The sequence below is a fragment of the Prevotella lacticifex genome (assembly GCF_019973375.1).
GTDB classification, from domain to species: domain Bacteria; phylum Bacteroidota; class Bacteroidia; order Bacteroidales; family Bacteroidaceae; genus Prevotella; species Prevotella lacticifex.
The window spans coordinates 264,801-322,471 of record NZ_BPTV01000003.1 but is presented as its reverse complement, the minus strand read 5'-3'; the positions used below and the strand labels follow the sequence as shown (position 1 = coordinate 322,471).

Genomic DNA, 57,671 nt, shown 5'->3' with positions numbered 1-57,671 from the left:
GTCGATAGCCCAGGCCAAGCGGCGGTGCCATGACCTTATCGTTGTGCCGCCCCATTTCGACAAGTACAAGGCCGTAAGCCGGCAGGTTGATGCCATCTTCCATGAGTATACCGATCTCGTTGAGCCCATATCCATTGATGAGGCCTTTCTCGATGTCACCGTCAACAAGCCCGGCATCGAGTTAGCTGTCGACATCGCCAAGGAGATAAAGCAGAAGATCAGAGAGAGAACAGGGCTGACGGCGTCGGCGGGTGTGTCGTACAATAAGTTCCTTGCCAAGATTGCCTCCGACTATCGCAAACCCGACGGCATCTGCACTGTCCATCCAGACCGTGCCCTCGAATTCATATCCCGTCTGCCGGTGGAGGATTTCTGGGGTGTGGGTCCGAAGACTGCCGAGCGCATGCACATGATGGGAATCTTCAACGGCGAACAGCTCCGCAGCGTCTCGGAGCATCATCTCCGGGAGGTTTTCGGTAAGGCCGGTAGCATATATTATAATTTCGCGCGGGGCATCGACGACAGAGCCGTTATCACTGAGCGCGAGAGGAAGAGCGTGGGCTGTGAGCAGACATTCCTTGAGGATATCCGCCAGCGCTCGAAGATTGTCATCGAGCTCTATCATACCGTCCTCGAGCTTGTCGGCCGCCTGAAGCGGAGCGGTTTCGAGGGGCGCACACTAACGCTGAAGGTTAAATTTCACGATTTCACACAGGTGACGCGCTCCATGACCGTCAACGGCATCCTCCGTACCAAGGACGACATTCTTCCGCTTGCCAAGCGGCTCCTGCGGGGCATCGACTACGAGCACCATCCCGTCCGTCTTCTCGGCCTCTCAGTGTCGCGCTCTACCCTTGACGTCGAGATTGCCGACCGACAGCCGCGGTGGGTCGAGGGCGAACTGTTCAGCGACGACGATTTCGCATGACGGGGCTGGCAAGGGGTATTAATCAATCCTATGCAAAGGTACTGCAAAACAAAAGCGACATAGTAATCGCGTCAAAAAGTTTAACCCAACTTTGACATCGTATTTTGCTTAGTTGTTCTGTATCAGCAATTTAGTGTTTTTAAAAAGTCCTACTGTGTTCTACAGATTTTTATTTTTTTAAATGGCACTTTACTGATTTTCAACAACTCGTAGATTTCAGCTGCACTATCTGTAGGCACACTGCACAGTCTGGTCTCGACAGCCTCTCCAAGCGCATTTACTGCTGTGGTAGTAACTGCTTTTTGAGTCTTCATGATCCGCATGATCTCCGACCAGTACGGTGTCGAACGCTCCCGCCCATGCTCATCCTTGCCTTGCTTTCGCCGGGCAACCTTCATCTGATGGCGCACGGTGTTTACTATCCAGTAAGCCAGCAGCCCTAAGAAAAGGTGTGCGTCTGCCCTATTGTCAGTCTGGTGGTATATGGGCCTGAGGCTGAGGTCGGTTTTGAGCTGCCGGTTGGAGCATTCTATTTCACGTATAAGATTATAGTAGTTCCAGGTCGTTTCCTCATCTAATTTCTTCACATTGGTTCTGAGGAAGTATGTTCCGTATTCCACCTTGTCCGGGATGTTGACCTCCCATGTCATAGAAGCGACTTTGTCGTGTCCGTCATCCTCAACTTTTATATTGTAATATCGGCTTATAGAGGGATATTTTCCTTGCAGGGCACCGATCCTGTTTTGTACCTTGCCGTAGTTTTTTATCCCGTGTTTTGATTGGGTACTCTTTCTGATTTTTTTCAACCCTTCCTCAAAACGCTCACGGAATTTGCGGTTCATGGATTCTTCCTTCAACGCTTTTGCAGGAGAGTCTATTTTGAGGTAACAGTCGTCATTCTTGGCCGTTGTTACGCGTTGAAGCGTTATCTCGCGCTTCAAGCAATCGCAAACTGTGACTTTGGGAGCATTCTCGGGGGTGGTGTATTCGGTAAGAGCTTTGCGGGATACACAAAGATAGTTGTATCCTTTGTCCCTTATAGTCTTGAGGTTATCTTCAGTTGAGATACCTGCGTCAATGACTACAAGCACTCCCTCGTTATCGGGACATTTGGCCGGATTCTCAGCAATAAGCTCGTCCACCATGTTGGGAAGTGACTTTGGATCGGCGGTATTGCCTTCCAGTACCGCACTGTAACGTATGAAGCCGTCAGTATTGATGCATAGCGCGAGGACAAGCAGCTTGCAGTCGCTGCGTTTCTCCTTTGAACGGCCAAAGGCAGCCTTCTTGCTGCCGGTCTTGCGTCCCTCAAAATAAAAGTTGGTGAGATCGAAGAGCATAATGCGGTTGGTCGGTTTGAAGAGGTCGTCGGTCTTGTGGCAAAGATACTTCTCAAGCTTATCCTTTATGGAATAAAGGTCATCGGCAACTCGATATATCCTCCTTGGAGTTATTTTGGCCATAGGAAGGTCAAGGAGTTCGCACACTGCAGAGTTCTCTTTTATAATGGATATTGACTTTAATTCGGACGGAGTATAGGCCGCCCTCGTAATAAGATGGGCCAAAGTGACCTTCACCTTGTCCTCAGACCATCCCAAAGAACGGAGAAATGTATCCAGACCAAGTTTACGAATCGTTTGCAGGCATAGCCATTCGCAGCCGACTTCCCTTGCGTCTGTATGCCTCATAGTGTCAACATCTATCCGTTTCCTGGCCTTGGACTTGCTTCTCTCGTAGGCGTTGCCCACAATATCAAGTTTTTCCTCCTCGACAAGTCTGGCCCAGTACGCATGCACTCTGTCACGAACCACTTCCGAGTAACCTTGCAGTTTCTCATCCCAAAGTTGGACATCCTTCTGGTGATTGTACAGATACGTCAGTCCACGCGCAACATCTCTTATCTGCTCTGGGGATAGGTCATGTATAAACCCGACATTGAGCAATATCAAAGTACATACCCTACCGCTGGCATCGCGATAGGACTCCTTCAGACGGTAATACTTCTCGTCTTTACACGTCTGTGGGTTGTAACGTATTTGGGACGTAAAATTCATGCCGCAAAGATAAGCAATCCCTACGACATTGCTGTGTTCTACATTGCGATTTTGAGCAGTTTGACCACGCAAACCCCTATAAACACTGGAAAAAATTCTGAAAAAAAACATTAGAGCGTCAAACTTGGGTTAAGATAAGTAATTAATTATGAAACGAAAAGCAGAGGTCTATACCTATTTAATTTTGGTATTGGTAGGTTCGTTCTTTATGTCATCATGCTCCAGCGATGATGAACCTGAGGAACCCATTTATCATCGGAGCTATGTGAAAGGCAAGCTAAACAGCACTTCTATATATCAGAATTCTGTGAATGCTGAGATATTGTCAGACATATCTAACTATGATTTCAAGAGTAATAATCAAACGGATATTCCAGTCGAGCTTGATTGGGAGGCATGTTTGATTAATTCAAAAGATACGACAGTTACACTCTTCTTGCATATTGACGACCTCTTCCGAACGAATGGCGTAATATATTCGCCAAATGAGAAAGATGTGATAAAAACAAAAAACACTTGTTATATCACGGTAACTGACAAAAATAAGAAGACAACTCGAATCTATCATCCTACACACCCATTTCCCATCTCGGCTATGTGGCAATCATTCATGGTCTACGATGATGGAAAGTCGGAAAGGTTGAAAAATCTTACCATTAACTATCTCGGAAGAAGATGGCCTGGAATAAGCGGAGAGTTGCAGGGCTATCTTACTAATGACGATACATCTACCCCGGATGTGATAAAAGTAGATTTGTCTTTTATATTATACTAAAAGCATATCTTGTAGGCTGAAAAGAGGTCTTCGTGTCGGCCTGGATGATACAAGGTCAATAAGAAGACCTGTTTTTATTGTAAGCAAATTGCATTTCAACAGGAAGTGTTTCTGAATGTGGTTTCAGTAATAGTCTTCGTCAGAAATACTTTATTATGTTGGAATGTAAAAGTTCAGAGCAAAAAACTTCTCTATAACCTATAATGTTTATAAGTCCATTCTCATAAAATAACTACGTTGACCCGTGATGTGGCATCAGAACTAAAAATCTACATTAACTCTTTCTTTTATCATCCCATTCATCCTCATCCTTGTCACGTCCCCAGCCGGTGTTGTTGACGGTGCTGCCGCTGAAGGGCTCAGCGTAGGCGGTAGCGTCACGTACATAGTTGAGAGCAAGAAGGAAGGCACAGTTAAGGACAGCAGCGGCGTTGGTGGTGAGCATGGTAAAGCCAGACTCATCGAGGATGTCACGCTGGCGGTCCGTCAACGTGGTATGAAGAGGCTCTAACGTGGATGCTAACATTTTGAGAAATTAGTATATTTCAGTCAAAAAACATTTCGAGAAACATGTAAGATTCTGCTAAAAACATTTTGAGAAATAATTCTTTTTTTATCATTTTGCCCTCATAATCACCAAACTTTTTGAGGAGGCAACAATATGAGCAATAACAAAAGAACTTATTTCAAGCGCAAGATATATCAGAAAATGCTTGAGTGGAAGCATGGCGGATGAGCTGGCGATGCAACGGCGCCACCACTGCTCGTCATCCTCATCCTTGTCACGTCCCACAGCTCTGCCGCGATGAAACTTTGCAGCGTGTGTGCGCCACCCTCAACGAGCAAGCTCTGTTTGCCCTCTTCGTTCAGATGGCTCACCACCTCATTGTGCTGTGAGCCAGCCAGAAACCTTCGGGAGCCTGGGTAGCGTGAGCCGAAATCAGAATGCGTTCGGGGTCGGGACCGTACCATGCCCTTACGTTCAGTTGCGGGTGATCGGCTTTCCATGTGCCCGCGCCCACCAGGATGGTGCCTACATCGGCACGCAGTTTGTGCACGAGTCGCCGGGTAGTGGGGGTTGAGATGCTGATGGGCTGTGGACGGCTTTGTTGCAGCAGTCCCATGCAGCCGTTGGCAGTTTGTGCCCATTTTAAAATAATGTAAGGGCGCTTCAAGGTGTTCACAGTGATGAATGCTTTATTGAGTTCCAGACACTCTTTTTCGAGCACGCCCACCGTAACCTCGATGCCAGCGTTGCGCAGTGTCTGCACGCCGCGTCCCTTTACTTTGGCAAAGGGGTCGATGCAGCCGCACACCACACGCTTCATGCCCTTGATCACAATCAGGTTGGCGCAGGGCGGTGTTTTGCCCCAGTGGGCACACGGCTCAAGCGATACGTACATGGTGCACTGTGGCAGCAAAGCCTCGTCGGCCGGCTTTACGCTGGCAAAGCATTCACCTCAGCATGGCCCTCACCACATTTGGCGTGGTAGCCTCCGCCAATAATCCTCCCGTCGGGTGCCACTATTACGGCGCCAACCATGGGATTGGGCTTGGCACGCAACCGGCCGTTCACCGCCAGTTGCAAGCAAGCCTCATATAGAATTTATCTGTTTGCATAAGCTACTTCGTTTTTGTAGGTGCAAAGATATCAAATAAATGGGTGGAAGCACCGTAACAATCACTTTTTTCTTGCCTTTACCTTTGCCTTCGGGCTCGTTTCTGCTTTCCCCGAGGTAAGGATAAGCAGTATTACGGCCGCTATAACCAGCAGGAAACCCACCCCGACATTGATGGTGAGTGGTTCGCCGAACACAAGTATGCCTACGCTCATGGCGGTAAGAGGCTCAAACGCGCCAAGCACCGACACCATGGTAGCGCTTATCTTCTTTAATGCCATGATTACACAAATATTGCTCATCGTGGTGGGCAGCAGTCCCAACAGCAGCAGGCATACCAGCGTCTTGACCGACGGAATGGCGGGCAGGGCACCTTCGGTGAAGCTCACGTAAGCCACGAGCATGAGCAGGGCGAAAAAGAACACGTAGAACGTGGTTTTGATGGATGGCATCTTGCTGATACGCATGCGGGGGAACACCACCATATACACAGCATAGCTCAGGCCCGCCAGCATTTCCCAGATAATGCCTATCACTGACGAGATGCCGTGCGAGTGGCTTGCACTGTCGGCTCCCGACAGAAAGTAAACGCCCACCACAGCCATCACCACTGCCGTGATGGAAAATAGGCGAAGGGGCACACGGAAGAAGCTCCACTCAATCAGTACCGTCCACACGGGATAAGAGAACAGCAGGGTGGTGGCCACGCCGCTCGGCATGTAGGCATAGCCTTTGAACAGCGAGATAGCCGAGATGTCGTAGAGCACCGACAGAAAGGCTATGCGCAGTGCATCGCCGAAGTTGAGGTGCAGCGACTGGTGCTGCCATGCCAGAATGCCGAGCATGAACAGGCAGGCAAACACAAACCGGTAAACCAGTGTGGACGGGATGCTGAGGCCCGCCTGCAGTACGGGCAGGGTGAACAAGGGTATTAAACCAAAAGAGGCTGACGATAACGCAGCCTCAAAAATTCCTTTATGTGTATCGTTAAGTTGCTTCATTCACATTAAATGCTTTGTTTCTTCTTTACACCTAATATCCGCACCTCAATAGTCTCTAATATCTTATAACGTCCTGAGCAACAAAAAGTTGCTCAAGATTTGGCCATGTCAAAAAATCACTTAACTTAGTGGTGCAAAAAAAATAGCAATTCATTAACACGGCATGGCAAAACGCCAAAATATTATGGCATAGTGGACGTAAACCAGTTTATTGAACAGAACGCCATTCCTCCGATAAGTGCCAGCATCAAAGCCAAATTACTGAAGATGAGCATGACGAATCGCTAATTCTACCGCTGTCGGTCAGAGTCAATCCGACAAGACAAGCAGTTGCTTGTGCGTGTAATCAAGTACCCATCTTTTCCCCATGAGGAAGCTTGCATTAAGACGGGGCTCCTCCGAGCCGTCGTCCGTGGGCTTGATGAAGTCAACCTTGAAACGATAATCGGAAATCTCTACGGGGATGTTTTTGCATTGCCCTACCGTTTTTGTAGTTAGTGCCTCTGCTATATCGGCGCCTGGTATCTCAATATAAGCTGTAGGTGTCAGTTCGGACGTAGGAAGCACAGCATTGAATCGGGCACCGGTGTCAAATAAGATACGTGTCTTCTTGCCCGCAATCTTGCCTTTAAAGATAATCATGTTCAGCCCGTCGTCAGCATGAGGCTTCCAAGCCAAGGATGTCGCAACGTTGGTGGGTAATTCGTTTAAAGGTTGAAGTTGGAAGGTCTTTAGGTCAAAGCACCATGGATTCCTTTTTAAGATGTCACCACCGATAATAAACTTAGGGGCGAACTGCTTCAGCTTCCCGGTCAAATCCACAATGAAGCACCACACATGGGTGTATGTGGAGGAAGTAAAGGAGATGCTGTCCAAATAGACATAGGACGATTTAATGCTTTGTCCGGCCGTGTTGTCCATTATCTTGTCTCCTTTTAAATCCTTGATGTGGCATGAGTCTACGGCATAGGTAGAATCGATGATACAAACTGAACAGCCAGTATCTATCAATCCCGGGACGTTGTGGACCGAGCCGCCGTCAGAAAGAGCTACATCAGTAAACATCCAGTCTCCCTTCATCGTTATCTTTGATTGACTCCAAGCATTTAGAGATAACAATGCCAGGGTGAGCATCAGAAGTAGTTTATGGTTCATTGCCTTGTATCCTGTATAATATGAAAAGTTTACATTTGCAAAGGTATATAAAAATGCTGAGTCAGGAAAACAATAAGTTATTTTTCTCTTCCTCCCTTTTCTTGCCTGTATTGCGAGGGTGTCTTACCGAATCTTGTCTTGAACGCCTTATTCATGGCGGTTAGGTTCATGTAACCGGCCGAAAGGGCGATGTCAGAAATCAGCCGGTCGGTAGTTGATAACTACGTTGCCCCGTGATGTGACATCAGAACTAAAAAAAACGCCATTAACTTTTTCTTTTATCATCCCATTCTTCCAGTGCCTGCTCCATTGCCCGGCGTCCGTAGGCAATGATTTCCCTGCCTTTTTCGAAGTCCATGAGACCGAATGTATCCATGGGAATATCGACACAGATATCGGGTCGGGTTATCTGCTCAGCCATCTGCGTATTGTTCTGTACCGAAATCTGTGCAATGCGCATGGCCATCTTGAGGAAGTTCGACGGGACTGAGCCCTTCATCGGTTCCGCTCCCGGAGCGCTGACGTTCACCGCTACGAGACGGTCGCCCTTGTGTCGTTCTACCCTGTTGAGTGGCAGTGTGTTATGGACGCTGCCGTCGACGAGCACCTCATTGCCGATGCGCACCGGCGAGAAGAAGCCTGGAATGGAGATAGAGGCTCTGATGGCCTGACTCAGCGGTCCGCTACGGAAAACTTTTTCGCGTCCGCTGACAATATCGGTGGCGGAGCAGCAGAACGGTATTGGCAGTTGCTCGATATTCATTCCACCGGCAATATCGTCGAGGAGGCCGCTGAGCTTGTCGGCGGTGGCTATGTGGTCGAGACCGGGTGATAAGTCGAGGAGTGACAGAATCTTACGGCGGTTCACCGTGATAACCTTCTCCTTGAGCTCATCGAGTTTGCCTGCGGCAAAGAGTCCGCCGACGAGTGCTCCCATCGACGTTCCGGCCACCGACGTGATATTGAATCCATGCTCCATGAGCACCTCCACAGCACCGATGTGGGCATACCCCCTGGCACCCCCGCCGCCAAGTACCAGGGCTATGTTGCGGCTCCTTCGGTGAGGCAGCATATCAGACAGAAAATTGAAAAACCGAAGCATACTTATTTAGTTCTGTGCCGACAAAGATACACTTTTTCTGAGACTATCGGCAAGAATGCTCACATTTTTTTACACAAAGAGCGAAAAGTGTAAAAAAGTTTAATTATCTGACGGAAATACTTTTTTCTAATCATTATTCTATACTTTTGCAACCGCAAAGGCGGACGTAGGACGAAAATCCTTGTCTACCTAAAGACAAATTATAGGCCACGAGCCTATATGAGGGGTGCAGAGCCTGGTCGTTGTGACCGGCGAAGCTGAGATTATACCCGTTAAACCTGATGCAGGTAATGCTGCCGTAGGGATGTCGCGTATTTTATCTTTTGTTCGCACGTTGCTGTGCACCTCTCTGATTTTTTTTAATTGTAATATCAGAGCGATGGACAGTAAATATATTCCAACATTAACCATTGCCGGTTCCGACAGTTGCGGAGGTGCCGGCATACAAGCCGATATAAAGACTATGTCGGCCTTAGGCTGTTATGCGTGCAGCGTGGTCACCGCCGTGACGGCCCAGGACACCCTCCGCGTTCATCAGGTCATGGATGTGCCTGTGGCAATGGTGGTTTCGCAGCTTCATGCTGTTCTAAACGATATCTCCCCGGTGGCCATAAAGACGGGAATGATAGGCAATGCCGAGATTGCAGCTGCCGTCGCCGTAGAGCTGGAGACGGCACCGCGGGTTCCCCTCGTCGTCGACCCCGTTATGGTTGCTACTTCCGGTGACCCGCTAATGAGGGCGGGAACCCTCTATATAGTCACCGGCCGTCTGCTGCCGCTGGCCACTATCGTCACCCCTAATATCCCTGAGGCTGAGGCCATGGCCGACATGAAGATTGTCAGCGATGACGACGTATGGACGGCTGCTGCCCGCATCCTTGCCTTTGGTTGCAAGGCTGTGCTCATTAAGGGCGGCCATGCCGAAGGAACGACGAAAACCGACCGTCTGCTCACCGCTGACGGCACCCGTCACGAATACTGTTCTGCCACTATCAACACCCCAAATACCCACGGTACCGGCTGTACTCTGTCGTCGGCCATCACCGCCTTCCTGGCCCGTGGCTGCCGGTTGGACGAGGCTGTCGGCAAGGCCAAGGAATATCTCGAAAAGGCCCTCGATGCCGGTAAGGAAGTGGCTGTAGGTCATGGTCATGGTGCCGTAGACCATTTCTTTAATCCCGAAAAACTGATAATCAAGAGATAGAACCTGCTAAAGACTGAAATGAAACAACTACAATTTCTCACTCACTCCACATCACGCTTTTCCGACCTCGATGAGATAAAAATGGCCCTCGACGGTGGTTGCCGGTGGATACAGCTGCGCATGAAGAATGCCACCGACGACGAGATGGCGGCTGTGGGTCGTGAGGCCGCGCGCTTATGCCACGACCGTGGGGCCACCCTCATCCTCGACGACCGTGTAGCTCTCTGTGCAGAAACCGGTGCCGACGGTGTCCATCTCGGCCGCAACGACATGCCGGTTGACGAGGCCCGTGCCATCCTTGGCAGTAAGGCCATCATCGGAGCCACCGTAAATACCGTTGACGACCTCCTGAGGGCTGCCGCAGCCGGTGCCGACTATGTCGGTTGCGGCCCTTTCCGCTTCACGACGACGAAAGCCCATCTCGCGCCCGTCCTCGGCATCGAGGGCTACCGCCGTCTCGTCGCTGCCCGCGCCGCCCACGGCCTTGCCATGCCACTAATAGCCATCGGCGGCATAACGCTCAGCGACATACCGGCCATCATGGCTACGGGCGTCGACGGAGTTGCCCTGAGCGGATGTGTGGTACGGTCGAACGACCCCACTGGTGAGATGCGGCGACTGTGCAGAGCTGTCTCTGGCGTCGTCGGCATCAATGACAATAGATAATCTCTACAACCAATCAAACGACAAAATATGAACCGAAACTTCAAGATTCATTACCCCCACTCCGAGAAGGTTTACATTCCCGGTAAGCTGTACCCCTATATAAAGGTTGGCATGCGGCGTGTAGACCTCATGCCCACCGTTACTAAGCACGACGGAACGATGACCTCGATGCCCAATGCGCCAGTCTACATATATGATACCAGCGGGCCCTACAGCGACCCGTCGATAGCCGTCGACCTCGAGGCCGGACTGCCAAAGCTGCGGCAGTCGTGGATGCCCGACCGTCAAGGCACACAGCGCTACTATGCCCGTCGCGGCATCATAACACCAGAAATGGAGTATGTGGCCATTCGCGAGAATATGAACAACGAGGCCTTAGGTATAAAATCGTATATAACGCCAGAGTTTGTGCGCGATGAGGTGGCCGCCGGACGTGCCGTCATTCCCTGCAACCACCGTCATCCTGAAGCCGAACCGATGATTATCGGCGACCGTTTCGGCGTAAAGATAAACACGAATATCGGCAATTCAGCCCTCTCGTCGAACCTTGAGGAAGAGGTCGAAAAAGCCGTGTGGAGCTGCAAGTGGGGCGGCGATACGCTCATGGACCTCTCAACGGGAAGTCATATCCACGAGACCCGCGAGCACATCCTCCGCAACTGTCCTGTACCCGTTGGCACGGTGCCTCTGTATCAGGCCTTTGAGAAGGTGAATGAGAAGATTGCCGACCTGTCGTGGGACGTCTACCGCGACACGCTCATCGAGCAGTGTGAGCAGGGTGTCGACTACTTCACTATTCACTGCGGCATCCGTTTGAAGAATGTCCATTACGCCCTCGACCGGCTTACGGGAATGGTGAGCCGCGGTGGCAGCATCATCTCGTCGTGGTGCGCCATGCACCAGGAGGAGAGCTTCCTCTACACCCATTTCGACGATATCTGCGACATCTGCCGGCAGTACGACGTGGCCATATCGCTCGGCGACGGCCTGCGCCCGGGGTCTATCCACGATGCCAACGACAAGGCTCAGTTTGCCGAACTCGACACCATGGGTGAGCTCGTGACCCGCGCCTGGGACAAGGATGTGCAGGTGTTCATCGAGGGTCCGGGCCATGTGCCCCTGCATAAAATCAAGGAGAACGTTGAGCTGGAACGCGAGAAATGTCACGGTGCGCCGTTCTACACCCTCGGACCCCTCGTCACCGACATCGCGCCGGGCTACGACCATATCACGAGTGCTATAGGTGCGGCCTTGATTGGATGGTGCGGTACGTCGATGCTATGCTACGTAACACCAAAGGAGCACCTCGCGCTGCCCGACCTCGACGACGTACGCGACGGCATTATCGCCTACAAGATTGCGGCCCATGCCGCCGACATAGCAAAGGGATTCCCCGGAGCCACTGTGCGCGACGATGCCCTGTCGAAAGCTCGCTACGACTTCCGGTGGATTGACCAATTCGACCTGAGTTTCGACCCCGAGCACGCGCAGGCTGTCTATGAGGCCGCCAACCCCCACCAGGGTCCCTACTGTACGATGTGCGGACCGAACTTCTGTGCGGCACGCATCAGTCACAAGCTCTGCACGGAGGAAAAGACGGAATAAAAACGTCATGAAACTATAATCATTTAATAATCAATTGCTTAACGACAAGCAAAAACTAAAATCATTAACTCATGATTGAGACACAAATCTCTAAAGGTATCATCCAGACCTATTTCAACAAACTGGAGAAGAATCTGTCGCTCGACGTGGCCATCGTCGGCGGTGGACCGTCGGGAATCGTGGCCGCCTACTATCTCGCCAAGGCCGGAAAGCGCGTAGCCCTTTTCGACCGCAAGCTGTCGCCGGGTGGCGGCATGTGGGGCGGTGCAATGATGTTCAACCAAGTGGTTATCCAGAAGGAGGCTATGGACATTATCCGTGAGTTCGGCATCAGCTACGAACCATTTGCCGACGACCTCTTTACCGTCGATTCCATCGAGAGTACGTCGTCGTTGCTCTACCATGCTGTACATGCCGGAGCGACACTCTTCAACTGCTATTCGGTAGAGGACGTTATTTTCAAGGAGGAGAAGGTCAGTGGTGTTGTAGTCAACTGGACCCCAGTACTGCGCGAGGGGCTGCATGTTGACCCGTTAAACGTGCTGGCCAAATTTGTCATCGACGGTACTGGCCACGACAGCGAAATAAGTAAGGTGGTGGCCCGCAAGAACGGCATCCGCCTCGCCACACCTACTGGTGCCGTGGCCGGTGAGCGGTCGCTCGACGTCGTTGAGGGCGAACGCGCCGTCGTCGAGGGCACAAAGGAGATCTACCCCGGACTTTACGTCTGCGGTATGGCATCGTCGGCAGTGTCGGGCACCCCGCGCATGGGGCCTATCTTCGGTGGCATGCTTATGTCGGGCAAGAAGGTCGCCGACCTCATCATCGACCGCCTGAAGTAGGGTGGGGTAGTAGCTTCTATCGGATAACAGTCTGAATGTATGTAAGTTATGACTCCATCAGCCATGCTAAAAATAGCCATAACGCCTCCGGACTTCCTGCCCGATGAGGCCGATCGCATCGCCATGCTGCTGCGTGGCGATGCTTTTTGGCGTGTGCACGTACGCAAACCCGGGGCCACGGCCGACGCCATGCGCCGGCTGTTAGTCTCGTTGCCGTCGTGGTGCCTGCCACGTATTGTCCTCCACGACCATCATGAGCTATGCCGGGAGTTTGCTGTCGGCGGCATCCATCTCAACCGCCGCCAACCCACCGTCAGCGATGACCTGCGGCATCGGTCGCTGACAGTCTCGTGTTCGTGCCACAGCATTGAGGAGGTGGCTTCGCGGAAAGCCTCTGTCGACTACCTCTTCCTCAGTCCAATCTTCGACAGCATATCTAAGGCTGGCTACAAATCTAATTTCACCATCGACGAACTGCGGACTGCCGCCGACACCGGAATCATAGACTCGCGCGTCTTCGCCCTTGGTGGTGTCACCCCAGACCGCCTCCCTCTGCTCCAGTCCATCGGCTTCGGAGGGGCGGCAATGCTTGGGGCAGTGTGGGGCGGGTAGTTTCAATTTATAAGCAAGAAGATTGAGCACAAGCCCGTGAGTAACCCTTTAAGTAAACTCACCCACCATTTATCTTTAAATAATACTGCAAATGATGCCGATGAGAGCAGCACTAACAGCGCACATATTATAATGTATAAATATGAGGGAAAGGCTTGTACTATGGCTGCAATGAAAAGAGCAAGGATGGAAACACAAAAGGAAATGGCACTCCACAAAACATAAAAAAATAATCTTCGTTTCATCATCATTTTTTATATATTAATCGGGTAGCCTTTTTTTCTTGCAGATTAAAGGACAGAATACAATTCGCGAACTATGGAAAAACCTATACATCTCTCATCTGATTTTACACTAAACTATGATTTTTGACAAAGATAGGCGAAATTTCTTCTTGCAGGCAGATTCACAATTTAATTGTGAATTTGCCGTGCTGTGGTTTTAGTTCTGAGTGGAATTATTTATTCTACATCAGTAGTATTTTTTCTTATTTATACCTTTACCTCTCATTGGAAAGGGCCGTAATCTTGCGCGTCCGTTTAAATGCCAAAGATTGTCTCATCGCCACAGATGTTGCGGATTTTTAGTCGTAGTGGCCGTTCGTCAGAGTTGATAGTGCCATCCCATAGCTTCTTTGTCTCTTTGCCGTTCTGCCTTACGTATCCAAGTCGGTCAATGAGAATCTCCGAGCTGCTGTGCCATGGTGCAGTGAAATCGGCTGTCGTACAGTCAAGACTCAGAAATTCTATTGTTTCGAGGCCTTCCTCGCTAATGCTTATCGGGACGAACTTTTTGTGTCCCTTTAGTGCCTGTTGCTCCCCTTTTAAGTTAAATTCTTTAATTGTTCTGTCGACACGATCGCTGAAGAAGCGGTCGATACGTGTCTGCCAGACTTTGAAGCACTCTCCATCCGGTTGGACTTCTGCCACGGTGAACTCAGCTTTGTCGTCCATTACCACATTGTCGAGAACATTCTTTAAGTCGCGCAGCTCTATTTCAACTCCAGTGTCGTTGTTGTCATGAATGAATTGCTGGATTTCCTTCTCGTCATCAATGTCAATATAGTAAACAATAACCTTCTTGGTATCATCGGGCAAGTCAGGCATATCCTCACGTATTATCTTGTTTATCAGAACATTATCGAGCATTCGAGAGAAACTCTTCCCCTTTAAGTCGGGCAGCCAAACTGGCATGTTGCCATATTTGGTGTCGCTGATGCTTCCAGCCCATTGCTTACCGAGAGTTTTGTCGGTGTGAAGTCCTTGGATAAGGCTCTGCAGCTTGTCCATTGTCTGTGCGGGGTTTCGGAAGAGGGCCACACCATCGTTGATGTCCAAAATGTCGAACTCGGCATTGCCTTTTATAAGGCGGTCGCGCGTGGTCTCAATGCTGTTGATGCCGACATCGCAATGGATGAATCTCCGCCCAAGCCGGTTTGCCACAGCTGCCGTCACTCCGCTGCCACCGAAAAAGTCGGCTACGACCATGCCCTTGTTGCTCGACGCGTTGATGATACGCTCAAGCAGGGCCTCGGGCTTCTGCGTTACATAATCAACACGCTCTCCAGCTTGAGAGTTCACCGCATTAATGTCTGTCCACAATGATTGTGCGGGCATCCCTGGCAATTCGTCGAGGTAGACTTTGGAACGTATACCACCATTTTTTGTGAAATGAAGTCGTCCTTCTTCATCCAATCTCTTCATCGTTTCCAATGGCATCCTCCATAATGAATGGCATCCTTTATATACATAATCATATCCGCCGCCTTGTAATCCTTTCGCCGTAAGGTTGCCACTATCCCATTTCCTTCCATCGGGGTCAGATTGGGAAAAACGCGCTAAATAACTTTCATCGTAAGATTGATATGTAGTATTGAATACATAATCTATCTGCGATTTAGTATAGAAATAAATTGTATCAAAGTTGTTTCCAAAAAATGCCGCATCGCTATGTGCTGTAGCTCTCTTCCATATAATCTCATTTCTGAAGTTATCCTCTCCGAATATCTCATCCATGAGTATTTTAACGTAATGCCCTATGTGATAGTCCAGGTGCACATATATGCTTGCGTTATCGCTCATGACGCTTCTTATTGCCATGAGGTTCTCATACATCCAGTTGAGGTATCGTTCCTTATCCCAGATGTCGCCATACATTTTCTCCTCAAAAGTTCGCATTTCGTCGCTGTTGAGGTCTTGTTCAGCCGCTTTAAGTGCATTGGCAATTTTTGGGTTTCTTCTGACGTACACCTTCTTGGCATAGTCGGCCCCGCTTGCGAATGGAGGATCGATGTAAACGAGGTCGACCTTCTGACCCTTATCCTTCAGGTAAGCACACGCCGACAGGCAATCGCCCCGCATAACGAGGTTGCCGTTTTCGTTTTTGCCAACACGTTCACGCAGTGTCGGCTCGTAGTATGGCATACCCCGCATGATGTGTTGCTTTATTTCACCGTTCTCGCGATATTTCAATATCCGTTGTGTGCGTACGAAGTTGTCTAAAAGTGCCTGACCTTCAAGAGTATCGGGATAGTATGGAATATATCTTACAGCCATAATCTGTTGTTTCGTTTTTTTTACTTAAAGAATTTTTTAATCGCTTCTAACGTTTGCCTTTCCCGCTCGTCGGGTTTCAGTGTGTCCTCGATATACAGGTATTCGAACTTTGGATAACCGGCGGCTTTGTTATTCATCGCCACGAAGGTGTCGCTCATAAACTTTTTTCTCTCCTTGAACTTTGCGGCATATCCCTCTCCCTTTGTCTCTATAATAAGCACTTGGTCAATGGCGTTGTCGCCGTTGCGGCTGAGCATCAGGAAGTCGGGTACGTATCCTCCGAGGTATCGCCAGTCGTGGCTGCCTTTCTTCTCATAGCATCTTATCTTGAAGTCTGTCAGCGTGTCGTCGCCGTTGTAGTAGACTTCAAGTTTGCGGTCGTTGATGATGGAAAGCAGAGTCTGCGAGAAGTAGTTGGTTTCCAGGGAACTGTCGAAGTGATATGGAAGATAATGATACGTGCGATTGTAGATGCCACCGTCCATATCCTCATAGCTGTCCGGATTGTCGACGATCATCTTTATTGCGGCATCCATTCCGCCTGCTTTTTTCATCGACTTCACGATTTCGGCAACATTGTCTTTGAGTTGTCTGCCACCTTCAACGATTTGCTTCACTTTTTCCTGATTGGGGAAGTAGGTTTCCGGCTTATCAGTGTCTATGGTGTCGCGCAAGTCGTTGATAGTCAGTATGGCCGCCTCCTGTGGTATCGTCTCTTCTTTTGTCGTTATTCGCCGTTTCGGCACGAAGACCCTACGAATATTCGCGCGTATGGCTGCATGGTTGAATTTGGGGCTCAGCCACCGGCAGCCATCGTGCTCCTCAGTTATACCATTATATATATCATGCAGTATTGGGTAGTGCTTTTTTATTTCGACCATTGTCATGGTACCCATACTCTCCTTGACAATCTCATGTGCCCACTCAGAGAAAGTGACTGGCAGCGCATCATTGCCGTTGATTACAGCCATAAGGTCCTCACTGGTGTAGTTGCCCCTGACGTCCATATAGCGTATGAGGTCGGTGCGGGCAGGAACCATAATGCCTGGGGACCGTAGCTCGGCCTCCACATCTCGTTGTTGCTCAATGACATCCTGCGACCACGACACTTTCAGCTGTACGAATGTTATCGGCGGCAGCTTGACCTTGTCCATCCTTGAGTAGCGGTTAACCAGTGTGTGGCCCTTTCCTCCGGCATTATTGATGGCAGTGATGGAAGTGTGCTGCTGTAGTTGCAACTCTTTGTTCAACTTCTTTCCATTGTCGGAGTTCATCCATATTAGCGCAGTCTCATGTGCATGGCGTACCACCTGCCTAAGGCAGCGGCAGCTCGTCTGAAGGACCATATTCTGCGGGCACGCCCCTTTCTGTGGGAGGATGACGCTGGTAAGGCTCTTGCAGTCCCATCCCTCCTTTCCTATCTGCACAAGGAGGATTATTCTTTTCTTCGAAAGACTCGTATCCAGTGCGGCGAATTCAGCCGACGCGCCTGTGGGGGCCGGATATTTTTTGTTGCCGTCATGATATTTCAGTATCACTTCTGACGGATTCATACCATGCCGGCTCACTATCTCGGCAACTAACGGATAGACGTTCTCCTCGAGATTCTCTATCTTTCCACAGTATATAGCTTGTTTGGCAGGGATGTTGCCTTTGTATGTCGTTTCCTTGTATTTTGTCAGAAACTCCTCCACGCCCCTTGTTACGATATCCTCCCATCCTCCATCAGAGATTTTTATGGTAGGACATTTCAGAAAGTTGTCGATGCCGTCAACGAGCGGGTAGTAGTAGACTACGTTGGAGAGATTTTTGTTCTTCATCGGCAGTGTTGCGGTAATAGCTACGTTGTCGGCCGATGAGAGATAAGGCGTGCCGGAAAATCCCAGCACACAGTTGAAAGAAGAACCTTTGGCCCATTTGTTTACCACCTGTCTGAGCTTAATATCTCCGTCTGAAGCATGATGTACCTCATCAATGAAGATGGCCAGACGTGGTATTTTAGCTATTGTGGAACGCAGCTCGTTGTATTCGTTTATCTCTTTTCGTTCCCTTTCACTGAAGAGGTTGCTTGATGTGTCTTTGTCGACTTTGTTAAGTATGACCTTTTCAGCATTGGTTATGGTAACCAGGCCTCGTAGGGATTCATTGAGCTGATGGTGGCTTATCTTCTGCGCATTGGGATTTCTGACGAGATTGCTCTTCTTGGCAGTCTTCTGTTCATCAAGGACTTCAAACATTATCTCATTCCTTATCTTCGAGGCTGCCGGCTCAGGCAGTATCCATGTAGGGTCGAAATCCTCTATCGTCTTAATACTTGGCAGGATGGAGGTCTTCAACCCAGATGGTGCCAATATCATGAAATTCTTTGCAAAAGCCTTGTTGTCAGGCTCATTGCCGGAGAAATAGAGGTCGATGTATATAAAGGCTGCCATAAGGTATGTTTTACCCGCACCCATGGGCAGGCTAAAAATGTAATCGGGGTAAGTGACTCCATAAAAGATATCACGGAACACCTGCTCGTATTCTATGCTGTCGGGTTCTGTCTCTATAGTCTTTTTGAGTTCGGGAAAGAAGATTTTTCCGTCATCTGTTTTGAGGCACGCATACTCATACAGCGTCGCTGCTGCGTTGTTGTTTGTCAGCACTTCCCTGGAGCGCACAGTCAGCGGCATGTTATTGATGTCGATGGACAAGAAGTCGCCTTCACTGAATAACTGCCATAACGGTTTATTGTCACAAGCTATCTTCAGGTAAAGATATGTCTTTATGGCTTCTATCTGAGCATCGCGCATTTTGCCCTTATCGACAATATACTGTAAGAACCCTCTCACAGTACATTTGTCGCTGCGGAACCATTCATCCCGTTTCTGTTGTATGAGTTTATAGAACATACTGCAAAAATACAAATTTATTTTCTTAAAGGGAGCATAATCAGCATGTTTTTTTAGGAGTGATGATGATCGATTCGAAATCGAGGAATATCTGATTATCTCATTTACGTCTGGTGGCTAACCATTTACGAAATTGACATTTTCGCGATTACAATGTGGCTGATAGCACTGGCGTATTGACTCCAATACTGTATGGCGGTAGCACTATCAGCTGACCGCTTTTGCGAAATATATTTACACGATTCCGATATGGGCCGTTTTGCAATGCGAAACGGTCCATTTCGCGAGCTGAAACGGTCCGTTTTGCACTCTAAAACGGCCTGTTTCAGAAGACGAAATGATATGTATTGGTAAGTCGCTGTGAATCAATGAGTAATAAAGACGCAGGAATTCTGATAATACTTTGAATTATATTTACATATTGGTAGGGCCTGCTTCTGTTCATGGAGTATATTCCAGGATTGATTTTCGGGAGAAAAGTATTGTTGCGGAATGTTGTCGATATTCCGTTAGTTCACCTCTGCACGGCGATTGCCTCTTCGGGGCTGTCGGGGTGCAGAGGGAACGATGGCGTTACGGAAGGTGGATGGCCTACTTACCGCACATCAGCCTGTAGGGGCATACGCGGCAGACCTTAGGGTCGTTGGAGAGGCCGAAGGGCACATCGGGGTTGAAGAGCTCGTTGAGTTTTTCCTTCAGCAGTCGAACGAAAGTGTCGCGGTGGACGCTGATATCTGTTATGGGCTGCTTGTTCATCGTGATGGTGGGGTCGTAGTCCTTTACTTTCGTGCGCTGGATGAAGAGCAGGGCGGGGCTCACCGTGTCGTGGTTGGGGTTGTAAGTGAAGTCGTTCTCGGCCTCGATAATGCTATAGAGCATGGCCTGGAAGATGTAGTCGGCGTGCTTGCCGGTGATATTCTCCGGCCTGAACACATCGTCGACAGCAGTGATGTCGCCTGCCGTGCGCGTACCGGTCTTATAGTCGACGACACGTAACCGCTCGCGCGGCGTGCCGATATCGACCCTGTCGAGACGGTCGATGCGCCCGCCGACGGTTATCGTCCGGTCGTTGAGTTTCAGCCGCATGGCCACGTCAGTCTCGTGGGCAATGACTTTGAAGTCGCCCAACTGCTTGTCGAGCTCGATGAGCATCATCAGGTACCGCTTTATCACTGAACGGTTAATGAGCTGAATGCCATTGAGTTGCGGTTCCGCCTCGGTGTTCGTCTTGAGACCGAAGAGCTCCTCGTTGAACGCAATGTTGAGAATCGTGTCGATGTCCTTACGCGGACGCTCGTAGAGCAGCTCGGCAGCGCGGTGGAAGATGTTTCCGAACATTTTATTGTCGATTTCGTCCTCGTCCTGCTCATCGAGTTCCCTTATCTGTGCCACATATTTATAGAAGAACTGCATGCCACAGCGCATGTAGGTGTTAATGGCCGTCGGCGATAGCTTCTTGATGGTGTTTAGTGCCGTCATGACGTCGTCGTCCTTCACCACGACCTCCGGAATCATCGGTGCCGGTATCTGTCCGGCCTGCAGTGCTGTCTTGCCAATGGTCTGACTCTTAGGCATTTCCACCATGAGCTGGAGCATAAATCGGCTCATCTCTCCCGAGCTGGCGCCTTCGGTGGAGGTGTTGTAGGCTATCGTCACGTCGGAGGCCCGCTGCAGCATGGAGTGGAAATAGTAGCTGTAGACTGCCACTTTGTTGTCGACGGTGGTCAGTCCGTAGGCGGCGCGTATGGCGTGGGGGATGAATGATGTGTCGTCGACACCCTTCGGCATGTTGCCCTCATTGCAGGAGAGGATGAGTATATGGTCGAAATCGAGGTTTCGGGTCTCGAGCACTCCCATTACCTGCACACCCTTTACGGGCTCGCCGTGGAATGGTATCGATGTGGTGTTGATGATTTGCATCATCAGGTGCTGGAAGGTATAGATGCTTATCGTGTCGCCGATGGTCGACACAGGAGCGGTGCTGTCGTCCTCGGGTGTCCCCGATGTTCTGCCGGTGCCGATTGTTGTGAGCAGACTGTTGAGCAGCTTGTACATCCTGAAACAGGACTCCTGGAAGAGTGGAATGTCGTGTTTTGCCGTGTGGGCTATCCCGTTGACGGCCACCCGCTTGACAACGGCCATGAGCCAGCGGAGCATGGCCGTGAGGTCGTAGCCGTCGGCCCTGACAGTGGTGTCGATGGTCATTCCCTCGCGTGAAAATACCTCGGCAAGACCGTCGTCCTTTGCCATGTCGGTGGGACGGAGATAGAATCTCTTCTCCTTGTTTATCTCCTGGTATATCTCCTGCGCCGACGGCGATATGTGACGGGCGTAGGGATGGCGTAGAACGCTGTTGACGTGGTGGAGGCGGAAAGCGCGGTGCTTGTCGTCCCAGCCGCGTGTCTGGAGACTGATGAGCTGTGCGACGAGTGACGCTATCGGCGTCTGTTTCAGCGGATAACCGGTGGTTACGTTCAGTTCTTTCACCTCAGGTGGTATGCAGTGGACGACTGTCTGGAGCAGGTTCTCGTCGCACATGACGATGGCCGTGCGGCTACCGTCCTTGTAGCGGTCATTCTCGCGCAGCCACGTCGATATGAACCGGGCCTGAAGGTTCTCCGTGGGTGATGATACGAAGTCTATCTTCTTGCCACTGAGCATGTTGTCGTATATGCTGTCGTCGTCGTTGCGCAGTTCGTTGGGATACTTGTCGAGCCACTGCCGGATATATACCCCTGCTTCGTTGCCGCTGCCCATATAATAGCGGTCGTAGTCCCAGTAGAACCGCGCCATACCCTTGCTCTTGAGGTCGGAGAAGAGGCGTTGCTCAACTTTTTGGATGACGTTGAATCCGACGAATAGATAGCGTTCGTAGAGATAGGGAATCTCGCCGCCCTCGACGACATCGCGATAGAGCATACCCTCGTAGGCGAGTCCGCGCCGGCGGAGGTTGTCCTTGAAGTCGGTATAGATGTCGGCCATCTTCGACCACAGCCGTAGGAATTTTTCTTTCAGCAGCGTGTCGTCGGCAGTGAAGTTCTTGAAGAAGCGTCGTAGGATATTTATCTCATCCTCATCGAGATACGACAGCGTGTCGAGTTCGTGGAGGTCGCTGACGTTACGGAATATCTTTCGGGCGTCGCCCATATTCTTGTCGAGGTCGTCGAAGTCGCTGAGCAGCAGTTGTCCCCAGCTGAAGAATCTGTCGAGGTCCTCGTTGCTGCCCGTAATCTTCGTGTAGCTCTCGTGGAGGATGGCTATGGTGAGGATTGGGTCGGCTACGGTGAGGGTGCTGTGCTGGCGGAAGAGGTCGCTGATGGTGATGTAAGCCGGGCTCCACACTGGTCCGTCGCTCAGCCGGGCGATGGCCCTGTTGAGGAATAACGCCGCACGCTTGTTGGGGAAGACGACGGCGGTGTGGCCCATTTCGGATTTATATTTTTGCAGCATATCGGCTGCCACTGATTCGAGGAATGTCTTCATAGCTTTGTTTTGTTCGTTGTTCATCGTTGGGGTTTACTACGGTTTATTCGTCGTCGGCCACGGGTACTATCTCGTTGCGCATGACGTACCATATATATCCCGTTACGTTCTCGTTGCCCATCCGCCGGAGCAGATTGATGTATCCCCGCACCTGCTCGGAATAGGCACTGTCGTTGCGCTGTCCGAACTTGAAGTCGACGACAATCCACTGGTGGCCGTCGGTCATCACACGGTCGGGCCGATGCTCTATGAGGTCCTTCTTCTCGGCATCGTATTCGATAATAGCGCACTCGTTGTAAAGCTGCCAACCAGGTGAGAACCAGTCTTTTACCTGTGGATTGGCCATTGCCCGCTCTATCGATGACCGCAGTCGTGCGGCATCGAGCTCCTCACTATATATCACTCCTTCCTGCTCCATGTCGTTGAGCTGGGGCTCTATGTCGGCTGTGGTGCGTATGTGGGCGAAGATATTGTGGAGAACATTGCCGAGCTTGATGTACCTGTACTTGTCGTCGCCGGTGGCATCATCGCCGTTGATGAGCTCATAGCTGTCGTTGCTCTGCTTAAAGTCTAAGGTCTTGTGGCTCAGGTCGTAACTGCAGAAGTTTATCTTCCGTGATTCCGGGGCTTGCTCGAAGACGTTGTCCTTCTTTTTCTCATTGTTCTCGTTGTCCCGGTTGACATACATTTCGCCATAGCGGAAGTCTATCGGTTCCTTGTCGTCGTCGGGGACAACGAGCTCGGCACCGCATTCCGCGGCCACTTTTGCAAGGCAATTTTCCAACAGTTCACTGCGGTTGCTGCCCGTGGCCTTGGCGTCTTTGCCCTTTTTGTTTTTTGTGCTCTTCCGCTTTCCTATGACTACGAGGTTCTCGCCGGCCCGTGTGAACGCCACATAGAGGAGGTTGAGGTTGTCGACAACGTTCTGTAGATGCTCCTCGCGATAGTCGTCTTCGTACACTGTTCCCGTCATAGCCTGCTGCGAGAAATCGACGGGTATTACCGGCAACTCGTCGTAGGGGGCACCTTTGCTGCCGGTCTCGCACCAGATGGTGTTCGTTTTCTCCAGCTGCCAGTCGCAGAAGGGTATGATGACATTGGCAAACTCCAGACCCTTGCTCTTATGGATGGATATAAGTCGTATGCCGTTGACCTCGTCGCTCTGAATCGTATTTTGGTGGATGGTGTCGTCCCACTGCCTTAGGAAAGCTGCGATATCGGACGGACCGTCCTGCATGAAGTTGGCGAGGACGTCCTGGAAGGAGCATAGATATGCGCTCTGGTCGGTGAGCGTGTCGAGGCCGAAGAGCTCAATAATCTTATCGACGAGGTCGGTGACGGGCTTCGCTGCTAACTCATCGATTTTCTCGACAAACTCCTTAGGCAGCTGGGAGTCAATCTGTTCGCGGCTCATAATGAGTTTTGTGGCCGTGAGTCCGTCCTTCAATATGTATTCGTGGTAGTTTTTCGCCAGTTCGGCCCGTGCCACACTGTCGTCGTTGCGCAGCAGCAGGCGCATGGCGGTGATAATCATGTTGACGGCAATGGAACTGTCGAGGCGGAAAGCCTCGTCGGATACCAGCCGCACGTCCTTGAGGCGGTCGTCCTTGGCAAAGGCATCGGCGATGTCGGGAATCTCCTTGTTGGCCCTGACGAGGATGGCGATCTTCTTCGTGGCGATACCGCGGCCGATCATGTCGGCTACGGTGTCGAGGACTGTGCCAATGACTTTCTCGCGATAGCTGACGGCCTCCTCTGTCCTATCATCGTCACCGTCGTTGTTTTTCTTTTTGCTGCTCGTCGACGGAAGAAGCGTTATCCTCACGCTTCCGCTGACATCATCTTCGTTAAAGTCCTGAACAACATCGGAATAGGCCGACAGCAACTGGTCGACATCCTCGTCCTTCAGTCCGTCGGCTCTCAGCCGATCACCCTCCTGAGTGGCGGCCTCAACGAAGAACTTATTGTTGAAATTGACGACGCGCCCCTTAGAACGGTAGTTGCGGTCGAGAGTGGTGACATTGACGAGATAGTCGGCAAAGCCGTTGTTGCGGTCCTTTATGTCGCGTCGGTCGTCGTCGCCGACGAAACGGTTTATCAGCCGCCAGTCGCCGTTTCGCCACCGGTAGATGCTCTGTTTGACGTCGCCGACGATGAGCGAGTGGCTGTCCTGCTCGCTGATGCAGTTCTTGAGGAGTACTTTGAAGTTGTCCCACTGCACGGTACTCGTGTCCTGGAACTCGTCAATCATGATATGCTGGAGTCGGGTGCCGATTTTCTCGAAGATGAACGGAGCGTCCTGGTCCTTGATAAACTCGTTGAGTAGCATTTGTGTCTCGCTGAGCGGAAATCGTCCGGCATCGTGGTTGAGGGCGTCAACGGTACTGCCTATGGCTCTCAGCAGTCGGAGCTGGGAGAGATGGCGTAGGGTGAGGACGGCACTCTCGTAGTTTTTCCATTCTCTGTGTCTCGAATCCTCCATCTCGCTGAGCCAGTTGCACAGACAGCTGTCGGCGAGAGCTATGAGGCTGTCGGCTTGCGGAGAGCCTTTCTTTGCCCATTTCTTAGCGTCGTCGATGGCTGAGGCAATGCGGCTGCCGGTGGGCTGACCGTCGAATATGCCGTCGGCCACCCTCCTTATGGTCATCAGTATACTGCCCCTCGTTCCATAGGAGAATACGTCGGGGTCGTTCATGCCGTTCTCGTCGAGCTTGTCGAGGATGCGCTGGGCCGAGTCGGAAATTCTCTTCTTGGCATCGTCGCGCTGACGGCGAAGTCGTGCCGTGAAAGCACCGAAGAACTTTTTGTCGTTGAGTTTCTCGTCGAGGGTTGTACGATGTTTCTTGTAAAAATCTTGGAAAATATTGTTTCCGAACTCTTTTATCTGTCCGATGACATTCCAACTTTTATTGTCGTCGATATTGGTGTTGATATAGTCGGTTATCCATTTCAGCTCCTTGCTCGTAGGACCGAGACTTTGAATCATCTCGTCGACGGCCTCATCCTCCACTTCTTTGTCGTTGAGGCTGACACGCAAGCTGTTAGCTAAGTCGAGCTCGTGGGCAAGATTGCGCAGCACACGCTGGAAGAAAGCATCGATGGTCTGGACGTGGAAGTCGTGGTAGTGGTGCATGAGCAGCCGCAGGGCGGTGGCGCAACGCTCTCGGATGACGTTGTCGTTGTTCCATCCTGTCTTTTTCTTCACGGCATCGAGGTAGCCTTGTGAGCCCTCGCAGTTGTTGGCAATGCCGTAAAGTTGCGAGATTATACGCATTTTCATCTCCGCTGTGGCCTTATTGGTGAAGGTCACGGCGAGGATTTCGCGGTATGCATCGGGCTTTTTCACGAGCAGACTGATGTATTCCACGGCGAGGGTGAATGTCTTTCCCGATCCTGCCGAGGCTTTATAAACGGTCAGCGGTTTGGTGGCGGCGGTCTTTGCCGGTTCCTCAGATACTGATGGTGGTGTGTTCATGATGTAAATGGTTTTGAGTTGAAATGAATTGTTGATAATCGGAATGAATTGTCAGACATGCCGAAGTTGGCAGCTATACTTGCGAATTGTTTTGTTCGAACCATCGAAACGGAAGATCTCGCTTACCCAAATGTATTGTTTAACGCCTCTGAATGAGTTGTCTGAATATCTCAAAAGTATTGTTTTGGGTTTTAAATGGACTGTGATGGCTTTCTTGAAATATTGACGATAGATTTAATTTTGAATAGGTGGTAATTGATGAAATGAATAGTTGAGTGTTGAAAAGAAAAGAGGGGAGACCCCTGTCTGGCTCAACCTTTACGGTAAAACCGGACAGAGGTTCTCCTCTTATTCTTTCGGTGCACCACCTGTTTATGCTTTTCCGGTCACGGCCGGAGGTGGTGCCCTGTTGTCAATGTCATTAGAGAATAGTCTTCACAGCCTCGAGCATACCCTTCTCCTGGATGAGGTCGAGGTCGGCCTTTACGAGGTCGGTGAGACCAGGAATCTCGTTGAGGTTCTGCTTGCTCTCCTTCCAGATGACGTCAGTAGCGCCGAGAACACCCTCAGCCACCTTCTGTGTGTCGCCGGTAGCCCAGAGCTCTTTGAGCAGATCCATAATCTTCTGGTCGTCGTTAGGCACGATAGCTGTGCCGTCGGCGCGCGTACCGCCCTTGTAGTAGGTGATGATGGCAGCCAGACCGAATACCAGTCCCTGAGGCAGCTCGCCCTTGCGCTGGAGGTAAATCTTCAGTCCTGGCAGGTCGCGGGTCTCGTATTTCGGGAAGCTGTTGAGCATGATGCTTGTCACCTGGTGGTCGACGAACGGATTCTCGAAGCGCTCGAGAACGTCAGAAGCGAACTTCTGCAGCTCTTCCATCGGCAGGTCGAGGGTCTGCATGAGCTCGTCGAACTGTACCTTATGGATGAACTTGCCGATGACTGGGTGCTCGCAGGCATCACGAACGATGTTGACACCGCTGAGGAAAGCCACCGGTGAGAGCACTGTGTGAGGGCCGTTGAGGAGCGTCACCTTACGTGCGTGGTATGGTTTCTCGTTGTCGGTGATGAGAACGTGGAGGCCGGCCTTGTCGGCTGGGAACTCTTCCTTCATCTGCTCGATGGTCATGTTCTCGGCCTTCTCGATAACCCAGAGGTGGAAACTCTCGGCCTTGACGACGAGATTGTCCTTGTAGCCAATCTTCTGCTGAATCTCGCTGATGGTGTCGCGTGGGAATCCCGGTACGATACGGTCGACGAGAGTAGCGCATACGAAGCAGTCGTCGGTGAACCACTTCTTGAAGCCTTCGTAGTCGGCACCTAAGTCTTCCTTCCAGAGCTCGATATACTGGTAGATGCACTCCTTCAGATGATGGCCGTTGAGGAAGATAAGCTCACATGGCATGATGATCATACCCTTTGTCGGGTCGCCGCCAAAGAACTTATAGCGGTGGAAGAGCAGCTGGACGAGTTTACCGGGATAAGATGCTGCCGGTGCGTCGCTGAACTTGCACTCAGGGTCGAAGTTGATACCAGCCTCGGTGGTGTTGGAGATGATGAAACGCATCTCGGGCTGCTCAGCCAAAGCCATAAAGGCCTGATTCTGAGTGTATGGGTTCAGAGCGCGGCTGATGACATCGATACGAGTCAAGGTATTAACCGGCTGACCGTTCTCCTTGCCCTGGAGATTGACGTGATAGAGGCAGTCCTGACCGTTGAGCCAGTCAACCATACCGCGGTTGATAGGCTGCACGACAACAACGCTTGAGTTGAAGTTGGTCTTCTGGTCCATGTTATAGATGATCCAGTCGACAAATGCGCGAAGGAAGTTGCCCTCACCAAACTGAATGATTCTCTCAGGCATCACGCTCTTAGGAGCCGTACGCTTGTTCAATGATTGAAGTTTTGACATAATGTTAGCAATAATTTTTTTGATGTGTTTTACTAAGTGCAAAAGTAGTAATTTCCCACGAAATATGTACAGATTTTAAGCATAAAAAAACGTAAACGTTTGAGTTTTCCCGCTCTTATTGTTTATTTTCTTTAAAACTTTTGGAGGTCTCGCTTTTTTCCACTACCTTTACATTGTTTAAATCATTATTTATAGCAATCACTAATGAACTGGAAGAAACTTCAAAACGGATCAGACATCCGTGGCGTCGCCCTTGAAGGCGTTGCCGGCGAACATGTGAACCTTACACCGGAAGTGGCCACTGTGGTGGCCAAAGCCTTTACTACCTGGCTTGGACGACATTATCCTTCGGATCATCCGACGTTAGCCGTCGGTACCGACTCGCGTCTCTCTGGCCCGGAACTAAAAAAGGCATTCATCGAGGGCGCTACAGCGGTGGGGCTCACCGTCTACGACTGTGGACTGGCTTCAACCCCGGCAATGTTCATGACTACTGTCGACGACCGTCAGCCGGTAACTGGCGGAGTAATGATCACAGCCAGCCATCTGCCGTTCAACCGCAACGGTATAAAGTTCTTCACCCGCGACGGAGGCCTTGAGAAACAGGATATTGCCGAGATTCTCGACATTGCAGAGAAGGGCGATCTGCCCGAAGCTGCCGACGGAGGCCGTTCAGTCGACTACGATTTCATGACACGCTATAAAGCCCATCTCACCGATTATATACGCCGTGAGGTCAATGCCGCCGACCACGACCATCCATTGGCCGGAATGCACATCGTCGTCGATGCCGGTAACGGCAATGGCGGCTTCTTCGTCGACGTACTGAAGAGTCTCGGTGCCGACACCACCGGCAGTCAGTTTATCAATCCCGACGGCCGTTTTCCGAATCATATTCCGAACCCCGAGAATAAGGAGGCTATGGAGTCGATATGCCAGGCCGTCGTCAACAGCCATGCCGACCTTGGCATCATCTTCGACACCGATGTCGACCGCTCGGCCATCGTCGACCGTCATGGCGATCCCATCAACCGCAACTCGCTCATCGCTCTCATCGCTGCTGTCATCCTCAGCGAGCATCCCGGAAGCACCGTTGTCACCGACAGTGTCACCTCTGACGGCCTCGCTGAGTTCATTGCGGCCAAAGGCGGCAAGCACCACCGCTTTAAACGGGGATACAAGAACGTCATCGACGAGGGCATACGCCTCAACAAAAACGGTGAGGAGTGCTGGCTGGCTATAGAGACATCGGGCCACTGCGCCCTGCGCGAGAACTATTTCCTCGACGACGGTGCTTATCTCGTGGCCAAACTCATTGTCCAGGCAGCCCGTCTGCGCGCTGAGGGCAAGGAACTCCAGGACCTTATCGCCACCCTGCGTCAGCCTGCCGAGAGCACCGAGATAAGGTTTACGGTCACCGCCGCCGATGTCCAGGACTATGGCCGTCGCGTCCTCGACTACGTTAAGGAGACTGCTGCCGGCATCAGCGGCTGGCATCTCGTGGAGCCGAACTACGAGGGCGTGCGTGTCAGTTGTGGCAACGACGACGAGCGCGGATGGTTCCTCCTGAGGATGAGCCTCCACGATCCGGTGCTGCCACTGAACATCGAGTCGGATGTCAAGGGTGGTGTAGAGGCCATCCGTGCGAAAATCTTCGACATCCTGAAGCCGTTCGACAAGCTGACGGTGAAGTAACTATATAATAATGTGGTTGCCTGATAGATGCTGACTTGCTGACTTATAGTATCAGCACCTATGCGTCTATCCGGTGATTCACAATATTTTTAAAGCTATTGCAGCACAAGCCTCGGCATCAGCGAGGGCGTGGTGGTGGTTCTTCAGGTCGTAACCGCAGCGCTCGGCGATGATGTCGAGGTTGTGATGTCCTGCCGGCCACACCTGGCGTGAGCGTATAAGTGTGCAATAGAACGGATAATCGGGGTAGTCCATCTGGTACATGCGAAAGACGGCTTTCAAGCAGTTCTCGTCGAAAGCCTTATTGTGGGCTACGAGTGGCAGACCCTCAATCTTCGGTTCTATCTGCCTCCACACGTCGGGAAAGACCGGGGCTTCCTCGGTGTCCTCACGGCACAAGCCATTGACGCTGGAGCAACGGTAGTTGTAATAGTTGGGTTCGGGATGGATAAGCGAGTAGAAGGTGTCGACCTTTCTCCCGTCTCTGACTACTACAACGCCCACGGCGCAAACGCTGGTCCGCTCGAAGTTGGCGGTCTCGAAGTCTATGGCTGCAAAGTCTTTCATCTTTATCTTGATTTTTTGTTGGCTTAATGCTGTTGTCAAATGTGGGTGTAAAGTTACGAAAAATCTTTGAATGCAGTTATCATCGTCCCACTTTTTTAGCATGTCCTGCACGGCTCTTTCATTTAAATGCTGACTGACATGGCATGACATTACATCATTCCGCTCAGTCCGTTTCGCCATACCGTCAGCTCAGCGTTGACCTGTCCGTCGCAGCTGACGTTCTCGAGGATGGCTATTATCCTCATGGATGCCGAGTCCTCCCACTGTCGGAATGCCTCATTAGTGTGGTAATCCTTCGCGAAATCGAGCAGTCTGTCGAGGTCGAACTCCTCACTTGCTGTTCCCGCCCCATGTTGCTCGGCATCGAAAGCGTTGCATTCCTGCTCGATATGGGCCGGTACCATCAGCGCCGGCTTACCCATATACATCGCCTCGCACACCGACTCGAATCCGCCGGTCGTGGCGTAGGCCATGCATCCGGCAAGGGAACAGATGAACGCTTTGTCGTCGATGAGATGGAACGACAGCGTGTCGTCGATTTTTGTCGCCCTGTCGGCTCCGGCCTTATCCCAGAAAAACTGCATCCTCACCTCCGGATGCCTCTCGTGCCATTGCCTCACCGACTCGGCGAATCCGGCGTTGAGGATGTAGCCCGTGATGTAATCGCCCCGTTGACAGGTGGCCTCCTTGACCTCGTCGCGCATCAGTGGCGGCACGACGGTGAGCTTCTGGTCGGCGGCATCGGTACATGGACTCATCGACAAAGCTAAGACGCGCGAGGCCCCGAGAGCCGTCAGACGGGTGAAGAAGCGCAGCCACCAGCGGCTGTGGGGGTGGGCCTTGGGGAAGGTGAAGTCGGGATGAAGAAACATATACTGGTGTCCGATGCACACCTCCGGTACTGTTGGGCGGAAGAAAGCGTAGGTCAGACTGCACATAATCTCGTAAAAGTTGACCACGATGTCGGCACTGCTGTAGAATATAGCGTTCATGATTGTCATCATGCTCCGTGCGTATTTAGGCAGCCGTACTATATTATATAATGTGGACTTGACGTGTCCGATGTGGCATCCGTCCTTCGAAGGCACAAAGTTCGGACTGCTGAATGTCGTCACCGGAGCCTTGCCCCTTGCCGTGAAGAATGCCGGTAGGGTGCGGCTCCTGCTCTTTCCTACTAACATACCCACGACCTCATGGCCGTTGTCCCTCAGTATCTTCTCTAAAGTGAGGGCCTGGGTCAGGTGGCCGCGGCCCTCACCTTGTATCACAAATAGTACTTTCATTATCCTTTTCTTTTGTTAACCGATGACAAAAGTAGACAGATAATGTTTCTATCTGTTGTCAGATACTTTAAGAAAGTGTGAAAATGATACTTACGAGAGTCTGCAAGATGAAACTTGCGATAGCCGTACGCCGATAAACAAGAAATTGTCTTGTCGGCTAAAAAGCAAAACCGTCAGACTTTACACAAGTCTGGCGGTAAACAGTTCTCCTTTCATTGAGAACGTTCGTGCTTGATTTCAGGTTCATGCCTCACGGCATTCCCCCTCATCAGCATCGAAATGTAACCTGAATTTAAAATCAATCTTTAACCAAAAACTAAACCTATGAATGAAACAATCTCTCTTGTTTCGGAAATTAAAACTAAAAACCTAAATCTATTACTACTAACCTAAACAATCTATTAACCTTTTGACGATGCAAAGGTACAAACGTTTTGTAATTATTGCAAGCGTTTTCCTGTATTTTTTCGTCGACGTTGTTAATTTTTGATTCATATCAATCTGAGTATCAAAACAAATTACTAACTTTGCATCCGTTAACAGAAAAAGCTGACATAATGAGAGATAATCCAAACGAACAACTGCCTGTCGTCGACGAGTCGGGCAACATTCTCGGAGCCGTCACGCGCGGCCATGCCCACGACGGCAGTAAGATTCTCCACCCCGTGGTCCATCTTCATGTATTCAACAGCCGTGGCGATCTCTATCTTCAGCGCCGTCCCGACTGGAAGGATATTCAGCCGGGGAAGTGGGACACCGCTGTCGGCGGACATATCGACCTCGGCGAGAATGTAGAGAAGGCCCTCCGGCGTGAGGTCGGCGAGGAACTCGGCATCACCGATTTCACTCCTGAGAGCCTCGGCCACTACGTCTTTGAGAGTCAGCGCGAGTGTGAGCTCGTCTATGTCCACCGCTGTGTCTACGATAGCGACATCCGTCCGAGCACCCAGGAACTCAATGGCGGTCGTTTTTGGTCGGCCGATGAGATAGCGGAAAATATCGGTAGGGGAGTGTTCACACCGAATTTTGAGAGCGAGTACCAGCGGTTCTTCGCCAAGAAAAACGAATAAACAATACACATTATATATGGAATACATGTCACAGGGCGGTTATGACGAACTGTCCAACGAACTCAATGACCTTATAAAAGTGCGGTTGCCCGAGGCCATCCAGGCCATTTCGGAGGCCCGCGACAAAGGCGACCTCAGTGAGAACTACGAATACCGTGCCGCCAAGCGTGAGCACGGCCGCATCCTCCGCCGCATCAACTTCCTCCAGAAGGTGCTGGCCCACGCCCGCGTGCTGCCCGAGGAACAGCTCAGCAGCGACTCCGTCCAGCTCCTGACAAAGGTGGAAATTCTCAATCTCGGCAATAACAAGCGGATGACTTACACGATCGTCAGTCCTCACGAGGCCAACACACGGGAGCGGAAAATTTCCATCAAATCGCCGATAGCCCGTGCCTTACTGAACAAGAAGAAAGGCGATGTCGTCAATGTACATGTACCTATTGGCACCGTAAAGCTCCGTATCGAGGACATCAGCCACTAACTCCCCGCTGTGCCTCACCACTGACTTCGTCAATGCGCCACCTTGAATCGAGAATAAGTTTTTGGAAAATAGTCACGTACAGACTTTAGCTCCCCATGGAGCTATGGTGCTGAGGTGATGGGGACAGCCTTACGAGCAAGCTCGTCGGCTGCCCCCATCACCTCAGCACCACCCCATACAAAGCCTGCCCGTGACGAAAATCGCTATCGCGTAAAATTGCGCAGAGCGCATAAAATACTCAGCACCCCCTAAATCTGCTCGCAATTATTTTAGAAGGCCCTGATGGTCCCAATTGTCTGTGGACATATTGCATACAGCCAATAATGCCATAAACATATTAAATGAGGGACTGATGAAGATCAGGATCGAGGAGAGAACGAGAAATAGACAAATCATTCATGTACCGCGTTTTACGTTTTACTGACTATTCAGCCGCTTTATTTTATGCGCTATGCGCAATTTTATGCCTTGGCAATTTTCTTCATGTACAGGCTTTGACCCCGAAAGGGGTGCTCCTCATGGAGCGTAAGCCTGTACATGATTTTCTCTTTTCGTATCATCTGGAGATGGCAAGGCAATATGAGTCAGAACAAAGACATTGACTGTCTGCCGCGCTGTTAAGGAGGAGATTCCATAATTCGTAATTGCGTCACCATCAATTGCTGAAATAAGCTTATAACTAACTGATAATCAATGATGACACTTCATCCAACCAAAGATGTGATGAAGTCAGGAAGAAGAAAGGCGACATCGTCAATGTACATGTACCTATTGGCACCGTAAAGCTCCGTATCGAGGACATCAGCCACTAACTCCCCGCTGTGCCTCCCCGCTGTGACCATAGTGGTGGCGCCAGCCCGTGGCCTTAGCCGTGCGTTATGAATGTTTCAGGTACATTCAGATGGTCCTCTCGCCGGTCCGAATTATAATACGTAGAAGTACGGAGCGGCAATGGAACGTGGATAATAGAAATTACTATATTTCCCTTAACCCAAGTTTGACGCTCTAATGTTTTTTTTCAGAATTTTTTCCAGTGTTTATAGGGGTTTGCGTGGTCAAACTGCTCAAAATCGCAATGTAGAACACAGCAATGTCGTAGGGATTGCTTATCTTTGCGGCATGAATTTTACGTCCCAAATACGTTACAACCCACAGACGTGTAAAGACGAGAAGTATTACCGTCTGAAGGAGTCCTATCGCGATGCCAGCGGTAGGGTATGTACTTTGATATTGCTCAATGTCGGGTTTATACATGACCTATCCCCAGAGCAGATAAGAGATGTTGCGCGTGGACTGACGTATCTGTACAATCACCAGAAGGATGTCCAACTTTGGGATGAGAAACTGCAAGGTTACTCGGAAGTGGTTCGTGACAGAGTGCATGCGTACTGGGCCAGACTTGTCGAGGAGGAAAAACTTGATATTGTGGGCAACGCCTACGAGAGAAGCAAGTCCAAGGCCAGGAAACGGATAGATGTTGACACTATGAGGCATACAGACGCAAGGGAAGTCGGCTGCGAATGGCTATGCCTGCAAACGATTCGTAAACTTGGTCTGGATACATTTCTCCGTTCTTTGGGATGGTCTGAGGACAAGGTGAAGGTCACTTTGGCCCATCTTATTACGAGGGCGGCCTATACTCCGTCCGAATTAAAGTCAATATCCATTATAAAAGAGAACTCTGCAGTGTGCGAACTCCTTGACCTTCCTATGGCCAAAATAACTCCAAGGAGGATATATCGAGTTGCCGATGACCTTTATTCCATAAAGGATAAGCTTGAGAAGTATCTTTGCCACAAGACCGACGACCTCTTCAAACCGACCAACCGCATTATGCTCTTCGATCTCACCAACTTTTATTTTGAGGGACGCAAGACCGGCAGCAAGAAGGCTGCCTTTGGCCGTTCAAAGGAGAAACGCAGCGACTGCAAGCTGCTTGTCCTCGCGCTATGCATCAATACTGACGGCTTCATACGTTACAGTGCGGTACTGGAAGGCAATACCGCCGATCCAAAGTCACTTCCCAACATGGTGGACGAGCTTATTGCTGAGAATCCGGCCAAATGTCCCGATAACGAGGGAGTGCTTGTAGTCATTGACGCAGGTATCTCAACTGAAGATAACCTCAAGACTATAAGGGACAAAGGATACAACTATCTTTGTGTATCCCGCAAAGCTCTTACCGAATACACCACCCCCGAGAATGCTCCCAAAGTCACAGTTTGCGATTGCTTGAAGCGCGAGATAACGCTTCAACGCGTAACAACGGCCAAGAATGACGACTGTTACCTCAAAATAGACTCTCCTGCAAAAGCGTTGAAGGAAGAATCCATGAACCGCAAATTCCGTGAGCGTTTTGAGGAAGGGTTGAAAAAAATCAGAAAGAGTACCCAATCAAAACACGGGATAAAAAACTACGGCAAGGTACAAAACAGGATCGGTGCCCTGCAAGGAAAATATCCCTCTATAAGCCGATATTACAATATAAAAGTTGAGGATGACGGACACGACAAAGTCGCTTCTATGACATGGGAGGTCAACATCCCGGACAAGGTGGAATACGGAACATACTTCCTCAGAACCAATGTGAAGAAATTAGATGAGGAAACGACCTGGAACTACTATAATCTTATACGTGAAATAGAATGCTCCAACCGGCAGCTCAAAACCGACCTCAGCCTCAGGCCCATATACCACCAGACTGACAATAGGGCAGACGCACACCTTTTCTTAGGGCTGCTGGCTTACTGGATAGTAAACACCGTGCGCCATCAGATGAAGGTTGCCCGGCGAAAGCAAGGCAAGGATGAGCATGGGCGGGAGCGTTCGACACCGTACTGGTCGGAGATCATGCGGATCATGAAGACTCAAAAAGCAGTTACTACCACAGCAGTAAATGCGCTTGGAGAGGCTGTCGAGACCAGACTGTGCAGTGTGCCTACAGATAGTGCAGCTGAAATCTACGAGTTGTTGAAAATCAGTAAAGTGCCATTTAAAAAAATAAAAATCTGTAGAACACAGTAGGACTTTTTAAAAACACTAAATTGCTGATACAGAACAACTAAGCAAAATACGATGTCAAAGTTGGGTTAAGATTGGGCACATCACTTGTCTGCTTATGCGAGGGCGGGGATGAACCCTGCCATTTGGTTAATGCAGCACTTTGATCATCATCGGTGGCCCGTCTCATCGCCTTCATGGCTGTGGGTATCCGCAATGGACGGTAAACTGTCACCGTCGGGGCTGGTAGTATTGAGTAAGTGTACTGAAGACCCTTTGGCGCATCAGACTCGGGAATGCCGTTCGTAGTCGCTTAGATGTCAGGCCCTTACTGCATAAAAAACTTCTCGGGATAAGCGGATGATGGCCAAGCGTCTTTTCTCTGCTGTTGAGAAATAAATGAAGGAACCGCAGAAACATTCTGAAAATTCCTCCCTAAAATTTGTGACAGTCGGAAAAAAACACTACCTTTACGGCCGATAATTATTGTTTCACTTATTAATACACAACATTATGAAAAAGTATGTATGCGATGTTTGCGGCTATGTTTACGATCCTGAAGTAGGAGATCCAGATAACGGCATCGAGCCGGGCACAGCTTTCGAGGACCTTCCAGATGATTGGGTGTGCCCAGTCTGCGGTGTTGGCAAGGATGAGTTCAGCGCTGAGGAAGACTAATCGGCCGACGTCGGGTCGCTTTGCGGTGCAAACATTGCACCGTGCGAATCGCCTATAGACAAACGTTAGACATTATTAATAATGTAAGGGCGGCACATTCGTGTCGCCCTTTTTCTGCCCTTTACTCATGTCGAAGTCTCTATCAGTGCTCCTTTCCCGTTGTCAGACCCATCTTTCAGCATAACGCGGGGAATGATTTTGGCAGTGCGAAGGAGACCGTCGTTACTACGATGCCGTTGCAGTGCCGACCACGACTTCAGTAGAAACGTATGTCGGTGATAATCATCGAGCCCACAGCCGCATTCAGTTTTGCGACATATTCCGACCGTCTCATCGACAGGTCGGCGCGCAGGGCAGGATTCGGCACCTTTATGAAGAGTACCTGGTTGCGTATGAACCGCTCGCCTGTGTAGCGCGCCACAAGGTCGCCGGCCACCGTCGGCCAGGCTCCGATGAGCCGTCTTTGCAGCAGCGGAGTTTCCAGACCCTCCTGCCGCAGAGTCATATTCAGCAGCTCGTCGATACTTTTTGCGTGCCGTCTAAACATCGTGTTCCTCCTTTCGTTCCTCTATATCTCCGTCGTCGACAGTGAAAATCTTGTATTCTGGACCGCAATGATCCAATATGCGGTCGAGATTCTCCCTATTCGTGTCGGTAATGAAAATCTGTCCGTAGTCCTCTCCGGCTACCAAACCTACTATCTGCTCTACGCGCCGCGAGTCGAGTTTGTCGAAGATGTCGTCGAGCAACAGCAACGGTGTGGCGTGGCTCACCGTCCGCCGGAGGAAGTTGAACTGAGCTAACTTCAGCGCCAGAGCGAAAGTTTTGTTCTGTCCCTGGCTGCCTTCGAGTTTCATCGGGTATCCGTCGATGAGCATTTCCAGGTCGTCGCGGTGAACGCCGTGCAGCGAGTAGCCCACGGCACGGTCTTTGGCACGGTCGCGGCGGATGACGTCGAGGAGGTCGCCGCGCTGTCCGTGCGACACATACCGCAACGACACCTCCTCGCTGTCGTGGGCTATGCGGTTGTAGATAGACCTGAAAACGGGTATGAGCTCGTCGACAAACCGCGTGCGAGCCTCGTAGATGACGCTTCCGCTCTCAGCCATCTGCTCCTCCCAGAGATCGAGGAGCGCCGCGTCGGGCTCCTCCTCCTGCTTGAGCAGACTGTTGCGCTGCTGTAGGGCTTTATTGTAATTCGTCAGCGCTTCGATGTAAGGATGGTCATATTGCGATATAACCACGTCCATAAGCTTGCGGCGCTCCTCGCTGAATCCCTCGATGAGGATAGAGTCCGACGGCGATACGAACACCAACGGGATTAGCCCAATGTGCTGCGACAGCCGGCGATACTCCTTCTTGTTGCGTTTGAAGTGCTTCTTCTGGCCGCGCTTCATGCCGCAGTAAACGTTTTCCTCCTGACCGTCATCGGCTGTGTAGCTGCCGTCGATGACAAAAAAATCGCGCCCGTGGGTGATGAGCTGCGAGTCGCGGGAGCCGAAAGCACTCTTGCAGAACGACAGATAATAGACGGCATCGAGGAAATTGGTCTTGCCAGCACCGTTGTGGCCTATGAGACAGTTGATCTTCGGCGACAAATCGAGATTTGCCGCCTGAATATTCTTATAGTTGACTATGGAAATGCGCTTGAGTATCATAATTATCCAATGCAAAGATACTCATAAAACGGCATTATGCAAAAAAAGTCAGAGATAAATTTCAATATGTGGGATAAAATCATTAATTTTGCGTCCAAAAATAAAAACAAATAAAACTTAAATGGCAAAGAAGAACGAACAGAGCTCAGTTGATGACGCTCTCAATCAGTCAGAGGCTTTCTTCATGAAATACAAGAAAGCCATTATCGCAGCTGTGGTAGCTGTCGTAGTAATCGTGGTTGGTGGCATACTTTATTACAACTACGTTTATGTTCCGGAGGAAGAAGAGGCAAGCACGGCTTTAGCACGTGGCGAACAGTATATGGAGATGGGCGACATTGAACACGCCCTCAAAGGCGACGGAGCCAATTACAAAGGCTTTGTCTACATTGCCGACAAGTATAGCAATACCGATGCCGGCAACCTCGCCAACCTCTACGCCGGTCTGTGCTATGCGCACCTGCAGACTCCCGACTGGAAGAACGCCCTGAAATATGTCAAGGAGTTCGACACTTCAGACGATATGATTATCAGCCCGGCATCGCAGATGGCCCTCGGCGATATCTACGCCAACAACAACCAGCTCGACGAGGCTGTGAAGAGCTTCAAGAAGGCCGCTGAGATGGCCGACGACGAGGCTGCCGACAACCTCAGCACAAGCATTGCTCCGCTGGCACTCCGCAAGGCTGGTATCATCCTTGAGAGCCAGGGCAAGAAAGAAGACGCTCACGAACTCTACACAGAGATCAAGAAGAAGTACGTCACAAGCACTGTCTATCAGGACATTGACAAGTACATCGAGCGCACAGCTAAGTAAGAAATATGGCTACAGCACTTCATAACTTATCCAATTACGACTTCGACAGCGTGCCCGACGCAAGTAATATGTGTTTCGGCATCGTCGTAGCCGAGTGGAATCACGACATCACCGGTGCGCTCCTCGAGGGTTGTGTCAAGACCCTTGAGAAGCACGGTACCATACCCGAGAATATCCATGTGAAGACCGTTCCGGGCAGCTTCGAGCTCATCTACGGTGCACAGCAGATGTGCAAGAACGATGGTTTCGATGCCGTGATAATCCTCGGTAGCGTCATCCAGGGTGAGACACCGCATTTCTCTTACATCTGTCAGGGTGTCACCAACGGCATCGCACGGCTCAACGCCACACAGAATATCCCTGTCATCTACGGGCTCCTGACAACTCTCGACCACCAGCAGGCCGTCGACCGCGCAGGCGGAAAATATGGCAATAAGGGCGACGAGTGCGCAGTCACAGCCATAAAAATGGCAAAATTCTAAGAATTCGATAATCCGTTTTTCACGGCAATAACGGAAACAACAGAAGGGAATGATATTTGTCTTCCGTTGTTTCCGTTATTTCGTTTGTCAAATACAATATTTTCAGCATCATGAAACTACAGCAGTATTTCCAAGCCTACGACTTCGATGAGATCTATCCGCAGATAGGCCTCATGTATCCCAATGCGCGCCACCAGCGCGAACAGTTCCGTCATGCCTACGATATCCTCCTCGGCATCAAACCCGTAAACTCGAAAAAGCAGATAAGGTATCAGCTCATGGAGGACCCCGACACCAACGAGATGTTCTTCGGTGCCGACGATTCCTGCTTCCGTGGACCGTGGGATGTGCTCCTCGGCAAGGAGGTGAAGCGCGAGCCTAAAGTCGACCTCACCGATGTGGAGCTCGTTGCCAATATGCTCCTCAACGTCGTCCTGCAGGGGCGTCATCCGCGTTCCTTCGATGCCGACTACGCTACCATCATACGGTAGAGGGCACCGGCAGCGTCATTCGCTTTCGTTGTCGTCAATCATCTGCTGAATCTCCCAGTCGTCCATCTCCCGGTCGAGGCGTCCGCGCCATAGATATTTACGGGTTTCGTGGACGATAATGCCGTTGAGAGCCAACAGACTGATAAGGTTCGGAATGGCCATAAGGGCGTTCATGCAGTCGGCAAGGTTCCACACCAGGTCGAGGCTGACCACTGATCCCGCGAACACGGCAACGATATACAGCACGCGGTAGACGATTATCCACCGTTTTCCGCTGAGGTATTCGACAGCACGCTCACCATAGTAGCTCCATCCGAGGATGGTGCTGAAAGCGAACGTCAGGAGTCCGAACGACAGCAGCGGAGCCCCGATGTACGGTATGTGGCAGAAAGCCAAATGGGTGAGCTTGGCGCCGTCGTTGGCACTGATATTCGGGTCGGCGATGATGCAGCTCACAATCACGATGCCCGTCAGCGCGCAGATGACAACGGTATCCCAGAATGTTCCCGTCGACGACACCAATGCCTGTCGGACGGGATTCTTCGTTTTGGCCGCTGCCGCCACGATAGGTGCCGAGCCGAGTCCCGACTCGTTAGAGAAGAGGCCGCGGGCTATTCCGTAGCGGGCCGCAAGCATGATAACCGTACCGGTGGCACCACCGGTGGCGGCACGCAGTGAGAAAGCATCCTCGCAGATGAGTTTCACTGCCGGCCACAGAAAATCGTGGTTTACACATAATATATATATACAGCCGACGACATAAAACAGAGCCATAAACGGTACCAGGGCACTGCATACGCGTGCTATGCTCTTCACTCCGCCAAGGATGACGATGGCTGTAAGGGCGCAGATGACGGCTCCCGAAACCCATGTGGGGATGCCCCAGGATGTGTCGGCGAGCGTCGAGATGGCGTTGGCCTGGACAGTGTTGCCAATGCCGAACGATGCTATGGCGGTGAAGAATGCGAAGAGCACGGCGAGCCACTTCCACCCCAGGCCGCGCTCGAGGGCATACATCGGGCCACCGAGCATGCGTCCGTCCTTGGTTTTCACGCGGTATTTGATGGCTAACAGACCCTCGGAGTATTTCGTGGCAATACCGAAAACACCTGTCAGCCAGCACCATAGCACGGCTCCCGGACCGCCGAGGGCCACGGCGGTGCCCACGCCAATGATGTTGCCAGTGCCGATGGTGGCGGCAAGGGCGGTGGCTAAGGCTCCAAACTGACTCACGTCGCCCGATGAGCCCTTGTCGCGGTGAACACTGAGCTTGATGGCCGTGAAAATCTTTCGCTGCGGAAAACGCAGGCGGATGGTGAGAAAAATGTGGGTGCCAAGAAGGAGAATAATCATCGGCCAACCCCAAAGGAAGCCGCTGATTGACGTTAATATTTCGTTGATGGTCTGCATAGTCACTGCTCTTTTTCAGTTAGACAAGTGCAAAGTTAATAAAAAATATGACATATTTTTTCTTTTTGCGTTTATTTTTATTAATTTTGTATCCAAATTCAATAAAACGTAAGTAGATGAGACATATAATGCTCTTAATGTTAGCTGGTTTGCTGACATTCGGACTCACATCGTGCAAGAACAAAAAAGAATCGAAAGACATCATAACGAAGATGCCGACAGAAACGAAGAAGCCGTCGGGGCCATTGACAATGCAGGCCGGAACGATTCCGCCACGTACTGTCAGTTGGATGGGCAGCAACTACCGTATCAGCATCACTCGGCAACCCGATAAAGGTTTGCCGCTTGTGGAGGATGCCTCGGGAAACAAATATTATGATAATAAGGTGCACCTGCTCATCACCCGCGCCGATGGTTCTACGTTTGTCGACAAGACCTATACTCGTGCTGACTTCAGCAAGTATGTCGATGCCGGAGTCGCGAAGAAGTGGGGTCTGACGGGATTCAATTTCGACAATGTCGCCGACGGTAAGCTCACCTTTGCCATCGCCATCGGTTCGCCCGACGAGATGGCCGACAACGAGTTTGTGCCCCTCACCCTGCTTATCGACAGTCAGGGTGGTACCTCAGTGTCGTCGCAGAGCCAGGACAGCGATGATGAGGAGGAGTGATGGTATCCGCCTTGTAACTGCTTGAAAATCAGTCAATACTAAATTTTTCAAAATAAAAGGGAGTCTCAGAGCTCTTACCTCAGGAGCTGCAATTCAGCGCTGTACTTCACCAATCCCCGTGACAAAAGTGGGACTTTACGAAGAAGTCGGTATCACATTGTCTTATAAGAAGATAGGATCTGTTACAGCGAAAAAGACAACGGGGAAGTCTTTTGGTACTTCCCCGCGAGGCGCCATGCCGTAGCATACGCTAAACCCTTGTGGTCTGCTGCAAATATACGACTTTAATTTCAAGTACCAAACGAAAATAGGATATTTTTTCATCATGTGCGCAAAAGAAATTCAATTCCTCTTCGAGACACCCGTTAGCTGCATCTTTGCTCTGATTGCTAAGAAAGGTATGATAACCGCCGTCAACCATTAAGAACTGAACTGCTGGGAAGAATAAATAAAAAGCAGCCCAAAGGCTGCCGGTACAGGAACGGTTACGGTACAGTTCCGCTCGGGGTCATTGCTGACGTTGCAAAAATAAAGATTAATTCTTACTTAACAAAACAATTTAATGGAAATTCTTAATCATTTACGTAAATAAACATTGTAGCAAACAGTCACCCTGACAACCCTTTGATTATTAACTACTTGTGTATATACCCCTTTCTATACCCCGAACTACCCTCATGATATTTGGAATTGGGAAAAATATTTAGTAACTTTGCACCCGAAATAACAATCAACTTAAACAGAGATTCATAAGGCCAATGGTCGCATTCAATGATTGTCGTTTGCGGAAGCGGTACTCATAACTATACATTATTAATATGCCCGTTGGTAGGACGGCCATAAACCTTAACTATAAGCATTCTGCAAAATGCCATTTCAGACAGATTCCTTGTAAATCTATGCTAATACTGGATGCAAGACTTGCCACAAGAAATAAAGTTATTTAAACAAATAATTAATGTGGGATAGAAATAAAAGTTGTAATTTTGCCCTGTGATAATTATTACCCGCCGACAGACGATGACCTGACGACGGGGTGTTATGAACAAACTAAAAACTATAAATATGGAACTCAAAGAAAGATACAGCGCATCGGCCGACCGCTACGCTCATTCTGCGACGATGTACCGTCGTTGTGGACAGTCGGGAGTCATGCTCCCGAAAGTCAGTCTCGGCTTCTGGCATAACTTCGGAGGTGTCGACCCGTATGAGCGGAGCAGGGCCATCACACATTATGCCTTCGACCACGGCATCACCCACTTCGACTTAGCCAACAACTACGGTCCTCCTTATGGAACGGCTGAGGAGACCTTCGGGCGCCTTATGGACGACGACTTCCGCCCTTATCGTGATGAGCTTTTCATCTCGACGAAAGCCGGATACGACATGTGGCCGGGGCCTTACGGCAACTGGGGCAGTCGCAAATACCTTATGGCGAGTATCGACCAGAGTCTCAGGCGAATGCACCTCGATTATGTCGACCTCTTCTACAGTCACCGTTACGACCCCGACACACCGTTGGAGGAGACCTTGCAGGCCCTTGTCGACATCGTCAGACAGGGGAAGGCCCTCTATGTCGGCATCAGCCGGTGGCCTCTTGGTGCCCTTATGGCCGCTGAGAAATACCTCCGCGAACGTGATGTGCCGTTGCTTATCTACCAGGGACGCCTCAACCTCATCGACCGTTCGCCGATGGAGCAGGGGCAACTGCAGTTTTGTAGCGACCGCGGCATAGGGTTCATCAGTTTCTCGCCGTTGGCCCAGGGACTCCTCACCGACAGGTATCTAAACGGTATTCCTGCCGACAGTCGCATGGCCCAAGGTGGTTCGCTACACCCCGATATGCTTACGCCGGAGCTCCTCTCAAAGATAAGAGAGTATAACGAGGAGGCCGCCACACACGGACAGACTCTCGCCGAGAGGGCTCTGTCGTGGATTCTTGAACAGGATGGCGTCACGAGTGTGCTCGTGGGGGCAAGCAGTACGCGACAGCTCGAGGCCGACCTTAAAGCTATCGACGATTGCAAATGAACTACAAGACGATGACATTAAATTCTATCAGCCGGGTGCTGGCGACAGCACTGATGCTTGTCTGTTCAATAGCCGGTGCCATCAGCGCCGCGGCAGGGCAGGGCAACCCACAACCCAAGCCAAAGGATATCTACGGCTATCTCTATTGCCACATGAGCCGCGACGGCGAGTGGACAGCCTTCGCACTCAGTAGAGACGGCATACACTGGCACGACCTCAATAAAGGAAGGGAAGTGTATGACACGCGAAAGCTCAGTGAGATAGAAGGCGGGGCACGCGACGCATATATAGCTCGTGCCGCCGATGGTCACGGTTTCGTGATGCTCACCACCGACATGTGTGTGGCACGCAGCCGAAAATGGGATAACTACGGAATGAATCTGCTGCGCAGCGACGACCTCATTCACTGGACGGCCCGCACCTTCGACTTCAGAAAAGGACCACAGATCTTCTGCGATCCCGAGTCGCCAGACCCCTACAAGGACTACAGCACCATTCGGCGGGTGTGGGCACCGCAGGCTATTTGGGACCCGACATACCGGTGGAAAGACGGCACCAGAGGCGGATACTTCATCTACTACTCCCTGCTCAACGACAAGGAGGAAGGCTACGACAGGATGTATTACAGCTATGCTGACCGGTCGTTCACCCGACTGACAAAGCCGCGGCTGCTCTTCGACTGGGGTTACGCTACCATCGATGCCGACATCAATTACGTTCGTGCCGACGGAAAATATCACATGCTGATAAAAAAGGAGGGCGGCAAACCGGGAATTTTCACTACGAAGGCTAAGAAGCTCACCGGTCCGTGGCCGCAGCCCGACGATAATGACTTCGTAAGCTTCGAGGGGAAACGGAAGTGCGAGGGCTCATCTGCATTCCAGATTGCCGGTGACGACGGATGGCGAGTGGGATATGTAGAGTATTCTTCGCGTCCGGCGAGATACCGTATCTGTAAGGCTGACAGATACTTATCGCACTTCAACTCGCCGCAGGACATCATCGGTGTGGCGGCACCGCAGCATGGATCGTTCGTCGCCCTGACAAAGGAAGAATACGAACGGCTCGACAACTACTGGCGGCAGTATGACAGTGTAGTGACCCGCAATCCCGTTCTCCCGGAGTTTCATGCCGACCCGGAGATTCTCTTCTCCGACGGCAAGTATTATATCTACTCGACGACCGACGGATTCCCGCAGTGGGGCGGTACATTCTTCACTTGCTATTCGTCGGCCGACATGAAGAACTGGACCTACGAGGGTGTGCCCTTCGATGTCACCCGCGACACACGGTGGGCCAAGGGCAACGCCTGGGCCCCCGCGGCCGTGGAGAAGAACGGGAAATACTACCTCTATTATAGTGCCGACGACGGGAAGGGAAAGGCCATCGGTGTGGCTGTTGCCGACAGGCCTGACGGAAGGTTCACCGACAGCGGGCATCCTCTTGTCACCACCGATCCTTCGGGGCACCGTGGCGGTCATGTCATTGACGTCGATGTGTTCACCGATGACGACGGTCAGAGTTATCTCTATTGGGGCAACGGTTTCATGGCTGTTGCCAAACTCAACAGCGATATGACGAGTATCGACACCACGGGCGTAAAGGTTATCACCCCTCGTGGCGGTACCCTCGACGACTATGCATTCCGCGAGGGCACATACGTCTTCAAGCGCAATGGGAAATACTATTTCATGTGGTCGGTCGACGATACCGGCTCGCGCAACTATCACGTGGCTTACGGCACTGCCGACTCTCCCATGGGCCCAATAACCGTTGCACGGCAGCCTATAGTGCTGAGGCAGAGACCTATGGACGGCATCTATGGTACGGCACATAACTCTGTCGTCGAGGACCCCCGCAGCGGCCGCTGGTTCATCGTCTACCACCGCATCAATGAGTCTTATCTCAAGACCGCGCCAGGCACCCACCGTGAGGTGTGCATCGACGAGCTGCACTTCCGTCCCGACGGATCCATCATTGAGGTGGTACCAAGCAGATAGACGACGCCATAATCAGAAGGAAAAATATTAACAGTCATATCCGTCCCATAGCCCTTAGGACCGGTAGCGTGTTGCAGCGCATTTGCGGTGTGTTTGGATACGCAGGCTACGGACATGTTATACGCCACAGACGAGAATGAGTTTAGTATTCCATGGATGATAGTGATGCTGAGAAAAGACATTTCTGTGGTGGCAGAGATTAATTTAAAAGAAAACATTAACGACATCGTTGTGGCCGGAAAGGAAATTGGAACGGTCAACTATGTCAGCGGAATAGTGTAGGAACTGGACGTTACAACGCGAACGCAACATTTTGGCGGAGGACAGTTCTCGCGCCAATAATGCTGCGTTTTGATGTAGTGTCAGAATGTATAGCCGAAACCGATATTAAAATATAGCGGATGCAGGCTCTCCTCAACGGTGTTGAAACCGCTGCGGAAGATATTGTTGAAACTATAGGACAGTTCCCCGTTGACGGAGAAATGGCGATAGGCGCGCCAGGAGCCGCCGAGTTGTACACCCCACATTGTGCGCCGGAGATCATTGTCGAACTCGTAGGCTGCACGCTGGTTGGCCGAGTAAACGATTTTCTCGCCCGTGGGATTGCCTGAACGTAGATAACCGTCCTTGACGTATCCCGAGAAACTGCCGTCGGTACGGACAGAGAAGAAGGCTCCGGCATTGACTTTCCAACGGTTGTTGATGCGATAGTCGACGGTGACGGGAACGGTGAAGAATGTCTCGTCGTAGTCGATGTCGACGAAACCAGTCCAATAGCCGCTGACGCGGTCGGCATCGCGGATAATCTCTGTGTGATAACTCTTTACGTCGGCGTCGACCTTCATAGCCTTCGTTTCAAACTTCACACCCACCGATGTGCCCCAGCGGCGGTCGGCACCCCACCATTTTGTGGCTTTTCCCTCTAAGCTTCCGTTGAGTTTAGGGTTGTAGGTGCGCACCTTCCGTACCTCTCGCGGCATGCCTAAAGGTGTGGCACCTCCGATATTCAGTCCGGCGTTGAGCTCCCATTCCCATCCTTTTGAGGTCATAAATGTCAGGTTGCGGTCGCGGTCGGGCACTGCCGTCGTCGCCGACTGGTTGTCCTGTGCCACTGCCGGCAACGTTGTCGCCATGATGAGGGCTACACCGGCTATTCTCATTGTTATTCTTTTCATTCTTGATATGTAATCCACAGATTTACAGTGTGTTACTATTCATATTTGATATGTATCTCGTCGACAAACAGTGTACTGCCAATTGCACCCTCAAAGCGTGCTCCGCCCTCACTCGAGCTCATGATGATGGCAATATTATATTTGCCGTCGAGGAGTTTCTGTCGGTCGATTGTCTTTCCGTTCTGCTGTACAAAAGGAATGTCGAAATGCACCCATTCGTCACCAGTCTTGTGGTCGGCGGCCTCCAGTTCGGCCTTGAGCACGATATTTGGTGATGTCAGTGAGTTGTTGCCGTCGATGTAAGGTGCGTCTGGGGTTACCTCGTAGACGATGGCGTAGAGTGCGAAGTCGTCGGTTTTGCCGGGCACTTCCACCGTGCCATTCTTTGCGTCGTTGAGACGGATGAACGTCTTTCCCGGCTCATATTTGTAGTAACCGCTCATCGATACCGGTGCGGTGTTTCTCAGAGGAATGCCGAAATGCGTTGATGCCGGCATATCCTGCATGTTCACGACAAACGAGCCGAGGAATAGATTTCCGGCTGCTATCGGTGCTCCGAACATTGTTCCGAGGGCTCCTGTGGATATTGTCGTGAGCTTGGCGCACTTGCCGCTGACCCCGCCGTCGGCCTGCGATGTGGGGAAGTCGGCCGGTGAAGGGTTAGAGGCCATTAGCGTCACCATGGCTCCAGCATTGCCGCTGCCCCAGTCGATGTTCTGCCCGGCAACATTCTCGTAAAAGATCTGGAATATGGGCTCACCATTATACTCATAATACCGCACATTATCGAAATGGAAATCGGCCGGCGTGGCGTTGTTGACCACATTCACCGTGTAGGTTTTCTTCCACTGTCCGTCCTGCGAGGTCACCGTGTACTGCTGCGGTGTCGATACGAACGTGTAAGTTGTATCTTTGCCCTCGTCGGTGTTGCTGACTGTCATTTGGCGCGTGAAGAACTTCCTCGGCGTGCCCGATGCCGGCTCTATCGTCGCTCCCGGGGTGAGTGTGAAGGTGGGAGCGAGGATGCTGTCGGGGGTATCGGCATAGAGCGTGATGTCGCTGTTGCTGATTACCGGCTCGCGCAGGAGCACAGAGCTGTCGGGAAGGGTCACCCCAGTGATGTCAGCCTCGCTGTTGGGAGCCTCATCCTTAATACAAGAAGAGAGCACAAGTGGCAGTGCTGCCACTGCCACAAGGCTCTCTGCTGCTATTCTTACTAACGAATTTCGCATGTTTATCTTCTGACTACTTTTACTGTCTTGCCGTCGGTAGTGCGGACGATGAACACTCCACCACGTGCAGCGTTATCTACACGACGGCCGCTGAGGTCGTAAGTAGCGGCAGTCTTGGCTGCCGACGCTGTAGCTACGTGGTCGATTCCCGTTACGGTAGCGTTGGTGTAGGTGTGGCTTTCCTTGGCAATCTCCTTTGTGAGGTCACCATTATATACTGTCACTGTAGCCACTACGTTGTCGCCATCCTGCCGGAGGTCCTTGACGACGCGTGCTCCTAAGGCTCCATCCCAGCTGACTGTGATGTCGTCAGCACTGACTGTACTTCCGTTACCGCCGAAGGTGACATTGACATTCTGCGGATTGTTGTAAACAAGATTGACATCGTCGACATACAGTGTGTCGATGCTTCCGGCTCCCGGATCAGCATTTGTCGATATTGTCACGAGGATAGCCTTAGCCTCAACGTTCTTGTCGATGACGCTGAAAGGCACGCTGATACGTTTCCACACGGGCGTTCCGTCGGTGAATGTCGTTGCCATGGTCTTGTTCTGAGCCTGGGCGCGCTTGTTGGTATACGCTTTATCCTCAGGGTCCTGATAGTAAGTGCCATCGGTGATGATGGCATTGACGGTGGCATAAGGGTGCTCGGCCTGCGGTGTGCCCTGCTTGAAGGCATACCACAATGTCAGCGAGTCGGGCTGACCGTTGAGCAGAACGTAGTAAGGATCGCCGTGAGCGTCGAGGCTGTCGTTGCTTATTTCCATCTCGGCATGGTTCGCTGGATCGGTGGCGGTGTACGAACCGCAGTTCATACGGCCGGTAGTCACCGTGCCATTAGCAATCTGGATGCCCATGACATTCGACGATGTGAGCATGAGCGACGAAGCGCCCTGGGCACCACTGCGCACCACGCTGGACTTCCATGTGAACGGGTTGGCGAATGCAACGGCCGCATCCTTGTATTCACCTTTGGCCGAGGCGAACGAATGCCAGTAGACCGGCTCCTGCACAGTGGTGGCTGTGGGAGTGTAGGTTGTCATGTCGACGAGGCTGACATTATAGTCCTGATAGTCCTCGAAACCGCTGTTAGGCAGCTGATAGCCACGGCCGAAAGCCACCTCTACGGTCTGGTTGAGCACTGCCACAGGGATGTCCATCGTGGCATACAGCCGGCTCTTGTTGTCGCGGAGCTCGCCCCGGAGCGTCACCGTAAGGTCGAGGGGCATGATACCGCCGATGTTGACATGTACGGGGTCGGTGGCTGCAAGATAAACGATGCCGTCCTGGTTGACACCAGGAACGTTGTTGAGGGTTATGTCGCCGATATTCAGACCTGAGAAACTGAAGTTTTTCAACGACATATTATATGTGCCGTTGCCATTGTCGTCGACAGATATCGTCGTGGTCTGTACCGGTGAAGCCACACCGTTGACCGCTACTGTGAGCTGGTCGGTGTAGTCGGTGGCATGAGCCGAGAAAATAGTGGCTGCTAAAGCCAGTGAAAGTAGAATCTTTTTCATTGCCTATTGAATTTTATTTAATCCTGATGCATTAATAAATGCAAAAGTACTGATAATTGATAACCTGACAAAACTTTTCGCGCATTTTAAGTTTCAAAAAGTCTTTTCCTTGCGTTATATCAGTCCGGAGCACCATAATGCAATCTTTCACCGTCGCATAAAAGAATAAACGTGACTGCCGGCGACAGTGGCCGACAGTCATCGTGTAATTCAATCCTTATGCCTTGACGTGTCCGGTGCGCTTGAGCACTCCCCACGACTGGAGCTCACCCTTAATGGCTTTGATGTAGCTCTTGAAGAGGACGAAATACATTATCCACCTATAGAAGAATCTCTGTGGAATTATCCACAGCAAAACCCACAGCTTCTCGTGCTCGAAGATGTAGGCCATGATGCTCACGCTGGCATCGACGAGGAGGAAAAGCAGGTAGTAGAGGAATATCTGCATGGCGTTGCCAGAGAAGAGTCCGATGAACATCAGTACGTCGGCAAGTGGCGAGAAGGTCGGTATAATGTATTGGAACACAAGAATATTCGGCATGGCCCATAATCCGAACCCTTTCTTTCTCGGGTTGAACAGCGACGAGCGATGCTTCCAAAAGGTCTGCATGACACCGAAACACCAGCGGACGCGCTGCTTGACGAACTGCCGCACGTTCTCAGGGGCCTCGGTCATGGCCACGGCATAGCTCTCATTCTCAATGCGATAGCCTGCCTCGTTGATGCGCATGGTGAGGTCGCAGTCCTCGGCTAATGTGTCGGTGGTGAGCCCTCCGGCCTTCTCGATGGCTTCCTTGCGGAACGCACCGATGGCTCCCGGCACCACGGTTATGGCATTGATATACGAGTAGGCCATACGGTCGAAATTCTGGCTGGTAGTATACTCGATAGCCTGCCAGCGCGTGAGCATATTGCGCTGGTTGCCCACCTTCACGTTCCCGGCCACGGCTCCAATGCTGTGGGCATCGTCTAAGAGGAAGTGCTGCATCAGTCGGCTGACGGCATCGGGGCGCAGCTGCGTGTCGGCATCGATGCAGACGACATATTCGGCTGTGGTGTGGGCAATGCCGTAGTTCAGTGCTGAGGCCTTACCCCCATTGGCCTTGCCAAGGATTTGCACTCGCTGGTTGCCGTCGAAGGCCTCATGGATGCGCTCCAAGGTATGGTCCTTACTGCCGTCGTCGACGAAAATGACATCGAACGAGGGGTAATCCTCTTTCAGCAGGTTGCTGACGGTCCGCACGCAGTTCACCTCTTCGTTGTATGCCGGAACAATTATTGACACGTGTGGTGCGTTTCCCTTCGTCAGGGCAGGATAATGGCGTCTGTGCTCAGCGCGCTTTTCCTTTATCATAAGGAAATACATGAAAGCCAGACGGAGGAATCCGAGGACGAGGAAGACAACGAAGAGTGCCGTGAGGAAGTCGCTGGTGTGGTAGATAATCTCCGCCAACGTGAGGTTGGCCTGCATGGCGTAGTAGGTCTCGCCCTTAGGAATCTCCGGCATCAGTTGCTGTCTCGACATGCCGAGATACTTCTCGAGGGATATGAACCTGTAGCCCTCACGCTGCAGTGTGGCTATGATTCGTGGCAGGGCCTCCATCGTCGGCTTGCGGGTCACGCCTCCGGCATCGTGGAGAAGAATGATGTGACCGTCGCCGTGGTGCACGCCGTCGATGACGCGGTGGTAGATTTCGTCGGCCGTTATTCCCGGTTGCCAGTCGTTAGGGTCAACTTCCTCACCCACAAAGAGATAGTTGCGGCGGCTGGCGAGGATCATCGGCTCTATCTCCTCGCGCTGCGTAGGGTCGGCATCAGCATTGTAAGGAGCACGGAAGAGCGTCGTACTGTGGCCGGTGATGCTCTCGACGAGCATGCGTGTGAGCTTGAGCTCGGCATAGGTGCGGTCGTCGGAATTTTCGATGACGTTGTGATGGGTGAAGGTGTGGTTGCCGATGGTGTTGCCGGAATCGTAAACTTTCTTGACGAGGGGCAGGTTTTTCTCCATCTGCAGGCCCACCATGAAGAATGCCCCCGGCACTCTGTAGTGCTTCAGCGTGCGCAGAACCTGCGGTGTCCAGCGTGCATCAGGACCGTCGTCGAAGGTCAGAATGAGGTCCTTCGGTCCGCAGTGACCGAGTTTGGCGACGGTATAGGCCGACGGCAGGGTTATATAGTTCTCCTCGGCGATAAGCTGATCGTCGGTGTCGATGCTGAGGCTGACGTGTCCCGGATGCGGTTCCGACTCGACACTCAGCACCTCTCCCGAGCCGACGTAGTTGACATCGTTGTAGCCGCTGAGGGCAAAGATGTTGTTGAGGTTCCACCGTTTCACCTGCTCCCATGCTAAATCCTTGCCGTAGAAGTTCCACACACGCGAGTCCTCGGTGCCAAGGCGCCACATGGCGAATCCGGCAAGATGGTATGTTGTGCCGAAACGCATGTTGTTGAATATCGTGGCGGCATCGGTGAAGTAAACCTGATGCTTGACGTTGTCGTCGTCGGTGTATGAATAATGGAGATTGTAGGTGTCGTCGTCAAATAATAATGTAGCGTTGGCACCATAAGCGTTGGCAATGGTCTGGTCGTACGACACCGTGTTGCAGTCGCCTCCGTCAGCCCAGTCGTAGCCGTAGTTGGCCAGACCGAGGACGAGCTTGTCGTTGGGGATGTTCTTCGCTGCCCAGTCGGTGGCTTTCTCCATCCAGTGCTGCGAGGCCACATCGCCGGGTGCCGACGTAGTGTTGTGCTCGTCGTAGGCCATGAGGAAGAGATAGTCGTTGTAGCGGGCGAGCTGTTGCATGTCGTAGTCGTCGTTGAACGGCATCACATCCTGAGTCACGTACATGTTGTTGGCATGGAAGGTGCGGTACAGTTCGGCTACGAAATTGGTTAACAGAGCGTTGTCGGTGATGTTCAATTCCTCAAGGTCGATGTTTATTCCCTCGAAATGGTAGCGGCGGCAGGTGGTTAGGAGACTGTTGACAAACTTGTTGCGCTTGTTCTTATCGCTCATTATCCGGCCAATGGCCTGCGGATTGAAGTCACCTCCGTAGTTGTTGGTGAGCATCGGCAGCACGGGCACTCCTGCCTGTCGCATCTCGCGCAGGGCTTTGTTGTCGATGCGTGTTTCGAGGCGGTCGGTGGCGGGGTTGATGAAGAACCACTCCGGAATGACCATGTTGAGTTGCTTCATTCCCCTTTTCAGCGATGTCAGCGAGTGTGTATCCCAGTTGACATACCATGCCGCGCGCACACCGATACGGGGGTCGCCCCATTCGTTGATGAACTTCTCTGTGACCTTGTCGCCGTGACCGACGAAACGGTGGTCGCGGCGGTAGTCGTCCATGTAGTTGTTGTGCATGCGGCTCTCAAGGAACTTGTCGCGCAGAGCCTGGTACGACTGCGCTGTCTTGTTGTCCTTCATGAAAGGCTTTGAGGCTGTCAGCGCACTTCGATAATCGTGATGGAAAGGCAGATTAGGACTGCCCTCCATGGCGAACATTGTTATAAAGACGACGAGCAGCAGTACCATTATTGTGGCAAAGAAACGCATCGTCCACTTGAAACGGCGCCATCGACGGCGCGAGTCGGTTTGGAATATCTGTCTTTCCATCACGTAAACCTTTTGTTTTTTATAACTTTCTTATAATGGGCTGCAAAGTTATCCTATTCTGACAATAACGAGTAACTGGATTGTGCAAAAAAGATTAACGACAGATTAAAAAGCTGTAATGTGGTGTAAGCGAAAGGACTGAATATGTGAAATATCTTTACAGTGTTCTCATACATGTCATTTTGTCTTGCGAAACGGCCCGTTTCGGCCTGCGAAACGGCCTGTTTTGCATCCTCAAACTGCCTGTTTCGCAATGCTAAATGATATAAATTGTAAACCGTTGATAATCAGATAGTAACAAGGATGATTATAAAATGCAACAGGTGTGAAATACTTTTACATTCCAGCGACTGCTCCATTCTATGATTTCTCCGTTGCAATATCCCAAAAGTTCAAGGCACGCCCGTATTGACAATTGACTCTGGCAGTTTACGTTGTCGATAGGGTGATGGAGCCGGAAGAACGCGACAATTGAGCGGAAACGAAAAAAGCCATTCTGCTCGGTGCAGAATGACTTGTCGGAGTTTAATCCTTTTGTTGAGCCTCTTGTCGGATTCGAACCAACGACCCCGAGATTACAAATCACGTGCTCTGGCCAACTGAGCTAAAGAGGCGGGTGGGCCAGCGATTCCTATCGCGCCGCTACAACCTACTACCCTTGCTATGTTCCCATCCTGGGGGATTCGAAGGGAGCTGGCCGTAAGAGACTGGCCCGTATTTCTATGCTTTTGCCGGTAGGACTGACGTCCTTTTTCGTCGTAGCGGGTGCAAAGGTAATACTTTTATATTTTACTGCCAAATTTTTTTGCAATAATTTGCTTGTAGAGTGTTTCGTACTGCCGGGCCACTTTCATGTAATCGTGGTGACGCTTGACATATTCGATGCTCTCGCGCCTCAGTCTCGGGATGATGTCGGGGTGGAGAACGAGACGTTCCAGCTCGTGGCATACGCTGTCGCGTGTGGGCTGCACGTTGACGATGGGACGCAGCTGATTCTCGTGGAGGATGGCGTAGTTCTCGGGTTCGCCGCCACCTATTACTATAATGCCCTTCGACATTGCCAAGAGTGCGTTCATAGCCGGAGTGTAGCTGTAGAGCTGGTCCATGATGGCATCGGAGCCGTCAATCATCCGGACGTATTCGTCGAAAGGAATGCCGTTGGCTATGCGCAACTCGAGGCCATCAGGATATTTCGCTTTTACCTCCTTTGCCGCTTCGAGCATGATATCAGTGCCCTTGTATGCCGAGCGCCCCCTGCTGATGCCTATGAAGAGCTTGAGGGGTGGGGCAGGGGAGACCGGTGCCGATGGTCCTATCTCGATGGGAAAGGGAATGAATGTTGTCTTGTCGGGGAAGTGCGGGCGATAGCAGACATCATACTCGTAGAGTCCGGTGACGATGGCATCGCAACTGGCGGCAATCTCCTTGTTGAGACGCTCCTTGGCCGTGCCGAGCCAGTCGTGCTGCTCCTCTACGGCCGAAAGGTCATCGCGCACCTTCGGTCCGATGTTGAAGTCGCTGTAGCGGAGGGGTTTGTCGTAGGTGCATGTTGATACCCAAAAATAGTCCATGCCAAAGGCATCGAGGACAACTGTTTTGTTGTGTTTTTTCAAATAATGATAGATGGCGAATAATCGGTCGGCGCGCAGTTCGAAGAATATTGGATTGATGAGTTGTACGACATCGAATCCGGTGAGCCGTGGCAGAAGGGACAGAACCTTCAGATAGAGCCGCACACCGCTGAACGGTCCGGATTTCCGGCTGACATCGATGTCGCGCGGATAGTCTTTCCAGAAGTCGCCATTGCTGACGACGGTCACCTCGTGGCCAAGGTTCCGCAGTCCGCGGGCAAGTGTGGCGTGGACGTTGCTGTACTCACCTAAGAGCAGAATTTTCATCTTTCTTTGGTATCGTGATTCGTTATGAATGTGGACGGAAAAGAATGGTCATCGACTCATCGTCGACGAGCAAAAAGGATTGCCATGAGGAGCTTCCGACCATGCTTGGAGTTGACCATGCGACTGAAATACAGATACTTACGCGTATATCTGGTCGTAGGCAGGGGAAAGAGCCCATGTTCCTGCATCCTGGCCACACAACGTTCAAGGTAACGTGAGTCGTGGGTCAGCGTTATGACATTATATATATAGTCGGCACTGAGCTGGTCGATACGCCTCTGGAGAGCGCTGCGCTCGTTGAATGGCAGTGTGTCTATGCGGGCCTGGAGGGTCAGCAAAACGCCAAAGGTGTCGTTGAGTCGCTTCACCGTCGACCGCTTATCGTTGTTGTGGGTTATCGAACCGTGATGCTGGCGGTAGTAGTAGGCTATGGCCTTGGTGGCGTAAACTTTCTCAGCCCGCAGGAATAGTAACGGTGTGAACTCCTCATCCTCATGCATGATGCCATAATGGAAACTTAGATTGCCGCGCATGCTGCTCCTGAAGATGTAGCCGCAGGCTGCCGCCCGCAGGTTGTGGTGCTTCATAAAGTGTGAGCCCGTCATAGGACCCTCACTGCCGTCGGCAGAATCGGGGAGAGAGCCGCCGTTGTCCTTCGTCGTCATGTCGAAGAGCACTATGTCGGCATCCTTGAAACGGATGATGTCGAGGCAGTATTCGTAAGCCGGACGGAAGAGCTTGTCGTCGCCGTCGACAAATTGAATGAACCGCCCGTGGGCCAGACGTAGACCTGTATTTCGGGCTGCCGAGAGCCCCTGATTGCGCTGTCGGACATAAGTTATTTTGTCCAAATAATTCGTAATGTCGCCAAGAGGGCTCTCCGTGGAGCCGTCGTCGACGACGATAACCTCCCTCTCGCCGTCGCTGAGGCTGAGGGCGAAAATGCTGTCGAGACATTCCCGGAGAAGTTCCGCCGGAACGTTGTAGTCGGCGATGATAAAGCTGATGAGCGGCTCGTCGCCTCCCGATTGTCGGTATGTTGGTGCAGTCTGCATGAAGATTATTTGTTTTGTTTTGCAAAGGTAGCGAAAAACAATCACAATGACAAAATAAACTTATCGTTATTTTTTTGCTTGTCGTATTCCGTCCTTTTTGTAATATCGACTTTGCAATACTTGACGTTTAGATTAAAATGCCGTTAAACCTATTAAAAAAAAGAAGTATGATGTTGGTGGATGGAAAAAAAATATTTAAATTTGTGGAGTTTTAAAGCAATGACCCTACTCATCGTAATAATTGCAATATTGGGACTTCTGCTGATATCGACAGAGAAGTTGACCAACATCAACAAGGCAGCCGTGGCTATCTTCACGGGTACGTTGTGCTGGGTGCTGTACATCTGCTACGGAGCCGACTTCGTTCTGAGTCAGCACTCTACCGACTATCACAGCTTCCTCGGCGGGGCAGTAGCCACGAGCGTTACGGTGAAGCAGTACATCGCCTCGAACATATTCCTGAAATGCGTCGGCCGCTCAGCTGAGATAGTCCTCTACCTCCTCGCCACGATGACGATTGTCCAGGTGCTTGACAACAATGGATGCTTCGACTTCCTAAAGCAGCTGTTGCGAACAAGGTCGGGGAAAAGGATGCTGTGGATGCTGTCTGTCATCACCTTCGTCCTCTCGATAAACCTCGACAACCTCACCACGACGGTGATGATGCTCACGATGATGCACGGGGTGGTGCAGAACCGGCGCCAGCGAATGGTGCTCGGCGCGGCGATAGTAATATCGGCGAATATCGGCGGGGCACTGACGGTCATCGGCGATCCTACGAATCTGCTGATATGGAACAAGAGTGCGGTGACGGCCACGAACTTCTCGCTGTCGTTGGCCATTCCTTGTCTTATAGCATGGCTGCTGCCGGTGTGGTGGCTCGGGAGAATGCTCCCGGAACGTGTCGATACGGCTTGGATTGGACTGCCTTACCGTGGCGACGATACAAGGCTCAACGT

42 protein-coding genes, 1 tRNA gene, 1 pseudogene and 1 riboswitch (2 of these 45 cut by a window edge) are annotated in these 57,671 nt (G+C 51.2%); of the genes and pseudogenes, 20 read left to right on the top strand and 24 right to left on the bottom strand.

The genetic code is table 11. From position 1 onward, the window contains the following. Positions 1 to 928, top strand: the 3' portion of a protein-coding gene (gene dinB, locus LDN30_RS15125) for a DNA polymerase IV (protein ID WP_223930109.1). Its footprint begins 167 nt before the window's first position; the window shows 928 of its 1,095 coding nt (coding positions 168-1,095); its start codon lies off the left edge, out of view; it ends in the stop codon at positions 926 to 928. A gap of 149 nt (positions 929 to 1,077) precedes the next feature. Here the strand turns inward: dinB and LDN30_RS15120 are convergent, their stop codons facing one another. Continuing rightward, a complete protein-coding gene (locus LDN30_RS15120) occupies positions 1,078 to 2,982 on the bottom strand; it encodes an IS1634 family transposase (RefSeq protein WP_223925324.1) in 1,905 nt (634 codons plus the stop codon). A 148-nt stretch (positions 2,983 to 3,130) separates the two neighbouring features. On the opposite strand from LDN30_RS15120, the gene LDN30_RS15115 reads away from it, so the two are divergent. Then, positions 3,131 to 3,757 carry a hypothetical protein gene (locus tag LDN30_RS15115; protein ID WP_223930108.1) on the top strand — a complete coding sequence of 209 codons (627 nt, stop codon included), beginning with the start codon at positions 3,131 to 3,133 and terminating at the stop codon, positions 3,755 to 3,757. Positions 3,758 to 4,031: 274 nt separating this feature from the next. Here the strand turns inward: LDN30_RS15115 and LDN30_RS15110 are convergent, their stop codons facing one another. The 6 genes and pseudogenes from LDN30_RS15110 to LDN30_RS15085 all read right to left on the bottom strand — a co-directional run bounded on the left by LDN30_RS15110 (position 4,032) and on the right by LDN30_RS15085 (position 8,634). Continuing rightward, positions 4,032 to 4,283: a hypothetical protein gene (locus LDN30_RS15110; protein ID WP_223930106.1), complete on the bottom strand. Its 252-nt coding sequence runs from the start codon at positions 4,281 to 4,283 to the stop codon at positions 4,032 to 4,034. A gap of 176 nt (positions 4,284 to 4,459) precedes the next feature. After that, positions 4,460 to 5,377, bottom strand: a pseudogene (gene ribD / locus LDN30_RS15105) (bifunctional diaminohydroxyphosphoribosylaminopyrimidine deaminase/5-amino-6-(5-phosphoribosylamino)uracil reductase RibD). 61 nt (positions 5,378 to 5,438) lie between these two features. Next, the gene (locus LDN30_RS15100; RefSeq protein WP_223927069.1) at positions 5,439 to 6,377 is read right to left on the bottom strand and encodes a DMT family transporter; all 939 of its coding nucleotides are present in this window, start codon (positions 6,375 to 6,377) and stop codon (positions 5,439 to 5,441) included. Positions 6,378 to 6,686: 309 nt separating this feature from the next. Next, the gene (locus LDN30_RS15095) at positions 6,687 to 7,532 is read right to left on the bottom strand and encodes an aspartyl protease family protein (RefSeq protein WP_223927068.1); all 846 of its coding nucleotides are present in this window, start codon (positions 7,530 to 7,532) and stop codon (positions 6,687 to 6,689) included. Between the two features lie 77 nt (positions 7,533 to 7,609). Next, positions 7,610 to 7,735 carry a helix-turn-helix domain-containing protein gene (locus tag LDN30_RS16565; RefSeq protein ID WP_223952303.1) on the bottom strand — a complete coding sequence of 42 codons (126 nt, stop codon included), beginning with the start codon at positions 7,733 to 7,735 and terminating at the stop codon, positions 7,610 to 7,612. A 62-nt stretch (positions 7,736 to 7,797) separates the two neighbouring features. Continuing rightward, entirely contained in the window at positions 7,798 to 8,634 is an 837-nt protein-coding gene (locus LDN30_RS15085; RefSeq protein ID WP_223927067.1) for a patatin-like phospholipase family protein, read from the bottom strand. 212 nt (positions 8,635 to 8,846) lie between these two features. After that, positions 8,847 to 8,956, top strand: a riboswitch (TPP riboswitch). Positions 8,957 to 9,013: 57 nt separating this feature from the next. On the opposite strand from LDN30_RS15085, the gene thiD reads away from it, so the two are divergent. The 5 genes from thiD to LDN30_RS15060 all read left to right on the top strand — a co-directional run bounded on the left by thiD (position 9,014) and on the right by LDN30_RS15060 (position 13,563). Continuing rightward, on the top strand, positions 9,014 to 9,838 hold the full coding sequence (gene thiD / locus LDN30_RS15080) for a bifunctional hydroxymethylpyrimidine kinase/phosphomethylpyrimidine kinase (RefSeq protein WP_223927066.1): 825 nt from the start codon (positions 9,014 to 9,016) through the stop codon (positions 9,836 to 9,838). 18 nt (positions 9,839 to 9,856) lie between these two features. Next, positions 9,857 to 10,504: a thiamine phosphate synthase gene (locus tag LDN30_RS15075; RefSeq protein WP_223927065.1), complete on the top strand. Its 648-nt coding sequence runs from the start codon at positions 9,857 to 9,859 to the stop codon at positions 10,502 to 10,504. A gap of 27 nt (positions 10,505 to 10,531) precedes the next feature. Further along, positions 10,532 to 12,109 carry a phosphomethylpyrimidine synthase ThiC gene (gene thiC, locus LDN30_RS15070; RefSeq protein ID WP_223927064.1) on the top strand — a complete coding sequence of 526 codons (1,578 nt, stop codon included), beginning with the start codon at positions 10,532 to 10,534 and terminating at the stop codon, positions 12,107 to 12,109. A gap of 71 nt (positions 12,110 to 12,180) precedes the next feature. After that, positions 12,181 to 12,951, top strand: a complete 771-nt coding sequence (locus tag LDN30_RS15065; protein WP_223927063.1) for a sulfide-dependent adenosine diphosphate thiazole synthase — start codon at positions 12,181 to 12,183, stop codon at positions 12,949 to 12,951. A gap of 48 nt (positions 12,952 to 12,999) precedes the next feature. Then, positions 13,000 to 13,563 (top strand): thiamine phosphate synthase, encoded by a 564-nt coding sequence (locus LDN30_RS15060; RefSeq protein ID WP_223930104.1) that lies wholly within the window; start codon positions 13,000 to 13,002, stop codon positions 13,561 to 13,563. Between the two features lie 539 nt (positions 13,564 to 14,102). Here LDN30_RS15060 and LDN30_RS15055 read toward each other — a convergent pair. From LDN30_RS15055 to LDN30_RS15035, 5 genes are all read right to left on the bottom strand, one after another. Further along, positions 14,103 to 16,118: a site-specific DNA-methyltransferase gene (locus LDN30_RS15055; protein WP_223930102.1), complete on the bottom strand. Its 2,016-nt coding sequence runs from the start codon at positions 16,116 to 16,118 to the stop codon at positions 14,103 to 14,105. Positions 16,119 to 16,138: 20 nt separating this feature from the next. Further along, complete coding sequence (locus tag LDN30_RS15050; protein WP_223927060.1) at positions 16,139 to 19,009, bottom strand: DEAD/DEAH box helicase family protein; 2,871 nt, start codon at positions 19,007 to 19,009, stop codon at positions 16,139 to 16,141. A gap of 591 nt (positions 19,010 to 19,600) precedes the next feature. Beyond that, positions 19,601 to 22,492 (bottom strand): PD-(D/E)XK nuclease family protein, encoded by a 2,892-nt coding sequence (locus LDN30_RS15045; RefSeq protein ID WP_223928298.1) that lies wholly within the window; start codon positions 22,490 to 22,492, stop codon positions 19,601 to 19,603. A 43-nt stretch (positions 22,493 to 22,535) separates the two neighbouring features. Then, complete coding sequence (locus LDN30_RS15040) at positions 22,536 to 25,967, bottom strand: UvrD-helicase domain-containing protein (RefSeq protein ID WP_223930100.1); 3,432 nt, start codon at positions 25,965 to 25,967, stop codon at positions 22,536 to 22,538. 421 nt (positions 25,968 to 26,388) lie between these two features. Then, entirely contained in the window at positions 26,389 to 27,879 is a 1,491-nt protein-coding gene (locus LDN30_RS15035; protein ID WP_223927058.1) for a tagaturonate reductase, read from the bottom strand. 204 nt (positions 27,880 to 28,083) lie between these two features. Here LDN30_RS15035 and LDN30_RS15030 point away from each other — a divergent pair, with 204 nt between their 5' ends. After that, positions 28,084 to 29,574 carry a phosphohexomutase domain-containing protein gene (locus LDN30_RS15030; RefSeq protein WP_223930099.1) on the top strand — a complete coding sequence of 497 codons (1,491 nt, stop codon included), beginning with the start codon at positions 28,084 to 28,086 and terminating at the stop codon, positions 29,572 to 29,574. A 78-nt stretch (positions 29,575 to 29,652) separates the two neighbouring features. Here the strand turns inward: LDN30_RS15030 and LDN30_RS15025 are convergent, their stop codons facing one another. Both LDN30_RS15025 and LDN30_RS15020 read right to left on the bottom strand, forming a co-directional pair. Next, complete coding sequence (locus LDN30_RS15025) at positions 29,653 to 30,141, bottom strand: exonuclease domain-containing protein (RefSeq protein ID WP_223930097.1); 489 nt, start codon at positions 30,139 to 30,141, stop codon at positions 29,653 to 29,655. 149 nt (positions 30,142 to 30,290) lie between these two features. Further along, a complete protein-coding gene (locus LDN30_RS15020) occupies positions 30,291 to 31,424 on the bottom strand; it encodes a glycosyltransferase family protein (RefSeq protein ID WP_223930095.1) in 1,134 nt (377 codons plus the stop codon). A gap of 557 nt (positions 31,425 to 31,981) precedes the next feature. Between LDN30_RS15020 and LDN30_RS15015 the strand changes: the two genes are divergently transcribed. The 4 genes from LDN30_RS15015 to rd all read left to right on the top strand — a co-directional run bounded on the left by LDN30_RS15015 (position 31,982) and on the right by rd (position 36,653). Continuing rightward, entirely contained in the window at positions 31,982 to 32,494 is a 513-nt protein-coding gene (locus LDN30_RS15015; protein ID WP_223930093.1) for an NUDIX hydrolase, read from the top strand. A gap of 16 nt (positions 32,495 to 32,510) precedes the next feature. Then, positions 32,511 to 32,975: a transcription elongation factor GreA gene (greA, locus tag LDN30_RS15010; protein ID WP_223927053.1), complete on the top strand. Its 465-nt coding sequence runs from the start codon at positions 32,511 to 32,513 to the stop codon at positions 32,973 to 32,975. A gap of 1,119 nt (positions 32,976 to 34,094) precedes the next feature. Next, the gene (locus LDN30_RS15005; RefSeq protein WP_223925324.1) at positions 34,095 to 35,999 is read left to right on the top strand and encodes an IS1634 family transposase; all 1,905 of its coding nucleotides are present in this window, start codon (positions 34,095 to 34,097) and stop codon (positions 35,997 to 35,999) included. Between the two features lie 489 nt (positions 36,000 to 36,488). Further along, positions 36,489 to 36,653: a rubredoxin gene (gene rd / locus LDN30_RS15000; RefSeq protein ID WP_223927052.1), complete on the top strand. Its 165-nt coding sequence runs from the start codon at positions 36,489 to 36,491 to the stop codon at positions 36,651 to 36,653. 256 nt (positions 36,654 to 36,909) lie between these two features. Here rd and LDN30_RS14995 read toward each other — a convergent pair whose 3' ends face one another. Then, positions 36,910 to 37,200 carry a DciA family protein gene (locus LDN30_RS14995; protein WP_223927051.1) on the bottom strand — a complete coding sequence of 97 codons (291 nt, stop codon included), beginning with the start codon at positions 37,198 to 37,200 and terminating at the stop codon, positions 36,910 to 36,912. Then, positions 37,193 to 38,311 carry a DNA replication/repair protein RecF gene (recF, locus tag LDN30_RS14990; protein ID WP_223927050.1) on the bottom strand — a complete coding sequence of 373 codons (1,119 nt, stop codon included), beginning with the start codon at positions 38,309 to 38,311 and terminating at the stop codon, positions 37,193 to 37,195. Before recF ends, LDN30_RS14995 begins: the two co-directional genes overlap by 8 nt. A gap of 121 nt (positions 38,312 to 38,432) precedes the next feature. Between recF and LDN30_RS14985 the strand changes: the two genes are divergently transcribed. The 3 genes from LDN30_RS14985 to LDN30_RS14975 all read left to right on the top strand — a co-directional run bounded on the left by LDN30_RS14985 (position 38,433) and on the right by LDN30_RS14975 (position 40,101). Then, positions 38,433 to 39,128, top strand: coding sequence for a tetratricopeptide repeat protein (locus LDN30_RS14985; protein WP_223927049.1), 696 nt, complete (start codon positions 38,433 to 38,435; stop codon positions 39,126 to 39,128). A 5-nt stretch (positions 39,129 to 39,133) separates the two neighbouring features. Next, on the top strand, positions 39,134 to 39,610 hold the full coding sequence (ribH, locus tag LDN30_RS14980) for a 6,7-dimethyl-8-ribityllumazine synthase (RefSeq protein WP_223927048.1): 477 nt from the start codon (positions 39,134 to 39,136) through the stop codon (positions 39,608 to 39,610). Between the two features lie 110 nt (positions 39,611 to 39,720). Further along, entirely contained in the window at positions 39,721 to 40,101 is a 381-nt protein-coding gene (locus tag LDN30_RS14975; protein WP_223927047.1) for a hypothetical protein, read from the top strand. Between the two features lie 15 nt (positions 40,102 to 40,116). Here LDN30_RS14975 and LDN30_RS14970 read toward each other — a convergent pair whose 3' ends face one another. Next, positions 40,117 to 41,511 carry an alanine/glycine:cation symporter family protein gene (locus LDN30_RS14970; RefSeq protein ID WP_223927046.1) on the bottom strand — a complete coding sequence of 465 codons (1,395 nt, stop codon included), beginning with the start codon at positions 41,509 to 41,511 and terminating at the stop codon, positions 40,117 to 40,119. Between the two features lie 116 nt (positions 41,512 to 41,627). On the opposite strand from LDN30_RS14970, the gene LDN30_RS14965 reads away from it, so the two are divergent. From LDN30_RS14965 to LDN30_RS14945, 4 genes are all read left to right on the top strand, one after another. Further along, positions 41,628 to 42,182: a DUF4738 domain-containing protein gene (locus tag LDN30_RS14965; RefSeq protein WP_223927045.1), complete on the top strand. Its 555-nt coding sequence runs from the start codon at positions 41,628 to 41,630 to the stop codon at positions 42,180 to 42,182. Positions 42,183 to 43,247: 1,065 nt separating this feature from the next. After that, positions 43,248 to 44,213 carry an aldo/keto reductase gene (locus LDN30_RS14960; RefSeq protein WP_223930091.1) on the top strand — a complete coding sequence of 322 codons (966 nt, stop codon included), beginning with the start codon at positions 43,248 to 43,250 and terminating at the stop codon, positions 44,211 to 44,213. Continuing rightward, entirely contained in the window at positions 44,210 to 46,213 is a 2,004-nt protein-coding gene (locus LDN30_RS16560) for a family 43 glycosylhydrolase (protein ID WP_368858184.1), read from the top strand. The genes LDN30_RS14960 and LDN30_RS16560 overlap by 4 nt, the downstream gene beginning before the upstream one ends. Positions 46,214 to 46,327: 114 nt before the next feature. Beyond that, on the top strand, positions 46,328 to 46,495 hold the full coding sequence (locus LDN30_RS14945) for a hypothetical protein (RefSeq protein ID WP_223927042.1): 168 nt from the start codon (positions 46,328 to 46,330) through the stop codon (positions 46,493 to 46,495). An 80-nt stretch (positions 46,496 to 46,575) separates the two neighbouring features. On the opposite strand, the gene LDN30_RS14940 is transcribed toward LDN30_RS14945, so the two are convergent. From LDN30_RS14940 to LDN30_RS14910, 7 genes are all read right to left on the bottom strand, one after another. Next, the gene (locus LDN30_RS14940; protein ID WP_223927041.1) at positions 46,576 to 47,388 is read right to left on the bottom strand and encodes a porin family protein; all 813 of its coding nucleotides are present in this window, start codon (positions 47,386 to 47,388) and stop codon (positions 46,576 to 46,578) included. 35 nt (positions 47,389 to 47,423) lie between these two features. Then, a complete protein-coding gene (locus tag LDN30_RS14935) occupies positions 47,424 to 48,620 on the bottom strand; it encodes a PCMD domain-containing protein (protein WP_223930089.1) in 1,197 nt (398 codons plus the stop codon). A 2-nt stretch (positions 48,621 to 48,622) separates the two neighbouring features. Beyond that, the gene (locus LDN30_RS14930; RefSeq protein ID WP_223930086.1) at positions 48,623 to 50,143 is read right to left on the bottom strand and encodes a calycin-like domain-containing protein; all 1,521 of its coding nucleotides are present in this window, start codon (positions 50,141 to 50,143) and stop codon (positions 48,623 to 48,625) included. Positions 50,144 to 50,360: 217 nt separating this feature from the next. Beyond that, complete coding sequence (locus LDN30_RS14925; RefSeq protein WP_223930084.1) at positions 50,361 to 53,759, bottom strand: trifunctional glycoside hydrolase family 18/polysaccharide deacetylase/glycosyltransferase family 2 protein; 3,399 nt, start codon at positions 53,757 to 53,759, stop codon at positions 50,361 to 50,363. A gap of 540 nt (positions 53,760 to 54,299) precedes the next feature. Then, positions 54,300 to 54,373, bottom strand: a tRNA-Thr gene (locus LDN30_RS14920). A 168-nt stretch (positions 54,374 to 54,541) separates the two neighbouring features. Continuing rightward, entirely contained in the window at positions 54,542 to 55,657 is a 1,116-nt protein-coding gene (locus tag LDN30_RS14915) for a glycosyltransferase family protein (RefSeq protein WP_223930082.1), read from the bottom strand. A 56-nt stretch (positions 55,658 to 55,713) separates the two neighbouring features. Next, on the bottom strand, positions 55,714 to 56,712 hold the full coding sequence (locus LDN30_RS14910; RefSeq protein ID WP_223930080.1) for a glycosyltransferase family 2 protein: 999 nt from the start codon (positions 56,710 to 56,712) through the stop codon (positions 55,714 to 55,716). 219 nt (positions 56,713 to 56,931) lie between these two features. Between LDN30_RS14910 and LDN30_RS14905 the strand changes: the two genes are divergently transcribed. Beyond that, positions 56,932 to 57,671, top strand: partial view of an SLC13 family permease gene (locus LDN30_RS14905; RefSeq protein WP_223930078.1) — the 5' portion only. Its footprint extends 637 nt past the window's final position; 740 of the gene's 1,377 nt are visible here — the first part of the coding sequence; the start codon lies at positions 56,932 to 56,934; the stop codon falls past the right edge of the window.

Coding starts and splice junctions, on each gene's coding strand:
- LDN30_RS15005 (WP_223925324.1), top strand. CDS start 34,095: ATGAATTTTACGTCCCAAATACGTTACAACCCACAGACGTGTAAAGAC.
- LDN30_RS16560 (WP_368858184.1), top strand. CDS start 44,210: ATGAACTACAAGACGATGACATTAAATTCTATCAGCCGGGTGCTGGCG.
- LDN30_RS15025 (WP_223930097.1), bottom strand. CDS start 30,141: ATGAAAGACTTTGCAGCCATAGACTTCGAGACCGCCAACTTCGAGCGG.
- LDN30_RS14940 (WP_223927041.1), bottom strand. CDS start 47,388: ATGAAAAGAATAACAATGAGAATAGCCGGTGTAGCCCTCATCATGGCG.
- LDN30_RS15095 (WP_223927068.1), bottom strand. CDS start 7,532: ATGAACCATAAACTACTTCTGATGCTCACCCTGGCATTGTTATCTCTA.
- LDN30_RS15020 (WP_223930095.1), bottom strand. CDS start 31,424: ATGAAAGTACTATTTGTGATACAAGGTGAGGGCCGCGGCCACCTGACC.
- LDN30_RS14985 (WP_223927049.1), top strand. CDS start 38,433: ATGGCAAAGAAGAACGAACAGAGCTCAGTTGATGACGCTCTCAATCAG.
- greA (WP_223927053.1), top strand. CDS start 32,511: ATGGAATACATGTCACAGGGCGGTTATGACGAACTGTCCAACGAACTC.
- LDN30_RS15120 (WP_223925324.1), bottom strand. CDS start 2,982: ATGAATTTTACGTCCCAAATACGTTACAACCCACAGACGTGTAAAGAC.
- LDN30_RS15030 (WP_223930099.1), top strand. CDS start 28,084: ATGAACTGGAAGAAACTTCAAAACGGATCAGACATCCGTGGCGTCGCC.
- LDN30_RS14975 (WP_223927047.1), top strand. CDS start 39,721: ATGAAACTACAGCAGTATTTCCAAGCCTACGACTTCGATGAGATCTAT.
- LDN30_RS15015 (WP_223930093.1), top strand. CDS start 31,982: ATGAGAGATAATCCAAACGAACAACTGCCTGTCGTCGACGAGTCGGGC.
- LDN30_RS15100 (WP_223927069.1), bottom strand. CDS start 6,377: ATGAAGCAACTTAACGATACACATAAAGGAATTTTTGAGGCTGCGTTA.
- LDN30_RS15085 (WP_223927067.1), bottom strand. CDS start 8,634: ATGCTTCGGTTTTTCAATTTTCTGTCTGATATGCTGCCTCACCGAAGG.
- LDN30_RS15050 (WP_223927060.1), bottom strand. CDS start 19,009: ATGTTCTATAAACTCATACAACAGAAACGGGATGAATGGTTCCGCAGC.
- LDN30_RS15110 (WP_223930106.1), bottom strand. CDS start 4,283: ATGTTAGCATCCACGTTAGAGCCTCTTCATACCACGTTGACGGACCGC.
- rd (WP_223927052.1), top strand. CDS start 36,489: ATGAAAAAGTATGTATGCGATGTTTGCGGCTATGTTTACGATCCTGAA.
- LDN30_RS15040 (WP_223930100.1), bottom strand. CDS start 25,967: ATGAACACACCACCATCAGTATCTGAGGAACCGGCAAAGACCGCCGCC.
- LDN30_RS14930 (WP_223930086.1), bottom strand. CDS start 50,143: ATGAAAAAGATTCTACTTTCACTGGCTTTAGCAGCCACTATTTTCTCG.
- LDN30_RS14915 (WP_223930082.1), bottom strand. CDS start 55,657: ATGAAAATTCTGCTCTTAGGTGAGTACAGCAACGTCCACGCCACACTT.
- LDN30_RS15055 (WP_223930102.1), bottom strand. CDS start 16,118: ATGGCTGTAAGATATATTCCATACTATCCCGATACTCTTGAAGGTCAG.
- thiC (WP_223927064.1), top strand. CDS start 10,532: ATGAACCGAAACTTCAAGATTCATTACCCCCACTCCGAGAAGGTTTAC.
- LDN30_RS14995 (WP_223927051.1), bottom strand. CDS start 37,200: ATGTTTAGACGGCACGCAAAAAGTATCGACGAGCTGCTGAATATGACT.
- LDN30_RS14970 (WP_223927046.1), bottom strand. CDS start 41,511: ATGCAGACCATCAACGAAATATTAACGTCAATCAGCGGCTTCCTTTGG.
- LDN30_RS15045 (WP_223928298.1), bottom strand. CDS start 22,492: ATGAAGACATTCCTCGAATCAGTGGCAGCCGATATGCTGCAAAAATAT.
- LDN30_RS15115 (WP_223930108.1), top strand. CDS start 3,131: ATGAAACGAAAAGCAGAGGTCTATACCTATTTAATTTTGGTATTGGTA.
- LDN30_RS14935 (WP_223930089.1), bottom strand. CDS start 48,620: ATGCGAAATTCGTTAGTAAGAATAGCAGCAGAGAGCCTTGTGGCAGTG.
- LDN30_RS15060 (WP_223930104.1), top strand. CDS start 13,000: ATGACTCCATCAGCCATGCTAAAAATAGCCATAACGCCTCCGGACTTC.
- LDN30_RS14925 (WP_223930084.1), bottom strand. CDS start 53,759: ATGGAAAGACAGATATTCCAAACCGACTCGCGCCGTCGATGGCGCCGT.
- LDN30_RS14960 (WP_223930091.1), top strand. CDS start 43,248: ATGGAACTCAAAGAAAGATACAGCGCATCGGCCGACCGCTACGCTCAT.
- LDN30_RS14965 (WP_223927045.1), top strand. CDS start 41,628: ATGAGACATATAATGCTCTTAATGTTAGCTGGTTTGCTGACATTCGGA.
- LDN30_RS15065 (WP_223927063.1), top strand. CDS start 12,181: ATGATTGAGACACAAATCTCTAAAGGTATCATCCAGACCTATTTCAAC.
- LDN30_RS15035 (WP_223927058.1), bottom strand. CDS start 27,879: ATGTCAAAACTTCAATCATTGAACAAGCGTACGGCTCCTAAGAGCGTG.
- recF (WP_223927050.1), bottom strand. CDS start 38,311: ATGATACTCAAGCGCATTTCCATAGTCAACTATAAGAATATTCAGGCG.
- thiD (WP_223927066.1), top strand. CDS start 9,014: ATGGACAGTAAATATATTCCAACATTAACCATTGCCGGTTCCGACAGT.
- LDN30_RS14910 (WP_223930080.1), bottom strand. CDS start 56,712: ATGCAGACTGCACCAACATACCGACAATCGGGAGGCGACGAGCCGCTC.
- LDN30_RS15075 (WP_223927065.1), top strand. CDS start 9,857: ATGAAACAACTACAATTTCTCACTCACTCCACATCACGCTTTTCCGAC.
- LDN30_RS14945 (WP_223927042.1), top strand. CDS start 46,328: ATGTTATACGCCACAGACGAGAATGAGTTTAGTATTCCATGGATGATA.
- ribH (WP_223927048.1), top strand. CDS start 39,134: ATGGCTACAGCACTTCATAACTTATCCAATTACGACTTCGACAGCGTG.